Annotated in this window: 51 protein-coding genes and 1 pseudogene (1 of these 52 running past the window's edge); 28 read left to right on the forward strand and 24 right to left on the reverse strand. The window is 63.7% G+C overall.

Annotated features, from left to right (window positions below; all coding sequences use genetic code 11):
• Window positions 1-178: 178 nt before the first annotated feature.
• The gene (locus tag ABIB45_RS12870; RefSeq protein ID WP_354216251.1) at window positions 179-862 is read right to left on the reverse strand and encodes a response regulator transcription factor; all 684 of its coding nucleotides are present in this window, start codon (window positions 860-862) and stop codon (window positions 179-181) included.
• 154 nt (window positions 863-1,016) lie between these two features.
• Between ABIB45_RS12870 and ABIB45_RS12875 the strand changes: the two genes are divergently transcribed.
• The 3 genes from ABIB45_RS12875 (at window position 1,017) to ABIB45_RS12885 (ending at window position 5,543) form a co-directional block, all read left to right on the forward strand.
• Window positions 1,017-1,739, forward strand: a complete 723-nt coding sequence (locus ABIB45_RS12875; RefSeq protein WP_354216252.1) for a phosphatase PAP2 family protein — start codon at window positions 1,017-1,019, stop codon at window positions 1,737-1,739.
• A gap of 76 nt (window positions 1,740-1,815) precedes the next feature.
• On the forward strand, window positions 1,816-4,569 hold the full coding sequence (locus tag ABIB45_RS12880) for a bifunctional lysylphosphatidylglycerol flippase/synthetase MprF (RefSeq protein WP_354216253.1): 2,754 nt from the start codon (window positions 1,816-1,818) through the stop codon (window positions 4,567-4,569).
• Window positions 4,570-4,862: 293 nt separating this feature from the next.
• Window positions 4,863-5,543 carry a polysaccharide deacetylase family protein gene (locus ABIB45_RS12885; RefSeq protein ID WP_354216254.1) on the forward strand — a complete coding sequence of 227 codons (681 nt, stop codon included), beginning with the start codon at window positions 4,863-4,865 and terminating at the stop codon, window positions 5,541-5,543.
• A gap of 186 nt (window positions 5,544-5,729) precedes the next feature.
• Here ABIB45_RS12885 and ABIB45_RS12890 read toward each other — a convergent pair whose 3' ends face one another.
• The 3 genes from ABIB45_RS12890 to ABIB45_RS12900 all read right to left on the reverse strand — a co-directional run bounded on the left by ABIB45_RS12890 (window position 5,730) and on the right by ABIB45_RS12900 (window position 9,662).
• A complete protein-coding gene (locus tag ABIB45_RS12890; protein WP_354216370.1) occupies window positions 5,730-6,038 on the reverse strand; it encodes a Tn3 family transposase in 309 nt (102 codons plus the stop codon).
• A 6-nt stretch (window positions 6,039-6,044) separates the two neighbouring features.
• On the reverse strand, window positions 6,045-9,011 hold the full coding sequence (locus ABIB45_RS12895) for a Tn3 family transposase (RefSeq protein WP_354216255.1): 2,967 nt from the start codon (window positions 9,009-9,011) through the stop codon (window positions 6,045-6,047).
• A gap of 78 nt (window positions 9,012-9,089) precedes the next feature.
• A complete protein-coding gene (locus ABIB45_RS12900; RefSeq protein WP_354216256.1) occupies window positions 9,090-9,662 on the reverse strand; it encodes a recombinase family protein in 573 nt (190 codons plus the stop codon).
• Window positions 9,663-10,147: 485 nt separating this feature from the next.
• On the opposite strand from ABIB45_RS12900, the gene ABIB45_RS12905 reads away from it, so the two are divergent.
• From ABIB45_RS12905 to ABIB45_RS12930, 6 genes are all read left to right on the forward strand, one after another.
• Complete coding sequence (locus tag ABIB45_RS12905; RefSeq protein WP_354216257.1) at window positions 10,148-11,146, forward strand: carbamate kinase; 999 nt, start codon at window positions 10,148-10,150, stop codon at window positions 11,144-11,146.
• Complete coding sequence (locus ABIB45_RS12910; protein ID WP_354216258.1) at window positions 11,139-13,580, forward strand: phosphoketolase family protein; 2,442 nt, start codon at window positions 11,139-11,141, stop codon at window positions 13,578-13,580. The genes ABIB45_RS12905 and ABIB45_RS12910 overlap by 8 nt, the downstream gene beginning before the upstream one ends.
• A complete protein-coding gene (locus ABIB45_RS12915; RefSeq protein WP_354216259.1) occupies window positions 13,577-14,719 on the forward strand; it encodes a class I fructose-bisphosphate aldolase in 1,143 nt (380 codons plus the stop codon). The genes ABIB45_RS12910 and ABIB45_RS12915 overlap by 4 nt, the downstream gene beginning before the upstream one ends.
• Entirely contained in the window at window positions 14,709-17,237 is a 2,529-nt protein-coding gene (locus ABIB45_RS12920) for a plasma-membrane proton-efflux P-type ATPase (RefSeq protein ID WP_354216260.1), read from the forward strand. Before ABIB45_RS12915 ends, ABIB45_RS12920 begins: the two co-directional genes overlap by 11 nt.
• A gap of 263 nt (window positions 17,238-17,500) precedes the next feature.
• A complete protein-coding gene (locus ABIB45_RS12925) occupies window positions 17,501-18,280 on the forward strand; it encodes an HAD family hydrolase (RefSeq protein WP_354216261.1) in 780 nt (259 codons plus the stop codon).
• Entirely contained in the window at window positions 18,277-20,694 is a 2,418-nt protein-coding gene (locus ABIB45_RS12930) for a glycoside hydrolase family 65 protein (RefSeq protein WP_354216262.1), read from the forward strand. The genes ABIB45_RS12925 and ABIB45_RS12930 overlap by 4 nt, the downstream gene beginning before the upstream one ends.
• Before the next feature lie 99 nt (window positions 20,695-20,793).
• Here the strand turns inward: ABIB45_RS12930 and ABIB45_RS12935 are convergent, their stop codons facing one another.
• Window positions 20,794-21,252: a universal stress protein gene (locus ABIB45_RS12935; protein WP_354216263.1), complete on the reverse strand. Its 459-nt coding sequence runs from the start codon at window positions 21,250-21,252 to the stop codon at window positions 20,794-20,796.
• A 128-nt stretch (window positions 21,253-21,380) separates the two neighbouring features.
• Between ABIB45_RS12935 and ABIB45_RS12940 the strand changes: the two genes are divergently transcribed.
• From ABIB45_RS12940 to ABIB45_RS12950, 3 genes are all read left to right on the forward strand, one after another.
• Entirely contained in the window at window positions 21,381-21,713 is a 333-nt protein-coding gene (locus ABIB45_RS12940) for a hypothetical protein (RefSeq protein WP_354216264.1), read from the forward strand.
• Entirely contained in the window at window positions 21,713-22,711 is a 999-nt protein-coding gene (locus ABIB45_RS12945; RefSeq protein WP_354216265.1) for an APC family permease, read from the forward strand. Before ABIB45_RS12940 ends, ABIB45_RS12945 begins: the two co-directional genes overlap by 1 nt.
• Window positions 22,712-23,059: 348 nt before the next feature.
• Window positions 23,060-23,449 (forward strand): hypothetical protein, encoded by a 390-nt coding sequence (locus tag ABIB45_RS12950; RefSeq protein ID WP_354216266.1) that lies wholly within the window; start codon window positions 23,060-23,062, stop codon window positions 23,447-23,449.
• Between the two features lie 219 nt (window positions 23,450-23,668).
• On the opposite strand, the gene ABIB45_RS12955 is transcribed toward ABIB45_RS12950, so the two are convergent.
• The 3 genes from ABIB45_RS12955 to ABIB45_RS12965 all read right to left on the reverse strand — a co-directional run bounded on the left by ABIB45_RS12955 (window position 23,669) and on the right by ABIB45_RS12965 (window position 26,452).
• Window positions 23,669-24,481 (reverse strand): slipin family protein, encoded by an 813-nt coding sequence (locus ABIB45_RS12955; protein WP_354216267.1) that lies wholly within the window; start codon window positions 24,479-24,481, stop codon window positions 23,669-23,671.
• A 310-nt stretch (window positions 24,482-24,791) separates the two neighbouring features.
• Window positions 24,792-25,748, reverse strand: a complete 957-nt coding sequence (locus tag ABIB45_RS12960) for a hypothetical protein (RefSeq protein WP_354216268.1) — start codon at window positions 25,746-25,748, stop codon at window positions 24,792-24,794.
• Window positions 25,745-26,452 (reverse strand): cytochrome b N-terminal domain-containing protein, encoded by a 708-nt coding sequence (locus ABIB45_RS12965; protein ID WP_354216269.1) that lies wholly within the window; start codon window positions 26,450-26,452, stop codon window positions 25,745-25,747. The genes ABIB45_RS12960 and ABIB45_RS12965 overlap by 4 nt, the downstream gene beginning before the upstream one ends.
• A 1,190-nt stretch (window positions 26,453-27,642) precedes the next feature.
• Here ABIB45_RS12965 and ABIB45_RS12970 point away from each other — a divergent pair.
• Window positions 27,643-27,993 (forward strand): hypothetical protein, encoded by a 351-nt coding sequence (locus ABIB45_RS12970; protein ID WP_354216270.1) that lies wholly within the window; start codon window positions 27,643-27,645, stop codon window positions 27,991-27,993.
• Window positions 27,994-28,503: 510 nt separating this feature from the next.
• Window positions 28,504-28,923, forward strand: coding sequence for a PRC-barrel domain-containing protein (locus ABIB45_RS12975; protein ID WP_354216271.1), 420 nt, complete (start codon window positions 28,504-28,506; stop codon window positions 28,921-28,923).
• A gap of 566 nt (window positions 28,924-29,489) precedes the next feature.
• Here the strand turns inward: ABIB45_RS12975 and ABIB45_RS12980 are convergent.
• A complete protein-coding gene (locus tag ABIB45_RS12980; RefSeq protein WP_354216272.1) occupies window positions 29,490-30,725 on the reverse strand; it encodes a permease in 1,236 nt (411 codons plus the stop codon).
• Window positions 30,726-31,102: 377 nt separating this feature from the next.
• Between ABIB45_RS12980 and ABIB45_RS22625 the strand changes: the two are divergent.
• Both ABIB45_RS22625 and ABIB45_RS22630 read left to right on the forward strand, forming a co-directional pair.
• A pseudogene (locus ABIB45_RS22625) lies at window positions 31,103-31,453 on the forward strand (recombinase family protein); the annotation flags it as partial.
• Between the two features lie 109 nt (window positions 31,454-31,562).
• Window positions 31,563-31,700 (forward strand): helix-turn-helix domain-containing protein, encoded by a 138-nt coding sequence (locus ABIB45_RS22630; protein ID WP_502909182.1) that lies wholly within the window; start codon window positions 31,563-31,565, stop codon window positions 31,698-31,700.
• 136 nt (window positions 31,701-31,836) lie between these two features.
• On the opposite strand, the gene ABIB45_RS12990 is transcribed toward ABIB45_RS22630, so the two are convergent.
• Entirely contained in the window at window positions 31,837-32,193 is a 357-nt protein-coding gene (locus tag ABIB45_RS12990) for a S1C family serine protease (RefSeq protein WP_354216273.1), read from the reverse strand.
• A 608-nt stretch (window positions 32,194-32,801) separates the two neighbouring features.
• On the opposite strand from ABIB45_RS12990, the gene ABIB45_RS12995 reads away from it, so the two are divergent.
• On the forward strand, window positions 32,802-33,335 hold the full coding sequence (locus tag ABIB45_RS12995; RefSeq protein WP_354216274.1) for a universal stress protein: 534 nt from the start codon (window positions 32,802-32,804) through the stop codon (window positions 33,333-33,335).
• Window positions 33,332-33,565, forward strand: coding sequence for a hypothetical protein (locus ABIB45_RS13000; RefSeq protein WP_354216275.1), 234 nt, complete (start codon window positions 33,332-33,334; stop codon window positions 33,563-33,565). Before ABIB45_RS12995 ends, ABIB45_RS13000 begins: the two co-directional genes overlap by 4 nt.
• 480 nt (window positions 33,566-34,045) lie before the next feature.
• Here ABIB45_RS13000 and ABIB45_RS13005 read toward each other — a convergent pair whose 3' ends face one another.
• The 3 genes from ABIB45_RS13005 to ABIB45_RS13015 form a co-directional block, all read right to left on the reverse strand.
• Window positions 34,046-36,256 carry a Tn3 family transposase gene (locus ABIB45_RS13005; RefSeq protein ID WP_354216276.1) on the reverse strand — a complete coding sequence of 737 codons (2,211 nt, stop codon included), beginning with the start codon at window positions 36,254-36,256 and terminating at the stop codon, window positions 34,046-34,048.
• Between the two features lie 55 nt (window positions 36,257-36,311).
• The gene (locus tag ABIB45_RS13010) at window positions 36,312-36,689 is read right to left on the reverse strand and encodes a DUF4158 domain-containing protein (RefSeq protein WP_354216277.1); all 378 of its coding nucleotides are present in this window, start codon (window positions 36,687-36,689) and stop codon (window positions 36,312-36,314) included.
• A 119-nt stretch (window positions 36,690-36,808) separates the two neighbouring features.
• Window positions 36,809-37,102 carry an HPr family phosphocarrier protein gene (locus ABIB45_RS13015; protein ID WP_354216278.1) on the reverse strand — a complete coding sequence of 98 codons (294 nt, stop codon included), beginning with the start codon at window positions 37,100-37,102 and terminating at the stop codon, window positions 36,809-36,811.
• A gap of 171 nt (window positions 37,103-37,273) precedes the next feature.
• Between ABIB45_RS13015 and ABIB45_RS13020 the strand changes: the two genes are divergently transcribed.
• A complete protein-coding gene (locus tag ABIB45_RS13020) occupies window positions 37,274-38,065 on the forward strand; it encodes a GntR family transcriptional regulator (RefSeq protein ID WP_354216279.1) in 792 nt (263 codons plus the stop codon).
• A 61-nt stretch (window positions 38,066-38,126) separates the two neighbouring features.
• On the opposite strand, the gene qcrB is transcribed toward ABIB45_RS13020, so the two are convergent.
• The 4 genes from qcrB to ctaE all read right to left on the reverse strand — a co-directional run bounded on the left by qcrB (window position 38,127) and on the right by ctaE (window position 42,464).
• Window positions 38,127-39,803 (reverse strand): cytochrome bc1 complex cytochrome b subunit, encoded by a 1,677-nt coding sequence (gene qcrB, locus ABIB45_RS13025; RefSeq protein WP_354216280.1) that lies wholly within the window; start codon window positions 39,801-39,803, stop codon window positions 38,127-38,129.
• The gene (gene qcrA, locus ABIB45_RS13030) at window positions 39,781-40,851 is read right to left on the reverse strand and encodes a cytochrome bc1 complex Rieske iron-sulfur subunit (RefSeq protein WP_354216281.1); all 1,071 of its coding nucleotides are present in this window, start codon (window positions 40,849-40,851) and stop codon (window positions 39,781-39,783) included. The genes qcrB and qcrA overlap by 23 nt, the downstream gene beginning before the upstream one ends.
• Window positions 40,852-40,949: 98 nt before the next feature.
• Entirely contained in the window at window positions 40,950-41,738 is a 789-nt protein-coding gene (gene qcrC, locus ABIB45_RS13035; RefSeq protein ID WP_354216282.1) for a cytochrome bc1 complex diheme cytochrome c subunit, read from the reverse strand.
• Between the two features lie 87 nt (window positions 41,739-41,825).
• Window positions 41,826-42,464, reverse strand: a complete 639-nt coding sequence (gene ctaE, locus ABIB45_RS13040) for an aa3-type cytochrome oxidase subunit III (RefSeq protein WP_354216283.1) — start codon at window positions 42,462-42,464, stop codon at window positions 41,826-41,828.
• A gap of 147 nt (window positions 42,465-42,611) precedes the next feature.
• On the opposite strand from ctaE, the gene trpD reads away from it, so the two are divergent.
• Window positions 42,612-43,670: an anthranilate phosphoribosyltransferase gene (trpD, locus tag ABIB45_RS13045; protein WP_354216284.1), complete on the forward strand. Its 1,059-nt coding sequence runs from the start codon at window positions 42,612-42,614 to the stop codon at window positions 43,668-43,670.
• A 69-nt stretch (window positions 43,671-43,739) separates the two neighbouring features.
• Here trpD and ABIB45_RS13050 read toward each other — a convergent pair whose 3' ends face one another.
• From ABIB45_RS13050 to ABIB45_RS13060, 3 genes are all read right to left on the reverse strand, one after another.
• Window positions 43,740-44,021, reverse strand: coding sequence for an Lrp/AsnC family transcriptional regulator (locus ABIB45_RS13050; protein ID WP_354216285.1), 282 nt, complete (start codon window positions 44,019-44,021; stop codon window positions 43,740-43,742).
• 118 nt (window positions 44,022-44,139) lie between these two features.
• The gene (locus ABIB45_RS13055) at window positions 44,140-44,538 is read right to left on the reverse strand and encodes a DUF3054 domain-containing protein (protein ID WP_354216286.1); all 399 of its coding nucleotides are present in this window, start codon (window positions 44,536-44,538) and stop codon (window positions 44,140-44,142) included.
• 73 nt (window positions 44,539-44,611) lie between these two features.
• Window positions 44,612-44,845: a hypothetical protein gene (locus ABIB45_RS13060; RefSeq protein WP_354216287.1), complete on the reverse strand. Its 234-nt coding sequence runs from the start codon at window positions 44,843-44,845 to the stop codon at window positions 44,612-44,614.
• Between the two features lie 909 nt (window positions 44,846-45,754).
• Between ABIB45_RS13060 and ABIB45_RS13065 the strand changes: the two genes are divergently transcribed.
• The 3 genes from ABIB45_RS13065 to ABIB45_RS13075 are packed head-to-tail and all read left to right on the forward strand — an operon-like array spanning window position 45,755 to window position 48,813.
• On the forward strand, window positions 45,755-46,972 hold the full coding sequence (locus tag ABIB45_RS13065; protein WP_354216288.1) for a type III polyketide synthase: 1,218 nt from the start codon (window positions 45,755-45,757) through the stop codon (window positions 46,970-46,972).
• A 4-nt stretch (window positions 46,973-46,976) separates the two neighbouring features.
• Window positions 46,977-47,678: a class I SAM-dependent methyltransferase gene (locus tag ABIB45_RS13070; protein ID WP_354216289.1), complete on the forward strand. Its 702-nt coding sequence runs from the start codon at window positions 46,977-46,979 to the stop codon at window positions 47,676-47,678.
• Complete coding sequence (locus ABIB45_RS13075; protein ID WP_354216290.1) at window positions 47,626-48,813, forward strand: FAD-dependent oxidoreductase; 1,188 nt, start codon at window positions 47,626-47,628, stop codon at window positions 48,811-48,813. The genes ABIB45_RS13070 and ABIB45_RS13075 overlap by 53 nt, the downstream gene beginning before the upstream one ends.
• A 19-nt stretch (window positions 48,814-48,832) precedes the next feature.
• On the opposite strand, the gene ABIB45_RS13080 is transcribed toward ABIB45_RS13075, so the two are convergent.
• On the reverse strand, window positions 48,833-49,264 hold the full coding sequence (locus tag ABIB45_RS13080; protein ID WP_354216292.1) for a nuclear transport factor 2 family protein: 432 nt from the start codon (window positions 49,262-49,264) through the stop codon (window positions 48,833-48,835).
• Between the two features lie 59 nt (window positions 49,265-49,323).
• Here ABIB45_RS13080 and ABIB45_RS13085 point away from each other — a divergent pair, with 59 nt between their 5' ends.
• Window positions 49,324-49,989, forward strand: a complete 666-nt coding sequence (locus tag ABIB45_RS13085) for a peptide deformylase (protein ID WP_354216293.1) — start codon at window positions 49,324-49,326, stop codon at window positions 49,987-49,989.
• Between the two features lie 12 nt (window positions 49,990-50,001).
• On the opposite strand, the gene ABIB45_RS13090 is transcribed toward ABIB45_RS13085, so the two are convergent.
• The gene (locus tag ABIB45_RS13090) at window positions 50,002-51,981 is read right to left on the reverse strand and encodes a S9 family peptidase (RefSeq protein ID WP_354216294.1); all 1,980 of its coding nucleotides are present in this window, start codon (window positions 51,979-51,981) and stop codon (window positions 50,002-50,004) included.
• A 97-nt stretch (window positions 51,982-52,078) separates the two neighbouring features.
• Here ABIB45_RS13090 and ABIB45_RS13095 point away from each other — a divergent pair, with 97 nt between their 5' ends.
• From ABIB45_RS13095 to ABIB45_RS13110, 4 genes are all read left to right on the forward strand, one after another.
• A complete protein-coding gene (locus tag ABIB45_RS13095; protein ID WP_354216295.1) occupies window positions 52,079-52,981 on the forward strand; it encodes a putative RNA methyltransferase in 903 nt (300 codons plus the stop codon).
• A 102-nt stretch (window positions 52,982-53,083) separates the two neighbouring features.
• Window positions 53,084-53,548: an NfeD family protein gene (locus tag ABIB45_RS13100; RefSeq protein WP_354216296.1), complete on the forward strand. Its 465-nt coding sequence runs from the start codon at window positions 53,084-53,086 to the stop codon at window positions 53,546-53,548.
• 56 nt (window positions 53,549-53,604) lie between these two features.
• Window positions 53,605-54,546 (forward strand): SPFH domain-containing protein, encoded by a 942-nt coding sequence (locus ABIB45_RS13105; RefSeq protein ID WP_354216297.1) that lies wholly within the window; start codon window positions 53,605-53,607, stop codon window positions 54,544-54,546.
• A gap of 280 nt (window positions 54,547-54,826) precedes the next feature.
• Complete coding sequence (locus tag ABIB45_RS13110; RefSeq protein WP_354216298.1) at window positions 54,827-55,174, forward strand: RNA polymerase-binding protein RbpA; 348 nt, start codon at window positions 54,827-54,829, stop codon at window positions 55,172-55,174.
• 179 nt (window positions 55,175-55,353) lie between these two features.
• Here the strand turns inward: ABIB45_RS13110 and ABIB45_RS13115 are convergent, their stop codons facing one another.
• Together ABIB45_RS13115 and ABIB45_RS13120 are read right to left on the reverse strand one after the other, a co-directional pair.
• A complete protein-coding gene (locus ABIB45_RS13115; protein WP_354216299.1) occupies window positions 55,354-56,097 on the reverse strand; it encodes a polyprenol monophosphomannose synthase in 744 nt (247 codons plus the stop codon).
• A 105-nt stretch (window positions 56,098-56,202) separates the two neighbouring features.
• Window positions 56,203-57,671, reverse strand: the 3' portion of a protein-coding gene (locus tag ABIB45_RS13120; protein ID WP_354216300.1) for an amidohydrolase. It continues 190 nt past the right edge of the window; 1,469 of the gene's 1,659 nt are visible here — the last part of the coding sequence; its start codon lies beyond the right edge, outside the window; it ends in the stop codon at window positions 56,203-56,205.

Here is a 57,671-nt window from a genome sequence, read left to right on the forward strand (position 1 = left end):
TTTTGACTGTGGTAAGCCATATTTTCCCCCAAAAGACGGGCATTTCGTGTTTAAAACGCCGGACCCGATCCCAACCTCATCGGTGGATCAAGGCTTAGAGTCCCAGCCGGCCAGGCCCGCCCCCACCACGCGCCGCTCGTTGCACCGGAGCAGGAGAGCCGGGCGCGGACATCACTTTTTATCCTGTTGGCCGGTCAGCGGTCAGCATGTATCCCATTCCCCGGACGGTGGTCAGGGTCTGCAGACCGAAGCGGCTATCGATCTTGCGCCGCAGATACCCGATGTAAACTTCCACGACGTTGTCGCCGCCTTCGAACGCCGGGTCCCAGACGTTGTCGAGAATCTGGGATTTCGACACGACCTGGTCATGGCTGCGCATCAGGTAGTGCAGCAGGCCATACTCCCGGGCTGTCAATTCAATGAGGGAATCGCCCCGGCGGACGTTGCGGCTGCCGGGGTTCAGTGACAGCGTCCCCAAGGTGAGGGTGACGGGCCGTTCCGGGGCGCCACGGCGGATCAGGGCACGGATCCTGGCGACGAGCACGAGGAAACTGAAGGGTTTTGTCAGGTAGTCATCGGCTCCCAGATCGAATGCGTCCGTCTGGTCGTATTCCCCGTCCTTTGCCGTGAGCATCAGAACAGGTGTCCAGATCAGCCGCTCCCGGAGTTCCTTGAGAACGTCGTACCCGTTTTTGAGCGGAAGCATCAGATCAAGCAGGATCACGTCGTACGGGTTCTCCGTAGCAGCCCACAGGCCGCTGACCCCGTCATGGGTAATGTCGACCACGAAGCCCTCATTAGTGAGTCCGCGCCGGACCGTCTCGGCCAGCATTTTTTCGTCCTCGACCAGCAGCACCCGCATGCCCGGCCCCCTTTCGTTGGTACTTGCAGTATCCCGGACGCCCGTTGAGCGGAACCTGAGAAGCGGCGGAGCGGCTCTCAGTTTTTTCTCAGGGCAGGTGCCGCAAGCTGGTGGCACCCCGGCGCATCAGCGCTCATACCGTCAGGACTGCACCATGGATTCCTCCCCCGCCCGCCGGACCACGATCTTCCCGGGGCTGCAGTCCTGGTGGTGGGTCACCGTGGCCGCGTCCTTGTTCGCCACCACGGCCGCGGCGGGGATGGCGGCGAAGTCCTTCGGACCACTGGCCCCGGAGCTGGGCCTGGACATCTCCCTGAGCCATGGGAGGAACAGTGCGTTGATTGCGGTCAGTGAGGCCATTCATTACGGTCTTGGACCGGCCGGTGCCCTGGCGCTGGTGATAACGATCTGCGGGTACCTGCTCTGGTCCCGCCGTCGCCCGGTTCAGGCGCTGGCGTTCGGCTCCGTTGTTGCTGTCGGGTGGCTGGCCTCAACGGCCGGCAAAATCCTGGTCAGCCGCTCCCGGCCGCCTGCCGAGGCGACCGGAGCGCTGATCGCTGAAACGGGCAACAACAGCTTCCCCTCCGGGCACACGGCCTTCGCTGTCGCACTGGCGCTGGCGGCCGTGCTGGTCCTAGCCCACGGCGCCGGGCAGCGCCTGGCGGTTCTGGCCGCAGGCTCACTTTTCGTCGCGATTGTGGCGTTCTCCCGGATGTACCTCGGGGTGCATTACCTTAGCGATGTGATCGGGTCTGTCCTGATAAGCAGCGCGGCGATCCTGGCATGGCTGCCGGTATGGAATAATCTCGTAGCGCCGCGGATCTCCGGCATTGGCCTGATCCGCGGGTTCGAGGCAAGAACGCTGGGGCGGCAATGACCCCACAGGACCAGCAACCCGGCGGGATATCCTCGTTGAATTTCCGCTCCCTCCGCATCTGCTGAAAGGAATTCCCGTGGCAGCGCCACCGCTGGATTCTGGAACCGTTACCCGCCAAGGGCGTTGGCTGTCCCGGATCGGAAATCTCCGCCGAGCCCCGGTCACAGTAGGTTTTGTCCTGGTCTTTTGGGCCGCGGGCGCACTGTCCTCCAGCCTCATCACCGGCCCGGCCGGCACTCTGCGTCCCAACGTAGCGGCGACAGCGCATTCCCTTCCCGGTCACTGGTGGGCGTTGCTGACCTCCGGGGTGTGGGCGCAAAACCTGGCCGGGTACCTGCTCGGCAGCGCCGTTGTGCTCGTGGTCGGGCTGGCCCTGGAATCCCGGATGGGGAGCCTAAGATTCGCCGCGGCGGCCCTTGGCTCTCAAGTCCTCGGAATTTCTGCCGCTCTCGGGTTCCTCACAGTTGCACAGCAGGTCATGGGGACCTGGACCCAGGAAATGAGCGGGCACATCTTCCTGGGCCCCAGTGCGCTCATGACCGGTGCCGTCATGGCGGGGTCAGCAATGATGCCGACGCTGTGGCGGCGGCGGGTCCGCCTGGTCGTCTTCGCCCTGCTGGTACTCCTGGCCCTCTATAGCGGCGGGTTCGCCGACCTGGTCCGCCTCGGTGCCGCAGGGGCCGGGGCCCTTCTGGGCCCGGTCCTGCACGGCAGGGGGCCCCGGTTCGTCCGCCCTGTCAGCTCCCGGCATGAAGGCCGGGTCCTGATCGCGCTCCTTGTCGCCGTATCGGCCATCGGGCCCGTCGTCGCTGGCCTGACGCCACACGCCGCGGGACCGTTGTCGGTGCTGCGTTTCCTATTCACCAACATTCAGCCCGTGGACCCGGCGACACTCCAATCCCTGTGCGCCGACCCGGGACAAGCGAAGGAATGCGCCGGCGCGCAACTTCAACTGCGCGCCGGCGCCGGCGGGATCTTCATGGCGATCCTCCCGTCATTTCTCTTAGTGCTGCTCGCAGACGGTCTACGCCGTGGACGCCGCTTCGCATGGGCCGCCGCCGTGCTGATCCAGCTGGGTTTGTCCGTGCTGGCCGGGATCACCATCGCCGGAGTCCTGTACCCGGCAGCACCGGACACCGCCGCCGTCGAGGGGATCGGCGCCATCGAAACCGCCGGGTACACGCACCCTCTCGCTCTGGTGCTGCCGCTACTTCTGCCCGTGGTGCTGACCATCGTGTTGCTGATCTCCCGTGGCCTCTTCCCGGTGGCAGCCCCGGCGGGGACCTACCGACAGCTCGCGGCCCGGACCGGAGCCGCCGCAGCTGTCCTCAGTGCCATCTATCTGGCCGCCGGTACTGTCCTGGCCGACGGCTTTACGCCCGGGCCGGGACCGGGAGAACTGCTGGCAGACATTCCCGACAGGTTCCTACCACTGGGTTACATGCTGGATCTCGCCCCGGCGTTCTTCCCGCAAAGCACGCCGGCGGTTCTGCTCTACGAGGGCATCGGCGTCACCTTCTGGACCGTCACAGCCGTCCTGGTCCTGAAAACCTTCCTGCACCCGGCCCCGACCCAACACAATGCCGGCACCGACCGCGCCCGGGAAATACTGAAAACCCAACAAGGCAGCACCCTGTCCTGGATGACAACCTGGCCCGGGAACACCTACTGGTTCTCCTCCACCGGTGAAAGCTTCATCGCCTACCGCGTCATCGCCGGGATCGCCCTGACACTCGGAGTCCCGGTCGGACCCCGGCCCCAGAGTAAAGCCGCGTTCGAGGAGTTCACCAGGTTCTGCACTCGGCAAGGCTGGACGCCGTGCTATTACTCCGTGCCCCAGGAACTGCGCGACCACGCCTCGTCTCTCGGCTGGGACTCAGTCCAGGTTGCCCAGGAAACGATCCTGGAACTGGATGCGGTGTCCTTCCGGGGAAAGAAATTCCAGGACATCCGCACGGCCATGAACAACGCCGCCAAAGCCGGCATCAGCGCCGAATGGACCACCTACGCGACCGCGCCCTTCTCCGTACTGGCCCAAATCCAGGAAATCTCCGAAGAATGGGTGGCCGACAAAAAGATGCCCGAAATGGGATTCACCCTCGGCGGCCTCGACGAACTCATCGACCCCGACGTCCGCCTGCTGCTCGCCATCGATAGCACCCACACGGTCCACGCGGTCGCCTCCTGGCTGCCCGTCTACAACAACGGCACCATCGAAGGCTGGACCCTGGACTTCATGCGGCGCCGCCGCACCGGATTCCGTGCCGGCATCGAATTCCTCATCGCCTCCGCCGCACTCAGCCTCAAAGACCAGGGATACAGATTCATCAGCCTCTCCGGGGGCCCCCTGGCCAGGCTGAACGCGGATGCACCGCCCAGACCTACACCAGCCGGGCCGCAGACCTCCGGAAGCCTGGACCGGCTGCTCAGCTGGCTCGGCGCAACCCTGGAACCCATCTACGGATTCAGGTCCCTACTGGCATTCAAAGCAAAATTCCAGCCACGCTACGAACCCCTCTACATGCTCTACCCCGACGCCGCGGCGCTGCCGGCCATAGCCAACGCCATCACCCGGGCCTACCTCCCCACCATCAACCTCGGTGAAAGCCTGACACTGGCCCGCCGCATACTCCGCCGGCCCACACGCTCCCGCCCCGCCGGACGGCGTCCCACAACACCGGACCGCCCCGGCGCACACGACCGCGTCCCGGCGATAAACCTCCCGGCGCCAACGCCCCCGGCCGGGAGCCGCTCCGGCCAGCATCCGGGTCAAATACCATACCGTCAGCCGCCATCCCGGCCCGGAACACCGGGGAAGAATAAGGAATGACGAATCGAAACCCCCGGATGCCTGCACCTAAAAACACGGCGGCCGCAAGACGGGACAGAGAAAGGACGGACACGGCCATGGGGTCAGCTGATCGAAATCATCCGGGCACAGCCGCCAGCCGTCGTGCGTTCATCCTCTCCGCCGCGCTGACCCTCACCGGATGCCAAAATCCACCCGAGAACCGTACAGACCGCCCGGAAAACGCTACCGCCGGCGCCGGCGCCCCGGCGGGCCTTCCACCAGCCCCTCTCCCTCCGGAGCCCTTACCGTCCCCGCCCGGCAAGGAACAGATCGTGGCAACCTTCACAGGGCAAGCGCCCCTGGCCTGGGGGCTTCAGCTTCCCGGAGTCCTCACCCATCTTCCTCCCGGAAACGCGGGCATCGCTCTGAGCTTTGACTGCTGCGGCGGCCCCGGCGGTAACGCCGTGGACCAGAACCTCATCGATGCCCTGCAAAAAACGGGCACCCCGGCCACATTTTTCCTGAACTTACGATGGATCAGGGCCAACCCGGGACCGGCGAAGTCACTGGCCGAAAACCCGCTGTTCGAAATCGGCAACCACGGCACCCGACACGTGCCGCTCTCGGTCTCCGGCCGCAGCGCCTACGGCATCCCCGGGACCGCCAGCGTGGCCGAAATCTACGACGAGGTCATGACAAACCAGGACGCCATTCACGGTCTCACCGGCAGGGCTGCCCGATATTTCCGGTCGGGAACCGCCTACCTTGACGACGTCGCTGTCCGGATTGTCCATGCAATGGGAATGGTCCCGGTCTCCTTCAGCACCAACGGCGACGGCGGCGCCACCTACCCCGCCGCGGTGGTATTCCGCGAAATCACCGCAGCCAGGGCCGGGGAAATCGTGATCGCCCACGCCAACCACCCGACCGGAGGAACGGCCGCCGGCATCGTCCGCGCACTGCCGGCATTGCGCGCCGCGGGAGTCATCCCCGTGCCACTCACCGATACCTGACCCGATAGACACAACAAGACGCTGCCGGACGAGACTGCCTCATACCGCGGCCGTTCCCACCAGACGTTGGATCACGGCGGGCCCGTCAGTGATTCGGGCCAGAGGCGCTCCAACGGTCCATGACCGGCTTCACGGGCAGCGGCGCGCAGGACAAAGACCACGACAATGACGTCATCGGCGGACCCGCTAACGGGCATCCGGTTCCGCAGATATCTGGCCCAGGTCCAAGTGTGTGTTCATGTCGAGGGTGAATCGTCCGTAAGGGTTGATGTGGGTCCAGAACAACGGGGTGAGACCCCTGTGGTCTTCTGGCTCGAGGAGTTCGTTGAACTCCGGGACCTCCAGCACGGTTTGCAGCATCAACGTGTTGACCAGGACCAGCGAGGATTGGAGCAGGTGCAGAGCAAGCATGGATACCTCGGTCGTTTCCCGGTCCGGGCCGGTCAGATCACGGTTTTTGCCGTAGAAGGGGCGGCTTGTGAAAAAGTGAAATATCCGACGCTAAGGTTTTGCCGGGCGTCGTAGTGGCCTGTATTTGCCGGGCTTGATGTGGTTGGCGCGGGGCCAGGTGTAGTCACCGGTGAGGTTGATGTGTTCCCAGCCCAGGGGTGAGAGGAACCGCAGCAGGTCAGGATCGACGTGGCCGCCTTTGCTGGTCAGGGTGGTGATGGTGCGCTCGAGGTAGACCGTGTTCCAGAGAACGATGGCCGCAGTGAGAAGGTTCAGCCCGCTGGCCCGGTATCGCTGTTGCTCGAAGGAACGATCGCGGATCTCGCCGAGGCGGTTGAAGAACACGGCCCGGGCGAGGGTGTTCCGGGCCTCGCCCTTGTTCAGGCCTGCGGTGACTTTGCGGCGGAGTCCGGGGTCCTGGAGCCAGTCGAGCAGGAAGAGGGTCCGTTCCACTCTGCCCAGTTCCCGCAGCGCGTGGGCGAGCCCGTTTTGGCGGGGGTAGGCGCCGAGTTTGCGCATCATCAGGGACGCGGTCACGGTGCCGGTTCTGATGGACGCGGTGAGCCGGAGGATTTCATCCCAGTGCAAGGCGATTGTTCTTGTGTTGATCGTCCCGCCGATCAACGGTGCCAACGTCGAATGCTCCTGCCCGCTGGTGGGGGTGTAGAGGCGGGTGCCGCCGATGTTGCGGATCCGTGGTGCGAACCGGTAGCCGAGCAGGTGCATGAGGGCAAAGAGGTGGTCGGTGAATCCGGCCGTGTCGGTGTAGTGCTCCTGGATGGCCAGGTCGGACTCGTGATAGAGCAGCCCGTCCAGGACATAGGTCGCGTCGCGGTCACCGACGTTGATGAGTTTGCTGTGGAAGGGAGAGTACTGGTCCGAGACGTGCGTGTAGATCAGCCGGCCGGGCTCGGCGCCGTATTTGGGGTTTACATGTCCCGTGGATTCGGCTTTGCTGCCGGCCCGGAAGCGCTGCCCGTCAGAGGACGAAGTGGTGCCGTCGCCCCACTGTGCGGCGAAAGGGTGGCCGTGCTGGGTGTTCACCAGTTCCGCCAGTGCGGCGCTGTAGGTTTCGTCCCGGATGTACGCTGCCTGGTGGCGGTCCAGCTGGGCGTAGGTGACGCCGGTGCAGGACTCGGCCATCTTGGTCAGTCCCAGATTGATTCCGTCGGCCAGGATCGCGGTGAGCAGCAGCTGCCTGTCCTTGGAGGGTTGGCCGGATTTGAGGTTGGTGAAGTGGCGGGTGAACCCGGTCCAGGCATCGACTTCCATCAGCAGGTCGGTGATCCGGATCCGTGGGAACATGGCGCTTGCCTGGTCGATCAGTGGTTGCGCGTGCGCAGGGACGATCGTCTCGAGCGGGGTGATTTTCACCCCTTTCTCGGTGATTAGTACCCCGGGCAGTTCGTCCTGGGACGCCACCTGGTTGACTTCCTTCAGCCGCTCCTGAAGGAGGGCAAGCCTTCCCTCGAGATAGTGAGCACTTCCGTCGGCCGTGATCAGCGGCAGCTTCCCGGCGGTCTTCATGACCGTGTAGTCGGGGCGGGCAAGAAGGTAGTCGTCGAAGTCGCGGAATTGGCGCGATCCGGCGACCCACATGTCTCCGGAACGCAGCGCATTCTTTAGTTCCGTGAGGGCGCAGAACTCGTAGAAGCCCCGGTCCAGGCCGTCGTCGGTGAAGACCAGCGGTTTCCAGCGGTGCCTGATAAATGAGGTGGGCGCATCGTCCGGGAGCCTCCGGGCACCGGTGGTGTTCAGGGCGCGGATGACGTTGATCGCTGCCAGGAGGTCTTGTGCTGCGGGGGCTGCATGGAGGTCAAGGACTCCAAGGAACGCCGGAGTGTAGCGGCGAAGCGTGGTGAAGTGTGCGCTGACGAGGGCCAGGTGATCTTCGAAGGCCGGCCTGGTCATTTCCTTGGCTTGGGCGATGCTTTCGGCCAGGGATTCCCAGCCGATGGCTGTTTCGATCGCGGCGAAGGGGTCTTCGCCGTTTTCCTTTGCCTCGAAGAGGGCATCACCGAGCCTTGAGTGCATCCGCATCATGGCTGTGACGGTGGATCGGGACGCCAGGGCGGACTGGTTTTGTTTGTTCTGCGCGGTCCGGATGAGACGGCCAATGATCCTGTCGTGCAGTTCGATGATTTCGTCGGTGACGGTTGCCATGCTTTCGGTGGCCATGGCAAAGAGGGTCGCGTACCGGCGTGCCGGTTCAAACTTGGACAGATCCGCCGCGGTCATCGCTGCACCTTCCCGGGCGAGCTTCAGCAATCTGTTCCGGTGAACCAGGCGGCTCGCTGCCCACGGGAGATCAAGGGCACGCCAGGTAGCGAGTCGGTCGATGTGCTCGTTCATCGCCCGTGCGTTGGGACGCAGGGGTGCTTGCCGCAGCCAGCCGATTTCGGTCGATGAACTATCGGGGCGACGGAGAAGCAAACCGTCCAGTCGTTTGCGGTGTTCCACGGACATCTGCTCACACAGGGTGGCGTAAATGTTCCGGTTCGCCCTGGTCAGGGCCTGGGCGCAGGCTCTTTCAATGACGCTGGCCCCAGGCAAAGCGACCTTCTTTGCCTGCAGGAAATCTCTTGCGCTTTCAACCAGGAGCAAGCCCTTGTCGGTTTGAGCAGCGACATCGCCAACGTGCTCCATGACCTGGCGGAAGTCTGCAATGCCGAACGCGGACATGCCCAGATACGCGCGGATCTCCCTGCCGTGCTCCTGCCGCGTTTCCTCACGTTGCCCGTAGTCTGTCCATGCATCGGCGGGGATGACCAGACGGGAGGCCAGCCAGGAAACCAGTTCAGGGGGCACTTGGGTGTCTTCGGCCATCGTGATACCCGGGTGTCGCAGCAGAGCCAGTTGGACAGTGAAGCCCAGCCTGTTCGCGTCTCCGCGACGCTGGCGGATCAACGACATATCCGCCTCACTGAGCGTGTAACTGGCTGCAACGTCCTCTGCTCGTGTGGGTATTGCCAGGATCTGGCCACGCTCGGCAGCCGTGAGTAAAGAACGCAGTGCCACCTCAGAAATCCTTATCTGCTACGCCGGCGTGCCCTGCGGACATGCCGTCGTTCTGATGTGACCTGCAGGACCCACTGTTCATGGTTTGCCGAGGTGCCGGTAGATGGTGGGCCGGGTGACGCCGAACTCCTGGGCGATGTGCTCGACCGTGTGGGCACGTTTGCCGTCGGGGCCTTTTTCTTCATACATTTCGCGGGCCAGCCTGACCTGGCGGGGTCCGAGCTTTGGTTTCTGCCCGCCGGTCCTGCCCCGCGCACGGGCAGCGGCGAGGCCGTCGCGGGTTCGTTCGGACATCAGGGCGTGTTCGAACTCGGCGATCGAGCCGAGGATCTGGAAGAACATCCGGCCGATGGCCGTGGACGTGTCGATGCCCTGGTCCAGGACGACCAGGTCAACACCACGCACCTGCAGTGTGTTGGAGAGTTCGATGAGGTTTTCCAGCGACCGGCCGAGCCGGTCGAGTTTGGTGACGACGAGCTGATCGCCTGCCCGGTTGGCCGAGAGTAGCGCTTTGTCGAGTTCGGGTCTGCGGGCGAGTTTTCCGGAGGCTGTGTCAATGAAGATCTGCTCGCAGCCGGCCGTTGTCAGGGCGTCGTGCTGGGCTTCGGGGTGCTGGTCATGGGTTGAAACCCGTCCGTATCCGATTCGCATTCCCAAAACGTATCAGTAAGCCGGCTGGACGTTACATAGGAGGGTACACGGCAACCATTACAAATAGGGCCGCGCGCTTCCGCGCCTCTTCGAACGCGACTTGGAGTGTATTGCGAACGATCGTAATCGGACACGGCTCCAGACGTCGGGCACACCTTCTGGTTGAACGTCGAATGAACAACGTCGATGGCGTAAGGGCTGGTCCTTGTAATCACGGCCTCTTCGGTCACAGCCGCGGGGGCACGCCCGCAATAGGGGGCTCCCGCGCGGGGAGTATAGTGTGAGCTACATCTCGGTCATGTCGGATGCCGGCTTCCGCGTCGGCCTCGCCGTTGGCGATTAGTTACCGGCTGTTGGCTGGGGGTGCGGATTGGTGTGCACCATGTCTGTTACCGCAATCATGATCGTCTTGGGTCCAGTCACCGAGCGGGCGCGGCTCTGGCTGGACGAACGAGCGGTTTTGGTCTGCGCGTTGGATAGCTGATATGCGCATCATGGTCGCGCTCGGCGGTAATGCGCTGCTTGAACGCAAGGACCGGCCCGACGCCGATGTTGAACGGCACCATATCCGCGAGGCCGCAGCTGCTCTTGCACCTCTCGCTGACGAACACCAACTGATCGTGTGCCATGGCAACGGCCCCCAGATCGGGCTGTTGGCCATGGAGAGCGAAGCGGATCCGTCACTGACCGCGGCTTACCCGTTGGACGCTCTCGGAGCCCAGACGCAGGGGATGATCGGGTACTGGCTTACGCAGGAGTTGCGCAACGCCGGCGTCTTGCGTCCGGTCGTCGCGGTGATCACGCAGACCGTCGTCGACGCAGCAGACCCGGGGTTCGCCTCACCCTCGAAATTCATCGGACGGACCTACCCCCGCAGTGAGGCCGAGTCCCTGGCCGCGCGACATGGTTGGCAGGTCCGCGCCGACGGCTCGTCCTGGCGGCGGGTCGTGGCCTCCCCTCAGCCGCTGGGGATCGTCGAACAGGACTGCATCCAGCACCTGCTTCACATCGGCGCGCTGGTGGTTTGCGGCGGCGGCGGCTCGCCCGTCGTCCGGGATCTGTCGGGGCAGCTGCGCGGCGTCGAGGCTGTGGTCGACAAGGACTATACCTCCACCCGCATCGCCCTTGATGTGGGTGCGGACAGGCTGCTCCTTCTCACCGATGTCGCGGCAGTCATGCGCGACTTCGGCACCCCGCACGCGCGTCCCATTGATCGCATCAGCGTTGAGAAATTGGCCGAACTGCAGCTTCCGGCCGGCTCGATGGGTCCGAAGGTTGCCGCGGGTGCGTGGTTCACCGCCGCGACCGGTCATCCTTCCGCGATCGGTGCCCTCGCTGAGGCAGCTGCCGTCTTGGGCGGAAGCGCAGGTACCACGATCACCGGTCGCAACTCGCCGCCGGAAGCGCACGACAGCACGCCTGGTGCGTCGACGGCCAAGGCCCCACCCGGGTCACCCATGTCAAAGGAGCAACAGCATGACTGAGCCGACCAAGTCCGTCAGCACAGCGATTCCGGTGCCTGGCCGGGCAGGAATTGAGGAGGGCACAACGCTGGCCTCATCCTTGGATCCCGAACTCCTTTCCCGGATGGATGCCTACTGGCGTGCGGCGAACTATCTGTCGGTGGGACAGATCTATCTCTACGACAACCCGTTGCTCAGGCGTCCGCTGGAGTTCGGGGACGTAAAGCCGTTGGTGGTGGGGCATTGGGGGACGACTCCGGGCCAGAATTTCATATACGTGCATCTGAACAGGGTGATCGTGAAGTACGGGCTGGACATGTTCTATGTCGCCGGGCCTGGGCATGGCGGACCGGCATTGGTCGCGAACACCTATCTTGAGGGCAGCTATTCGGAGATCTATCCGGACGTGAGCCAGGACGAGGCGGGGATGAAGAAGTTGTTCATGCAATTCTCCTTCCCGGGTGGCATTTCCAGCCATGTGGCTCCTACCACGCCGGGCTCGATCCATGAGGGCGGGGAGCTGGGCTACTCGCTCAGCCACGCCTTCGGTGCCGTCTTCGACAATCCGGGGCTGGTCGTTGCCTGCGTGATCGGCGATGGGGAGGCTGAGACCGGCCCGTTGGCCACCGCCTGGCACTCCACAAAGTTCCTTAGCCCGGTCAGCGACGGGGCGGTGTTGCCGATCCTGCACCTGAACGGGTACAAGATCAGCAACCCCACGGTGCTGGCCCGCATCGAGCCCGAGGAGTTGGATGCGTTCTTGCGTGGTTGCGGGTGGGACCCGCGCTATGTCGAGGGCGATGATCCGGAGGCGATGCACGAGCTGATGGCTTCCGTACTGGACGGGGCCATTGAGGACGTCCGTGCGATCCAGTCCAATGCGCGCGTCGGCGGCGGCACCACTAGGCCGCGGTGGCCGATGGTCGTGTTGCGTTCTCCGAAGGGGTGGACGGGGCCCGAGGTAGTTGACGGTCTGCAAATTGAGGGGACCTTTCGGGCGCACCAGGTGCCGTTGCTGGTGGACGAGGCCCATCCCGGGCACATCGGACAGCTCGAACGGTGGATGCGCAGTTACAAACCCGAGGAGCTGTTCGACCAGGACGGGCGGCTGCTGCCCGAGCTGGCGGCACTGGCCCCGACCGGGCAACGGCGGATGGGCTCCAATCCCCACACCAACGGCGGACTGCTGCTGCGGGACCTGCAGATGCCCGATTTCCGGACCCATGCGGTTGCCGTGACAGCCCCCGGCGCTGTGGAAGCGCAGGATACGCGAGTCCTGGGGGAGTTCCTGCGCGATCTCGTGGCGCTGAACGCGGAACGACGCACGTTCCGGATTTTCGGCCCGGACGAGACGCTCTCAAACATGCTCGGTGCGGTGTTTGAGGTCACGGACCGGCAATGGGAAGCCCGGACGGTCGAGAGTGATGAGTTTTTGGCCCGCTCCGGTTCGGTGCTGGACTCGATGCTCTCCGAGCACCAGTCCCAGGGCTGGTTGGAAGGCTACCTGCTCACCGGCCGCCACGGACTGTTCAACTGCTACGAGGCGTTCATCCACATCGTCGACTCGATGTTCAACCAACATGCCAAATGGCTCAAGATCACCAAGGCCCTGCCGTGGCGGCGTGACATCTCCTCGCTGAACTACCTGCTGGCCTCCCACGTGTGGCAGCAGGACCACAACGGCTTCACCCACCAGGACCCCGGCTTCCTGGACCATGTGGTGAATAAGAAGGCCGACATCGTCCGTGTCTACCTCCCGCCGGACGCCAACTGCCTGCTCACTGTGGCCGACCACTGCCTGCGAAGCCGCCACTACGTCAACGTCATCGTCGCCGGCAAGCACGCCATGCCGCAATGGCTTTCCATGGCCGAGGCGGAGGTCCACTGCACCAAGGGAATCGGGATTTGGGAGTGGGCCGGAAATGACCGCGGCGCCGAACCCGACGTCGTCCTGGCCTGCTGCGGAGACACCCCAACCCTTGAGGTGCTGGGCGCCGTCTCGATCCTGCGTGAGCACCTGCCCGAGCTGAAGGTCCGGGTCGTCAACGTCGTGGACCTGATGAAGCTGCAATCCGCGAGCGAGCACCCGCACGGCCTCTCCGACCAGGACTACGACTCGTTGTTCACCAAGGACAAGCACATCGTGTTCGCCTTCCACGGCTACCCGACCCTGATCCACCGCCTGACCTACCGGCGGACCAACCACAACCTGCACGTCCGCGGCTACATTGAGGAAGGTACCATCACTACCGCCTTCGACATGCGCGTGCAAAACCGGCTCGACCGCTTCCACCTCGTCCAGGACGTCATCGACCGGCTCCCCCAACTCGGCGCTACCGGGGACTATCTCAAACAGGCCATGGCGGACAAACTCATTGAACACAACCTCTACATCAACCAACACGGCCAGGACCTGCCCGAGATCCGCGACTGGGTGTGGACCCCATGGCAATGACCGACACACCACCGGCCTTCCCCTCCCCGGCTCCCGGCCTGACAACGCTCACGCCGGGGACATCTTCCCCGCCGGCTGGCACCGGCGCAATCGGCGGTGCCCTGATCAATACCGCATTGCTGGACACCGCGCGGGCGTTGGTGGCCGACGACAAGGGCCTGCTGGCGATCGACGAATCGATCCCCACCTGCAACCGGCGCTTCGCCCGGTTCGGGATCCCCCAGACCGTCCAGGCCCGCCGCGCTTACCGGGAATTGATCATCACCACTCCGGGGCTTGGGGACAGCATCAGCGGTGTCATCGTCTGTGACGAGACAATCCGGCAACATACCGCGGATGGCGTGCCGTTCCTGGGCGTACTGCTCGAAGCCGGGATTGCCACGGGCATCAAGGTTGACCTCGGTACGACACCGATGGCCGGTCATCCGGGGGAAAAGGTTACTGAAGGCCTGGATGGCTTACGCGCCCGTCTGGCCGAGTACCGCCAGATGGGCGCCGGCTTCGCGAAATGGCGGGCCGTGTTCACCATCGGTGCTGCCACCCCCAGCCGGGCCTGCACACGTGCCAACGCGCACGCGCTGGCACGCTACGCTGCGCTGTGTCAGGAAGCCGGCCTTGTGCCGGTCGTCGAACCGGAAGTGCTGATGACCGGTGAGCACACTCTGGCGCGGTGCGCCCAGGTCACCGAAGATGTGCTTCGTGTCGTGTTCAATCAACTCTCAGAACAGGGAGTCGTGTTGGAGGGCATGCTCCTGAAACCCAACATGATCCTTCCCGGCCTTGATTGTCCTATCCAGGACCCGGTCCAGGCCGTCGCCGAGGCAACCCGGGCGTGCCTGAGGCGGGCTGTTCCGGCCGCGGTCGCCGGGATCGCGTTCCTCTCCGGCGGCCAGCCCGGAGACCTTGCCACGGCCCGGCTTGCCGCCATCAACAGCCGCAACGGCCCACCCCTGCCGTGGCCTGTGGCGTTCTCCTTCGGCCGCGCGATCCAGCAACCCGCCTTGAGGATCTGGGACGGCAACGACGCGAATGCGGCCACCGCCCAGCAGGCCCTCCAACGACGGGTGACATCCAATCGGGATGCCCGCCGCGGTACCGACACCCATTTTGACCAGACGGATGTCCGCCATGAGCACTGACGGCACCAGGTCCCCGCCGGCCGAGTCCACGGCGGGTGGCTCGGAGACGTCTCAACCTGACCCGAAGCACGACTTGAAGTCGCTGCCTATGGCGGAAGTCCAGAGGCAGCTCGGTACCTCGGCTGAGGGGCTGAGCCAGGCCGAAGCGGCGAAACGCCTGATCCAGTACGGGCCGAACGAGATCGCCGAGCACAAGACGAACCCGCTGCTGAAGTTCCTGTCCTACTTCTGGGGACCGATTCCGTGGATGATCGAGGCTGCGGTGATCCTCTCCGGCGCGGTCGGGCATTGGCCGGACTTCTTCATCATCTTGTTGCTGCTGTTGGCCAATGCCGTGGTCGGCTACACCGAGGAGCGCCAAGCCGGTAACGCCATCGAGGCGCTGAAGGCCAAACTCGCAGTCACGGCCCGCGTGCGACGTGACGGCGAATGGGTGACCCCGGCCGCACGGGAACTGGTGCCCGGCGATGTGGTCCGTCTGCGGCTCGGTGACATCGTCCCCGCCGACGCCCGTCTACTGGACGGCGACGAGATCGAGGTCGACCAATCCGCACTCACCGGAGAGTCCCTGCCCGCGACCTGTGCGCCCGGCAGTCCGGTGTACTCGGGCTCGATCATCCGACGCGGCGAGATCGGCGCGCTGGTTTACGCCACCGGGACCCACACCTACTTCGGCAAGACCGCCGAACTGGTCGCCGATGCCCATACCGTCAGCCACTTCCAAAAGGCCGTCCTGAAGATCGGCAACTACCTCATCATCCTCGCGGCAGTGTTCGTCGCCGTGATCGTGCTCGCCTCGCTGTTGCGCGGTGACGCGGTCCTGACCACCCTGCAGTTCGCTCTCGTGCTGACCGTCGCGGCGATCCCGGTCGCGATGCCCACGGTGCTGTCGGTGACCATGGCGGTCGGTGCCCGGCTGCTGGCCAAGAAGAAGGCCATCGTCAGCCGGCTGGTCGCGATCGAGGAACTGGCCGGCGTGGACGTGCTGTGCGCGGACAAAACCGGCACGCTGACCCAGAACGCACTCACCCTGGGTGACCCGTTCAGCATCGACAGGGTCACGGCCGACGAGGTCATCCTGGCCGGTGCGCTGGCCTCCCGCCCCGACAATGACGACCCCATCGATCTCGCCGTGCTCGGTGGCCTTCCCGACAAGGGCGCGTTGGAGCCCTACACGATCACCCACTTCGAGCCGTTCAACCCGGTCGACAAACGCACCGAGGCCGCCGTCACCGGCGCTGACGGGACGACGTTCAAGGTCAGCAAAGGCGCCCCGCAGGTCATCCTCGCTCTCGCAGGGGACAGCGCGAAGAACACACCGGCCGTCGAGTCCGCCGTCAACGACTTCGCCGCCCGCGGCTACCGGTCGCTGGGGGTGGCCCGCGCCGACGCCCAGCAGGAATGGACGTTCCTGGGCGTGCTCCCGCTGTTCGACCCGCCCCGCCAAGACGCCAAGACCACCATTGCCACCGCCCGGGCGATGGGCGTGAGCGTGAAGATGGTCACCGGGGACGCGATCGCAATCGCCAAAGAGACCGCGGCCAAGGTCGGGCTCGGCACCAACATCCTCGACGCCGCCGGCCTCGGTGACGTGAAGAAGCAGGAAACCCCGGTGAGAGTGCGGTCCATCGAGACCGCCGACGGGTTCGCCCAAGTCTTCCCCGAGCACAAGTTCCACATCATCGACGTCCTGCAGCAGCGCGGCCACATCGTCGGCATGACCGGCGACGGGGTCAACGACGCCCCCGCCCTGAAGAAAGCCGACTGCGGCATCGCCGTGAGCGGGGCCACCGACGCCGCCCGCGCCGCCGCCGCCATCGTCCTGCTCACCCCCGGGCTGGCGGTGATCATTGACGCGATCAAGGAAAGCCGCAAGATCTTTCAGCGGATGAACTCCTACGCCATGTACCGCATCGCCGAAACACTGCGGGTGCTGCTGTTCGTGACCGGGTCATTCCTCGTCTTCAATTTCTTCCCCGTCACGGCGATCATGATCGTGATGCTGGCGCTGCTCAACGACGGCGCGATTCTGTCCATCGCCTACGACAACGTCCACTACAAGGACCAGCCCGAAGCCTGGAACATGCGTCTGGTGTTGGGTATCGCCACCGTTCTTGGTGTCGTCGGGCCGATTGCCGCGTTCGGGCTGTTCTACCTCGGCGACCGGGTCTTCGACCTGGGCCGCCCCCAGCTGCAGACCATGATGTACCTGATGCTCTCGGTTGCCGGGCACCTCACGATCTTCCTCACCCGCACCCGCGGCCCGTTCTGGTCTATCCGCCCGGCCCGCATCCTGTGGATGGCAGTTCTTGGCACCCAGATCATCGCGACCCTGATCGCCGTCTACGGGCTGTTCATGACCCCGCTGGGCTGGGGCTGGGCCGGCTTCGTCTGGAGCTACGCCATCATCTGGGCCCTGGCGAGTGACCGCATCAAAATACTTGCCTACCGCATCCTTGACCCCGCGACGACGACCAGGCCGGACTCGGAGAATCTGAGCGAAGGCACGTCGTCATGATCCCGCCCACGGCCCGTCTCCGACGAAGACCTCCGCCTTTCACGCCGGCACCAACCCGGGCGACCTCGTTTACCACGACAACAGTGCGGCCTGCCAACACCCGCGGCCCGTGCGCACTCGCCCGAGTCCGGAGGCTCTCGTGACCGCGCGACATACGTTGTTCGCGACGCGAAAGGACCAGGTAAGCCTGCAGCAGTCTCTTCCGCTGGCCGGCACCGCCACGGAGGCTGGCTCATGCATGTGTCTGCCTGACTTGGGTCGGCATGACACCCGCAGCTGAGAGACCGGTGGTCTCAAGGTCGGTGGGGTTGCCGGCGGCGACGCTTGCGTGTCTGTTCGATTTGGATGGTGTGTTGACCGCAACGGCAACGGTTCACGCGGCAGCGTGGCAGGAGATGTTCGACGCATACCTGGAATCGCGGGCTCGGCGGCTCGGGACACCGTTCGTGGCGTTCGACGCGGTAGCCGACTATGACACTTACGTTGACGGCAAGTCCCGGGCTGATGGCACGGCCTCGTTTCTGGCCTCCCGCGGCATCGAGCTGCCGGCAGGCGGCCCGGACGATCAGGCCGGAGCGGAGACGGTCACTGCGCTGGGCAGGATTAAGAATGACATTTTGGTCCGCCGGATCGGCCACGACGGTGTGCAGGCTTACGAAGGGTCGGTACGCTACGTGCGGGCGGCTCGTACCGCTGGGCTGCGCACCGCGGTGGTTTCTTCCAGCGCCAACTGCGATCAGGTGCTCCGAGCCGCCGGTATAGCGGAGTTGTTCGAGACCCGCATCGACGGTCTCAGCCTGCAGGCCGAGGGGCTGGCGGGTAAACCTGCGCCGGACAGCTACCTGGCGGCGGCCCGGGCGCTGGGCGTGGCGCCCGGGCGGGCGGCGGTGTTTGAGGATGCCCTCTCCGGTGTGCAGGCAGGGCGAGCAGGCGGGTTCGGGTTCGTGGTGGGCGTGGACCGGGTCGGGCAGTCCCGCGCGCTGCGCGCCGCGGGCGCCGACATCGTCGTGGCCGACCTGGCTGAACTGCTGGACCGGACGTGATCAGCCACCCGGCTTACGCGGTCGAGCCGTGGTCGCTGCGCGAGACCGGTCTTGACCTCGATGTGTTGGCGCAGAGCGAGTCGCTGTTTGCGTTGTCCAACGGGCATCTCGGTTGGCGCGGGAACCTGGACGAAGGGGAGCCGCACGGGCTGCCCGGTTCGTACCTGAACGGAGTGTATGAGTCGCGGCCGATGCCCTACGCCGAGGCCGGATACGGCTACCCCGAAGCGGGGCAGACTGTCATCGACGTCACCAACGGCAAGCTGATCCGGCTGCTGGTCGATGATCATCCCTTCGACATCCGTTACGGGCAACTGCTCTCCCACGAACGGGTACTGGACTTCCGGACCGGACTGCTCACTCGTGAGGTGCGGTGGGTGTCTCCGGGAGGGCGGGCGGTGCGGGTGCATTCACGGCGGCTGGTGTCGCTGGTGCAGCGGGCGGTGGCCGCGATTTGCTACGAAGTCGAAGCCCTCGACCACGAGGTGCGGGTCGTTCTGCAGTCCGAGCTGGTCGCCAACGAGGCGTTGCCTCCCAGCAGCGGCGACCCGCGGGAGGCCGCCTGGTTGCGGGCGCCGCTGGTGTCCGAGCAGCACGCCTGCGCGGACACGGGGGGATTGCTGCTGCACCACACCGCCGTCAGTGGAATCCGGGTGGGCGCGGGGATGGCGCACGACATCCACGGCCCAGCCCCGGCGAGCCTGGATCCACCGGAGAATCTGGGCTCGGAGGGTCCACGTTCGGTGCAGGTCGTCGCGGAGAGCACACCGGACCTGGCACGGGTGTCGTTTACCGCGACCCTGCAGCCAGGGCAGCGGCTGAGGCTGGTCAAGTTCGTCGCTTACGGCTGGTCGGAGGTCCGATCGCAACCGGCGGTCGCCGATCAGGTCGCCGCCGCCCTCACGGCCGCCGGGCAGAGCGGGTGGGAGGGGCTGGTGGCCGAGCAGCGCGCCTACCTGGATGAGTTCTGGTCCCGTGCCGACGTTGCACTCGACGGTGACGCCGAGGTGCAGCAGGCGGTGCGGTTCGCGTTGTTTCATCTGTTGCAGGCCGGCGCGCGGGCCGAGGGACGGGCAATTCCGGCCAAGGGCTTGACCGGCCCCGGCTATGACGGGCACGCGTTCTGGGACACGGAGACCTACGTGCTGCAGGTGCTCACCTACAGTGCGCCGCAGGCCGCGCGCGACGCACTGGCGTGGCGGCACTCGATCCTGACCCAGGCGCTCGAGCGGGCGGCCCAGCTCGGGCTGGCCGGGGCGGTGTTTCCCTGGCGCACGATTGCCGGACATGAATGTTCCGGCTACTGGCCGGCCGGGACGGCGGCCTTCCACCTGCGCGCCGACATCGCCGACGCGGTGGTGCGCTACCTTCACGCCACCGGCGATGTGGCATTCGAGCGAGATATAGGGCTGGAGCTGCTGGCCGAGACAGCGCGGCTATGGTGCTCGCTGGGGCACTATGACGCACGGGGCGGGTTCCGTATCGACGGCGTGACCGGCCCCGACGAGTACTCGGCTGTGGCCGACAACAACATCTACACCAACCTCATGGCACAGCACAATCTTCTCTGCGCAGCCGAGACCGCCGGGCGACACCCTGATAAGGCGCGCGTCCTCGGCATCAACGCCGAGGAAATCGCTGCGTGGCGTGCCGCGGCGCGATCCATGGTCATCGGCTACGACCACACCCTCGGAGTGCATCCCCAATCCGAGGGATTCACCAGCCACGCTAGCTGGGACTTCGCCGCTACCACCGACGAGCAGTACCCGCTGCTGCTGCACGTGCCCTATTTCGACCTCTACCGAAAACAGGTGGTCAAACAGGCCGACCTGGTGCTGGCGATGCACCTGCGCGGTGAGGCATTCACCCCCGCGCAGAAGGCCCGCAACTTCGCCCACTACGAAGCCATCACAGTGCGCGATTCCTCACTGTCGGCCTGTACCCAAGCGGTGGTGGCCGCCGAGACCGGCCATCTGGAACTGGCCTACGACTACCTGACCGAAGCCGCCCTCATGGACCTGCACGACCTCGAGTACAACACCCGCGACGGCCTGCACGCAGCGTCGCTCGCCGGGACCTGGATCGCGCTCGTCCCAGGGCTTGCCGGGCTGCGTGAACGCGACGGCACCCTCGCCTTCGCCCCCCACCTCCCCGCGGGCATCACACGCCTGGCCGTCTCCCTTTGTGTGCGCGACCGGCGCCTGAGCGTTGAGATCGGCCCGCACACCACAACCTACCGCCTGCACGACGGTGACCCACTGACGCTGCTGCACGAGGACACCCCTTTCACCGTGAGCTGTTCAAACCCGGTCACCCGGACCAACTCTGCGACTCCGGACCACGGCGAACCTACCCGAGCGGCTCCGACCCAACCGCGCGGACGGGCTCCGGCCCATCGGCGACCCAGCCGATGATGCCCGCGACCAGGGCGTCAATCGTCCGAGGAGCCTCGGACGAGACGCGCCCGGTTATCGGTCTATTCGTACACCCGAAGACCGCCACGAGTTCGCTCCTTAGGAGGCCTTGGGCCGGACGACCAGGACAGGACATGGAGCGTGGTTGATGACCTGGGTCGTGACCGAGCCGAGGTGCAGTCCGGGAAATCCGCCGTGCCCGCGGGAACCGACAACAATGAGATCCGCATCCCTGGCGGCGTCGAGTATTGCCGAAGCCGGTGAATCACTGGGAACGAGCTGCCCGGTGGCGGCCACGCCCTCATCTGCAGCGGACTTCAGCGCCTCAGCCTGGAGCGTCCCTGCGATCTGCTCCGGGGACTCTTCGGCGGCGATTTCACCGGCCGCCGTTTCCAGCACGGCCGGATACCAGGCCATCGGCGGCTTGTTCCATGCCGTGATCAGCCGGAGCCGGCCGTTGCGCTGCCGGGCCTCCTCTATCGCCCAGTTCAGTGCTGTCTGGGAATGTTCGGATCCGTCAAAACCAACCACGATCGTGAATGAGCTGTTACTGGTCATTTGTGTTCCCTTTCACCGGCCTCAATGAGCATCCTAGACCTCACGTGCCCGCGCCGTTCAGGGTTGGTGGTACCGTCGGCACAGGCACGGAAGCCGGCGGTCCTTGGAATGGAGATCGGGCGCAGGATATGAAGAGCGGACCTCCGGCACCCAAGGCGGCGTTTCATCCCAGGACGGCCGCGCACCGGGAGAAGGGACTGGGCCGGCTCCGCCTGCGTGATTCCGTTGCGATGGCTGTCGGGGGCATGATCGGCGGGGGCATCTTCAGCGTCCTGGGTGTGACCGTCGCACTTGCCGGGCACCTTGCTGTCGGAAGCTTCATCATCGGAGGAGCCATCGCCATGGTGACCGCGCATTCCTTTGCGGCGCTCTCGGCACGGGCGGGACGCTCCGGCGGCCTCTTCGTCTACCTCCACAATGCCGGATTCCCGCGCACCGGCTCCTACATCTCTGGTTACTGATGTTCGGGTATCTGATCGCGTTAGCGGTCTATGGCTTCACCTTCGGCCACTACGCTGCACACGCGTTTGGTCTGCCGGGGGCGTTCGCGAACGGATTCGCGGCCCTGATCCTGCTGGTATTCCTCGGGATCAACCTGCGCGGCGTGGGCGCATCGGCACTCTCGGAAGACCTTGTGGTCCTGATCAAGGTAGCCGTACTTGCCCTGATCTCCGCGATCGGGTTCGCGCACTTCTCCCCCGAGAGGCTTGCTCCGCTGGATGACAAGGGCCCGGCCAGTGTCATCGTGGCCTCGGCATCGATCTTCGTCGCCTACGAGGGGTTCGAACTGCTCTCCTACGACTACGACGACCTCCTTAAACCACGCCGGACGCTGCCGCGGGCGCTCTACCTCTCGGTCGCGATCGTCACACTGGTCTACGTCACCGTGACGATCGGCTCCCAAATGCTTGTCAGCGACGGCATCATCGTGGCCCAAAAGGAAGTAGCCTTCGCCGCTGCCGGGCAGGCGGCCCTCGGGACGGCGGGATACTGGATCGCGAGCCTCGGAGCGCTCCTGGCGGCGGGTTCCGCGATCAACGCCACCCTGTTCTCCACAGCACGCCAGATGCACGAAATCGCCCTGGCGCACGAGCTGCCAGCCGCATTCGAAAAAACCCGGTCCGGCCTGCCCGTCACCGCGCTCGTCTTCCTGGCCGTCTTCGGCGCAGCCTTCGCCATGCTGCCGGACATCACAGCCCTGCTGACCTTCGGATCGGCGGTCTTCCTGGCCGTCTTCGGCACCACGAACCTTCTCGCCGCCCGGGTCCTGCCGGGATTCTGGCCACGGCTGGTCAGCGGCACCGGGTTTCTGGCCTGCCTCGGCGCCCTGATCGTCCTGATGATCCTCCACGACCAGGCCACCTTACTGCTCATCGGAGCATCCCTGACCTCCGTCTCCGTCCTGCGGCTCGCCTTCGTCCGGCACCGGAAACACAACGCGAAAGCCGGTGGGGCGTGAACCAGCCCAACGTCTGAAGACAAGCTCCGGCCGGCCTCGGGCAAGACCGACCCTGCAAGCGGCCTTCGCGCGCTGGCGCCGGCGTGCAGTCGGGCCGTGGTCATGACCTGCAGGCCCGCCCGCGGGGCCTGGCGGAGCCGGAGCGCCGCAGGCCTGAACCGGTCCAGAGGTCGTGATCGCGGTCTCACACCTCCCGGTGAGCGTCCTGCGAATCACAGCCAGACCCGGACGTTATTCTTTGACGGTTGCATGAACATGACGCCCGTCAGCGACTACTTGTGTGCTCTTGCCCTCGTTAGAATGGGAACCGTGGGAAGACCACTCAACTGATTGCGTGGAGGCAGGAACATGTCGCAAAGCAACGAGTTCGAAGAGCACACCGGCGAGCCGCGCGGCGGGCGGAAATCAAAGGACGCAGAGGTCCGCGGCCGCTACGTGGAAGGCGACTACGGCGAAGCCGGCACTGAAGCCGGTCGCCACGCTGGCGACGACGAAGGCCAATACGCCGAAGGCGATTATGGTGCAGCCGGCAGCGAGGCAGCCTTGACCGCTTCAACTGACAAAGATGCAGAAGAATCCGGACGCTTCGTGGAAGCTGACTACGGCACCGCCGGAACGGTCCACGGCCGAACCGCAAATACAGAAACCGGCCAATACGCCGAGGGAGACTACGGTACGGACGGAACCGTGGGCCCCCAACGCGATGGCGGAGCAGACGCCGAAGCAGACACAGAGTGACAGCACATCCGGTCCGGACGCACGGCCCGACCGCTGCATCGTTATTCAGGCAGGTCTGGCTCCTGGTCGCGGACGCTGGGCGTGTTCGATTGAATTCCGAGGGCTACCGATTCGAGTCCGCTAGTTCTTCCGGCCAGAACGCGGCGCAGGCCGTCCAAGGTGTTGCGTTGTGCTCGCCTTTTCGGCAACGACCAACAGTGGTGTCCATCCAGTTAGGGCTTATGCCGCTTTGATGGGTGTCTTGCCGTTGGAGGATGCTGCGGCCACATTTTCACGGGCCAGGAACGCGGAGAGTTCACCAATAGTGCTCATCAGCGGAGCCGGGAAGACAACGGTGGTGTTCTTATCCACGCCGATTTCAACCAAGGACTGCAGGTTCCTGAGCTGCAAGGCCAGCGGGTGGGCCATCATGGTATCGGAAGCGTCTCCAAGGGCTGTCGCGGCGATGGCTTCGCCTTCAGCGGCGATGATCTTCGCCCTCTTCTCACGTTCGGCCTCAGCCTGGCGGGCCATGGCACGCTTCATGCTATCGGGTAGCTGGATGTCCTTCAGCTCCACCAAAGTCACTTCGACGCCCCAATCGATGGTCAAAACGTCGAGGATTTCACGGATGTCAATATTGATCCGTTCGGTCTCGGACAAGGTTTGGTCCAGCGTATGGCGGCCGACGACTTTCCGCAGCGTCGTCTGGGCGATCTGGTCGATGGCCGAGGCCACGTTTTCGATCGCGACCACAGACTTCACAGCGTCCACGACCCGGTAATATGCCACCGCAGAGACGTCGACACTCACGTTGTCCTGGGTAATAATGCCCTGAGACTGAATCGGCATGGTCACGATCCGCAAGCTCACCAGCGGCAACCGGTCAATAACCGGGATGATCAGCCGCAAACCCGGATCCCTGACTCCCATGACTCTGCCGAGACGGAAAAGGACGCCCTTCTCGTATTGACGCACGATCCGGATCGACATTTTCGCCACGATGAGCAGCAGTACTACAAGGATGATGACAATGACAATGGTGGGGTCCATCAGGATCCCCTCCCTGGCTTTGAGCAGGACGTGCCGGCGCCGGGCCGGCTCCGTGACAGGCGCCCCTCCTCAATGGTCCCACCAAGACGCGCAAAAAGCGCCTCGCCGACGAGACGCACCTATCAGGGTTCCGGCGAATGGTGATGATGTCCCTACCAGTTCTGTCCCGGGAAAGGGGAACCGAAGGGGCCAGGAGCAGTGCCTGGTCCTTATGAAACCCTGTACTAAGCGCGCCCGGCGCCCAAGCGGGGGACGGCCCAATAGCCGCGGAGCGCCGGTACCGGCGAACACCAGTGGGGCCTGCGTCGGTTTATCGCACCCGTCGGTAGTAGTCCTTCCAGATCAGTCGGTGTATCGGGACGCGGCGGGGCAGTGACCTGAGCCCCGGGATGAAGGGGACAAGGGTCAGCAGAAGAGTCAGCAGGACCATGATGGAGACGACGAGTATGTCGGCGTTGGGGGAGGATTTAATCGGCTCCACCTGATACAGGAAGGAGAATAGCCAGAGCCAGGATTGGCCTGGATAGTTACCGGTCTCGTTCATCATGCCCCACTGGTCCCCGGTCAGGTGAGCGGTGTCGGCCAGCCCTGGGAAATAGGTTCCGTCTCCGAGGAACAAGACGCTGGGGGTGTAATCGGTGCTATAGAAGGAGCCTTTGGCCTGGAGCACCCCGTCCAGGGCTCCTTGCTGGGCCATGGTGAGCAGAGCTCCCGTGAGCGCGGGGACGGGGCCGTAGTCGCCGCTGGCAACCTTCGCAGGGTCGTTATCGGGAGCTTTCGAGAGGGCATCGGTGTAGGCTGCGGCCCAGTCCGTGTGCTGCTGGTCTGTTCCGGCGGTCCAGTCGGACACCGCGCTGGGCGGTGAGGGCAGTGACTTCAGCGGGGCGATGACGAAATCGTTGGCGGTATCGATAGGAATCCGGACGCCGGAGAACGTCTGCAGATCGATCGGACCGAGCTTTTGCGATGCATCCGGTGTTGAATTGTACGGAGGGCCGTACCCGGCGGTTTTACTGGTGCCTCCTAGTTCCGCGGTCGCGGTCGCGACGAAATCCGACGGCGCCGCTGTCGCCCACGATTTGAGGGTGACACTGGGATCATCCGGAGAGCTGAAGACCGCAGAGAGTCCGAGCACGAGCAGACCGACGACAATGACGCCGACCGTAAGTTCCTTGAACAGGTCGTACTCGCGTGCCCTGCCTCGCCATGGCCTGCTGGCGATATCGTCCCGCTTGCGCCAGGACATCGGGGCTGGTTTCTTACTCATTGGTCCTCACCTTCCCCGGCGGCGCTCCCGGGAAGGTCCTCCTGGAGCTGCGCGTCGGTTGCCGCTGCCTCCAGCGGAGGTACTACCCCGTGCATCCGAACCAGCAGCACGTGCAGGGCGACGACGCCGGCCACCGCCAGGGGTAGAAGGGTGATGTGCCACATCAGGATCTGGCCCAGGTTGGCGACGTTGAACCAGGCCCCGACCCCGACGGCGTTGAGGGCGTCCTTGGCCTGGAAGGCGATCCACTGCGAGTCGAAGTTGGTTTGGAGCAGGTATCCGGTGAACGCAGTGACAATGGAAACGACGAACGCGATCATCCCCGTGATCCAGGTCAGGACACGGCCACCCCGCCAGGCCGCCATCCAGTACTTGCCCCAGAGGTGGATCACCATGAACATGAAGAACAGCTCCACGCTCCACAAGTGGGTGCTGTTGATGAAATGGCCCAGCCCGGAGACGTGGTACCAGGCTGGACCGTTCAACGCCAGGATGCAGCCGGAGATAATGATGTAGACCAGCGCGGCGATGGCGCCCATGCCGAACACATAGATCCACGACGCGACGTAGCTGGGCTGGTCCTCCGGCAGCAGTTTCTCCGGGGGAAGCCGGCGCAGCATCCAGCCGCGCGTTTTACCCGTCCAGGTCGAGAACCGGGGCTCTTCTTCCACCGCATCGGCAGCGGAATTGCCGTCGGCGGTCATTTCCGGCCTTTGCCGCGAGGAAACGGGAGGAACAACGCAACCACAAACAACACGATCATCAGAACGATGACAATCAGGTTCCCGAACTGAATCAGGAAATTACCCCATCCAAGATAAATTCCGGGATCCGATATTCCAGTCTCCACCACAAACGATCCGCGCATAACGGCCTCCTGCCCAGGAAGGGCATATCGGGATACCTCAGGAACCACCTTCAAAACTCAGAGTACAGCGCCGTGCATCAACCGTTACCGCCGTCACGCTGCCCACTTTTCAGGTTCCGCAGCCACACCCGGGAGGGACGTGGCACTGGCAACGACGCCGGCGACGCTGAAGACCCGAATGCCGCCCCGATCTCCGAGGACTGAATCGTCGCTGGCTTGAGGAACCCAGCCGGGGTGGCCCCGCAAACACCGGAACTTACCAACCGCCTCCGGAGTCATCATCTACGTGGAAATCCCTCCACGCGGCGGCAGACGCCACTTTTTCACAAGCTGCCCCACCCGAACCCTGCAGGCCCGGCGGACAGCCGCAGCTGACCGCCGCCGGCCGGGCTTGCCCGCCCGAGCACGCCCGAGGGCGAATGATATTCAGGTCATGCGGCGCTGTGGGTATGGCAGGTGGTCCCGGAACATGGCGTAGGGGTGTCGCAGCGTCTTCGGGGCAGTGCCACCAGTGCCTGATCGTGTGGCGTTTGTCTTCGCTGCGTTTCCGCTCGGAGTAGGCCCGTCGCCGGGACTCGGCCCCCCAGTACTCCGGGAGGATCACCGGCAGCCGCCACTGTCGCGGACGCGGCAGCTACGACCGCAGGCTGCTGCGGGTCTCCTATCTCTCCGGGCTCCCAGCCCTGAATGGCCGCCCCGCCGCACGGGACCAGACCGACCGCAAAAGCAGCGAAGGGACGACTCAACGTCCTTTGGGCCATGCTCCGCGACGGCACCCCTACACCCCTGAGGGCCCTGCTGCATGACTGATCCAGATCCCTTCCCGTGGGGCACAAAAGCTTGCTGCGGCCGCGCAGGCTGGGAGAGCGGACCCGCAGACTCTCCCGGCGTGGAAGGGTTAGCCCCGGAACCTTCTCGCGGGCAGGTTGCCGGCGTAGCATGACCCGTGGAGCCGCGAACTGTCCCGGTGAACCGCCGCAACATCTTGGAACGGAACAGTGGCCCGGAGAGGCCTTGGAGGCGCCCATGCACGTCATTATCAACTCAGACCACAATGTTGCTCTCTCCGAGACGTCCAGTATCGAGATGTCCTCGACGGTGGAAGCCACGCTCGGACGATTCGATTCGTACCTGACGGGCGTGGAAGTTCACTTGAGCGATGAGAGCGCCGGACGGAGCACCGGCGATGACATCCGCTGTCTGCTCGAGGCCCGGCCGGAGGGCCTGAATCCGGAAGTCGTCACCAACAATGCTTCCTCGGCCAACGATGCGTTGAACGGGGCGCTCCGAAAGATGGTGAGCGTGCTAGATACCACCTTTGGGCGACGTGACCACCGCAAAGGCGGCACCCCGATGGGCCGGATCGAACCCGGCTAGGCCGGTGAACAATGGGCACCAGGAATCAGGACGACGCGCCCTTGCGTCAACCGGGACGCGACCAGCATCGAATCCAATGATGGATATCCAGGCTGGCCCGGGGAAAGCAAGACCGCGCGGCGCAGCGGAAACAGGTCGGACGGTGGGAGAACGAGGGCGGAGCCGTGAGCAGACCGGAGACAAAGAATCAGCGGAATGGTGGAGATCCGGCTTCGGGCACCGGGAGAGGTTCAGGTTGATCATGATCTGGATCTTCCATGTCCTTTCGCAAGACCCTCACCACGGGAGGTATGAGCTCTGCGACCTCGAGGGCCAGCCGGGCTGGGACAAATGGCGCACTGCTTGGATCCGCTTACGCACCGCCAAGGCCCCGGTCTGCGGACATTCAGGCGCGGCAGACCCGTTTAGTTGCACCACGGCCGCCTGCCTATTGCCTTGACCGGGTCGGTTTCTTAGCATGAGGGAACACGGGCCGAGTGTGGAACCAGCCGAATATTGGAGTGCGTTGCGATGACTGCAGATGAAACCCATCAACTGGTGAAACTCAGCGACACCGACAGAACCGTCGCCCTGGGGCAGGAAGATGTCCGCGGATACTCGGTGAAATCCCGCGACGGCGAGGATATCGGCAGCATCGAGGACCTTCTCATCGACCCGGTCAATGACAAGGTGCGGTTTCTGATCGTCGCCTCAGGCGGGTTCCTCGGCATTGGTAAGGACCATGCTTTCATCCCGGTCGATGCCGTCACCGGCATCAGCGTCGATGAGGTCACCGTTGACCGGACGCGCGAACACATAGCAGGGGCTCCGGAATATGCCCCGGAGCTCAGCAGCACCCGGGCCTATCAGGAAGCGGTCTTCGGCCATTACAACTACGCGCCGTATTGGAGCGCCGGGTATCTCTATCCCGGCTACCCTTTCTCGCACTGACCGGGGGTCTCGGACCGTCCGGCCCCGGGACCGGACCTGTCGGGACCCCGGGCCCGGTGTCCGGGCAGCAGGTACTCACTGAGCATCGCACGATGGCTCCTACTAAGAGGCCGGGAACTACACCACTCCACGGGACGTAGCCAGTGCCGAGAGGAAAGCTCCCCGGGTGGAGATGCATGAACTGCATTCCGTCGATCGGTTGATTGCTCCTGCATCGCTCCACGGAATTATCGATGGCGTCGCAATAAAGCCGTGATCGATGCTGGCTCTGGATCTACAAGCCGATCTCCCGGACGCTGGCGACGTTGGTGGCCCAACCACGCAGGATAAGGAGGTAGAGAAGACTGTGAGCTTTCACTTTGAAACGCACATCAACGGGCGGTACGAACACTGTAGGAATGGGCGAAAACGTCACCCGGAACGTGCAGATCGGGACACGGCGCCCCCGAACCGAAATGTCACTTTCAGAAGTCGTCTGCACAAATTTCACTACTCCTCTGCACAGCCCTCCGTGTCTGTAGGGGAGCGGCTTGCGGGACGCCGGCTACGGGTAGCCGTGATCCTTGTCATGCCTGAGGGTTGTCCGATGAGTCGGGGTGTCGATGGGCGTGATCTTCGTGGCCGGAGTGATCGTGGCTGGAGTGATCGTGGCTGGGGTGATCCCGTCCGGCAGTGGGTGAGCCGCCCATCATTTTGAGCATGCTGCCGGAGCCGCTACGGAAGAACACCACGAGCAGGACCAGCCCAAGGAGGATGAAGGCGATATTGAGCCAGGTCGTGTAGTTCCAGCTGATACCGGCCTCGATGATCGAGAGGTGCCGGTTGGTCGGGACCAGGTGCAGGGGGGTGAAGGTCAGCTCGACGACATAACCGGCGAGCACCATCGCCGCGTAGAAGATCGCGGTGATGCGCAGTGCCGCCCTCGTGCCGTAATACTTCCGGTAGATGAGGATGATCGGGATGATGATCAGGTCGGCGAAAATGAAGCTGATCACTCCGCCGAAGCTGATGCCGCCATTCCACAGGACTGCGGCGAGGGGTACGTTTCCGACCGAGCAGACAAAGCTGATGACCGCGATGAGCGGTCCGATCAGTGGTCCGAGGATGAACGCCAGGACCGGGTCATGGACGAAGAAGATCGCTTGCAGCCAGGGTTTCGGAACCCATGCGGCGAACGCTCCCGCGATGAGCAACCCGATCAGGATGTCGCGGAGCACGGCCGCCCAATCCATCACGAAGTACTGAGATACCGAGGTGATGCCGGCGCGGGAGAACAGCCTCTTCCAGAAGCTGCCTTCCGCCGCGACGGACATGTCCATCGCTGCGTGACCCTCCATCGAGCCGGCCAGACCTTTGTCGGCTTGCTCCCGGGCGGCATCCACAATCTTGCTCCGCATCCACATCCGGAACCCGAGGGCGACGAATACGATGATGAACGGGCCGCCGACGAATTCCGCCAGAGTGAACTGCCAGCCCATCACGAACGCCAGAATGAGCCCGAGCTCGAGCACCAGATTCGTCGATGCGATCTCGAACGCCATCGCGGCCGTGAAGTTGGCACCCTTGCGAATCAAGGCCCGCGCCAGGGCGACAGCTGCGTAGGAGCACGACGAAGACGCAGCGCCGAGAACAGCCGAAATCGAAAGGGAGCGAGGGGAGTCATCACGCATGAGAGCAATGATTCGCTCCTTGCGCACAACCGCCTGGATCACACCCGACAGGGTGAATCCGAGCACCAGGGGCCAGAGGATCTGCCATGCCATCGAGCCCGCGATGGCAAGAACATCGCCGATTGCTTCCAAGATGATCATGCATTCATCCTTTGCTCTTTAAGCTGTGCGACTACCCAATTGGGGGGTATTCCTAGTTACGCACGTTTTGAAAGGTCAGTCATGTGGCTTTCTAAATTTTTGGGGTTTGGCTGACGCCGGCGACGAGAGAGTGCTGGCTTTGCACCCGTTTTGTCATTTCCGGACCAGACTGCACAAATTTCAGAAGTCGTCTGCACGATCCTTACATGCGCAGGTGATATGCCCAGTTGAGGTGTACCCCAAACAGACGTAAAACCGGTGTGAACCGATGCCAATGGATACGTGGCAGGCTGGGGTCGAGATCGACATTTCTTGACACTTGGGTGGCGGGCTCTTAGCGTTGCCCTGCCACTATGGGGTGGGGAACAATGACTGGCCAGACTTTCGGCTATGTACGGGTCAGCTCGCTGGACAAGAACACGATCCGCCAACTCGACGGCGAGCATCTCGACCGGGTTTTCATGGACCAGGCGTCGGGGAAGGACCAAAACCGCCAGCAGCTGGATGCGTTGATCGATTTCGCCCGCGACGGCGACACCGTCCTGGTGCACTCAATGGACCGCCTGGCCCGGAACCTCGAGGACCTGCGCGCCATCGTCCGCCGGCTGACCGAGAAGAAGGTGCAGGTCCGGTTCGTGAAGGAGAACCTGACCTTCACCGGAGACGACACCGCGATGGCGACATTCCTGCTTTCCGTGATGGGGGCGTTCGCCGAGTTCGAACGGGCCCTCATCAGGGAACGCCAACGCGAAGGAATCACCCTGGCCAAAAAGGCCGGCATCTACAAAGGCAGAGGCAAGGCGCTGAACCCCCGGGCAGGCGGCCGACCTGGTACGGCGTGCCGCCGCCGGCGAGGCGAAAGCCGCACTCGCCCGGGAATTCGGGGTCAGCCGCCAAACCGTCTACCAATACCTTCAACCGGGCCCCAATAGAACGCCGCCGTCGAATCGTGCAGGCGTGTACTGAGCAAATGACCCTCTGTGCAGACGAGCACGGACAACTCACCGCTCACCACTCGCCTGCACAACCCCCGGAAAATCAACTCAACCAGTGCAGCCGAGTATTGAAAATGACACGAAAGACCCCTGGTGATGCCGGGCAGTCAACCTGCTTCCCGGAACCGGCCCGGGTGCGTCGCGGCTATTTGCCGGTGCTGCCCCGGGGTGACGTTGAAGGTTTTGTTGTCCTGGCCAGGCAGGACAACGACATCGACCTTCTGGCCCGGTTCTTTCTGGCGGAGAGCCGCGGTCAGTTCCAGGGCGTTGTTGATCGGGGTTCCGGCGAATTTGGTGATGATGTCCCCGGGCTGGATGCCGGCCTTCTTGGCCGGGCCTCCCGGCTGCGCATCCAGGACGAGGGCGCCCTTCGCCGTGGAAAGGCTAAACTGCTGGGCGACCTGCGGGGAAATGTCGGTCGGCACAACGCCGAGGACCGCGTGCTTGACCGTGCCGCTCTTCAACAATTCGTCATCGGCCTCTGTGACTGCGGTGGCGCCGGCCGTACCGCTTCACTTCACGGAGCAGCTCCGCGTAACTGAGCGAGACGCGCCCTTCGTCGAGCGCGGACGAGTCAGGGAACCGTTCTGCGGTTCCCACGAGGATCCGGATTGCAGGACGGCCACCGACCAAACGGGTCGAAAGCCCCCGGGTCCCGATGCTTCGACCGCGGAGCCGCCGTGGATGCCCGCGGGCGGTTTAGCAGGTGATCGGATTCTGGAGGGCCACCCGGGATCCGATCGGCAGATCGGACCGCCCAGCCCCTTGCGGCACGCGTCAGCCGGGCCCAACGCTGCGCCGGCAAGGCAGTTTTAAATCATGTTCTTGAGTGGTGGGTGGAAGAGCATAATGAAACCAGCGCCCCGGACCTGCGGGATCTTCGATTACCTCGTGCGTCACTTTCCAGTGAAAGGAGCTTGCGAGATGTGGACCAACACGGATGTTCATGTCCACGCGTTGACCGCCACCAATGACGCCGACATCAGCGATGCCCCTATCTTGGGTCATGTTCCACCGGTAACGAACCACGGAATGCACACCTGGGAGAAGGACGTTTGGAAGGAACGGGACCATGAGTGAAAACGGAGCAACGGTTGATCCGAGCGCATCCGAACCCGTCCGGGTTCCAGGTGCCTCCCGCGGCGACGGAGGGATTGTCGTGGGGGTGGACGGTTCTCCGGGATCGCTGGCGGCCTTGGAGTGGGGACTCGCGGAGGCGAAGCTACGCGGCGTCACAACCCTTGCGGTCTTTGCCTGGCAACCTCCCGAATTTTACCCGGCCCAGAACGCATGGACCCCGCGGATCGGTCCCTCCGGCGAAACGGCGAAACAATTGGCTGATGAAGCGACCGCCGAGATAACCAGGATCGGGGAAGACGCCGCGGGACGACATGGGGTGAAGATCAGGTGCGAGGCCGTCGAGGGGCACCCCGCAGAAGCGCTCATTCGTACAGGCCAGGACGCGGCCATGCTGGTGGTAGGTTCCCGTGGCCATGGCGGTTTCGCCGGGGTTCTGCTTGGTTCGGTGAGTCAGCATGTGGTGGCCCACGCCCGCTGCCCGGTCGTCATCGTCCCCGATCCCGGACGTGAAGGCCTCCGGTCATGATCGGACATCCGGACTTTGTGACCGAACCGTCGTGTCTTCGGGAAACAGGTCAGGATCTTGGGCTGTTGGCCCAGACGGAATCAGTGTTCGCGCTCTCCAACGGGCATATTGGCTGGCGGGCCATCCTGGACGAGGGTGAGCCGCACGGCTTGCCTGGCTCCTACTTAAACGGGGTGTTCGAGCAGCGGCCCCTGCCCTACGCAGAGGCCGGCTACGGGTATGGGGCTTGAGGACCAATGCTCGGGAAAGCCACGCTAAGCGGGGTGAGGGCCGCATAGCAGGGGTACTGGCCGGAGCTGCTGTTACGCCGGGCCGGGGCGCCGGCGGTGAGCCGACGTCCGATGCTTGATTTGGTGAGGTGGCCGTAGATCGTGGAGCGCGGAACTTGGAGCAGGTCGGCGATGCGTTGGACGGTGTGGTCCCCTGCGTCGTAGAGCTGTTGGACGTGGCGGACCTGGTCCGGGTGAGCTTCGGGCGCCTACCTCCGGTTCGTCCGCGGGCCCGAGGATCCAGATGAAGGTGCGCGGAGGTGCAGCGTGGGCAGCGCGGGCCAGCTGCGGGCGGTGGGCTGCCACCGTCCCATTTTGTCCGAAAACAGGACGTGTACTTACGCGACCACGATGTCGTCCTGGTCGTCTGGGCCCACGGCTGATCGTTTCTAGTGAAATATCGCGCTAGCGTCGGATATTTCACCTTTTCACAAGTCGCCCCTAGAAGACAACGTCGTTGCCGCTGTTCCAGTTCTCCACCACCTGCAGGCCCGAGTTGATTTCGCGGCGTAGGTCTTCGCTGGCGAGGTAGCCGGCGGCGAAGATTGTCCGCACGACACGTCCGAGTTCTTCCAGGGCCTCGTATGTGGGGTGTTTGGGGCCTCCTCGGGTGAAGCGGCGCAGGATTGCCTCCGATTCGGCAGTGCCGAGCTTGAGGGCAGTGGCGTATTTGACCATCTGGTCATATTGCTGGGCAATGATGTCCCAGTTGATCGGTCTGGACAGCACCGGGTTGATCTCCCCGTAGGCCTCCTCGTTGCTGGCCCGGTAGAGGCGGATCGAGCCGATGTTCTTCAACCTCGGCAGCAGCTTGAACCCAAGGAGCTCGGTGAACGCGAACCCCACGATCGAGGCCCCGTGGGTGTCGACGTAGTTCGCTTCAATCTCAGCATCGGTGTCAAGGCGCAGGACGCCTTCGATCATCGCCGCAACCTCGGACGAGGAGCAGTTCTTCAACTGCGAGTAAATGCACGTCGACTTCTTCTCCACGTGCCAGTAGATCATCACCCCGGGCCCGCCGTAGCGGTTGTGCCACTCGGTCATCAGGTTCGATTCCCAGGAACCGAACTTCTTCGAATCCGACGCGCAGGCGTTCCCTTCACCCCACCACTCCGGATTCCTGGCCTCGAACGTGGCGTTGACGACCTTCACGATGGCCTGACGCAGATTGTCCTTCGTAATGAATGTCCGGCGCACATGGCGTAGCTCCCGCTCGCTCTCTCCATGGCCGCCGGCATCAGTTACGGCTTTGATGCCCATGTTCGTACCGAGCCCGAAAAGACAGAGCAACAACCGCCGACGCAGGGTTTCACGGTCAAGGACCTCACGGGAGGCGACGGAGACGAATTCCTCGGTGAATCCGGTCAGGAAGTCCGCCTCCTTGAGGACTTCGAGTAAGTCCAGCGTGCCCCACCGTGACAGGACCTCGTCCTTGAGCTTGCCCAGATTCGCCGGCTCTTCGAGCTTTTCCAGCTTGGGCACCTTTATCCACGGAGCCCCACGGCGTCTGCTGATCTTCACCCCGCCGGTGGTATCGGCCAGCAGCCCGTTATCCAACTGCTCCAGTGATCGGGTCATTCTGGACTGCAGATCAAAAATGAACTTGGCCGGGTCCAGCGGTTTCCGCAAAGCCTCGTAGTGGAGCTCGCGGGAAGCATCGAAGTCCTGGGGCAGGTCATCTTCCGGATCCCGCCATTTACCTGCCCCATCGATGAAGACCTCGCGACGGCGCAATGAGTCCCGTAACGACACGAGCAGACAGAGCTCGTACGGGATCCGCTCAATCCTTCCCTTCTCATCCCGGACGGCACCTTCCCAGGACTTGGGCACCACACCAATAACCGGAACCGGCTCGTCGGCGGCAAAGAACTGGTTCTTGCTTCCAGCATCCGCGTACCGTTTCAGCAATGCGATGGCATCCATCATGGGACGGAATGCCGTGTTGTGGCACCGGAACCGCAGCACGGACAGCAGTGCTGGCAGCATCCGCCGGTAATGATTCGAGTACGAACCACGCAACACGGTCCGGACTTTGCCCTGGAACACGCTCTCGTTGGCTTTTGCTTCCTGGACCAGCTGCCGCAGGGTTTTCTCGCTCACCACGGGGAACACGGCCTTCCGGACCGTCTCATCCGGGCATGCAACCGCTGTCTCGGCCAGTTTGAACAGCAATGCCGTTTTCCCGCGGACCCTTTGCAGATCCTCGGTCAGTTCTTTCTCGACCTTCTTCACCGCGCTGGTATTGATCTTCAACACCAGGACCAGCAACAGATCCATTAGGCTGTCAACAATCTCCGCGGTGCGTTGATGACACAACGCCGCCAAGAGCGTCAAGCGCACCGGCCGCGTGGCGCCCTGAAAATCCGATGGATACATCCGTGCCGCCCTGGCACGCCATGCGCTCACGACCTTCTCCGACACCCCGGCAAACAAGTCCGACGGCAAGTCCAATCCCTGGGCCGCTGAGAGCTTCTCCACCTCCGCCAGCAACGACTCCAAACCAGCCGGGCCCGGATCAGCCTTCAACACCGACAACAGAGAACCCGCTGCACCGTCAGCGACGAGAGCTTCCAGGCCAACAGCGCCGTCCTGCCCCAAAACCGTGAGGACATCAGCACAAAAGGCGCTGCTCAAACAAGGCCCGGCCAGCACCAACTATCCTGCCCGCACGCCCCGGCGGCTCAATCCGCTCCTGACGGCACCGGGACTACAAAGCATCAAGAAGCGCAGACTCACGAACTTCCGACGGACAAACCCGCTCCGCCAACCAGCCCGCCAGCCGGGCCTCATCAGCGGAGGTGAACTCACGAAAACCAAACACTGATCGGATATCGGAGCGATGACGCTCGATTGTCCGACCGGTCCACATATACGAAACAAGGCCTTCCGCCGGAACTCCGACCTGCTCAGAAACATAGGCCACCGCCGCGGGATCGAATTCCTCTGGTCCACTCGGGAATCTCGCTTCGATCTCGAAAAACTTCAGCAACAGAGCGAAGCCCAGCCGTGTGGGGCCAGGTTTCTGGCCAAGCAGGTCCAAATCGCGCCCGACCAATGTCCAGCCCTCAATAAGTCCAGGATTCACTCGACCACGATCACACAAACAGGCGCCGCACCGCTACATACTTGGCGGCTCACGACACGTTCAGGAGGACCGGGCCTACGCCGTGGGCGCTGCGCCTTCCTTATCTGCGCTGAGAGCCCCTAGGCGCCCCCCTGCGCCTCAAGAAGCGCAGCAAGCATAAGGAGGGCGTCTTCGGCTTTTTCGTGTCCGGACGGGCCTTCGAGGGAGCTTTCCAGGACTGAAAGCTCCACCTCGCAGCCGAAGGGGAAATCAGCTGTCATAACCTCCAGCAGTGATCTGGCGTCGACGCCCTGAATTCCTGCACAACGGATGGTGACGGCGAGACCCGTAGCCGTCACCGCCCGAACGAATTCCGCCGCGGGACGGGCATGCAATCCGATCGAAGCCGAAACCACGGCCTTGTGAACTGGCAAAGCGTCTCCTTTATCCCGACGGCCGCACCGCCACCTGCTGAAAAATCTCAATCCAATATAGCTGGCCCCCGTCCCCGCCGCTAAACGAGCGGTGCCTTCGTCCGCTGGTCCAGACCTCTCGAAGGTTGGTTTAAGATAGGAACGTGACGAGCGAAGCAGTGATGGCACTCCGTGGCCTCTAATGCCGCGGGAATCCGCGGCGACATTGACCGCACAAGTGGTGTAGCCATCTACATCCAGCTCCGGGAGATCCTGCGGGCCTACATCAGTGCGTCATGTCCGCCAGGTTCCGGTCTACCGTCGGAACGCGATCTTGCCGTCCGGTTCGGCCTTGCGCGCATGACCGTCCGCCAGGCTATTGACGCCCTCGTTGGGGAAGAAGTCATCGAACGTGTGGTGGGCCTGGGCACCTTCGTTCGGAAGCCGAAACTGGACCTCCAGGTCAAACTCACGTCCTACAGCGAGGAGATGCAGCGCCGTGGGATGGTCCCGGCTGCTAAAGTCCTTAGCTTTGAGCAAATCGGGGCCAGCGCATTTTTGGCCCGTGAACTGCAGGTGGAGGAGGGGACACCCCTGGTCCGCTTCAGGAGGCTCTTGCTGGCCGACGGCGAGCCCATGAGCGTTGATGAGAACTTTATCCCCGCCCAGCGCGTACCTGGGCTACTGGATGGCGAGCCTCCCACCTCCCTCTACAACGTGTTGAGCGAGCAGTTCGGCTTGGTGATGGAATGGGGCGAGGACATGATTGAGGCCACGGCAGCTTCACCCTCCACGGCACGCCTTCTGAATGTCGATGTCGGGACGCCCCTGCTGAAGATTCAACGGCACGCATTCGTGGCGCGCGCCATGGTGGACTACTCCGTTTCGTACTACCGGGCGGACCGCTACAAGCTTTGGGTTCCACTACAACGACCCGGAGCACGAACGGCCCGGAACCATTCTTCGGGATACCGCAGCCAATAGCGGCAACGGGAAAGGCCCGGTCCATTTGGACCGGGCCTTTCCCGTTGGAGCTGAACTGCTGTCAGTGGCTGAGACTCTTGCTTTCCTCAGCCGCTTCCACGGCCGGGGGAGCATGATGGCCGTGGGCGGCCTCCAACTCGGCGGGCGTAGCAGGTGCAACGCGGTCCTCGAAGAACCATCTGGACAGGAACGCGCGCCGCTTTTCCTTGGTGGTCACGATACCGTTTTCATTGGGAACGGCCGCCAGCGGAGCAGGCGACTCGAACCCCACCAGTTTGTAGCGCTTGTACTCGTCAAGGGGTGCGTGCACTTCGATGAATTCGCCATGCGGCAGACGTACGATGCGGCCGGTCTCGCGGCCGTGAAGTGCGATCTCCCGATCCTTGCGCTGGAGAGCCAGGGCTACACGCTTGGCGACGACGAACGCGATAATCGGGCCAACAAAGAAGAGGGTCCGGAGCCAGTACGTCACATCGTTCAGGGAGACGTGGAAGTGCGTGGCGATGAGGTCCGAACCGGCGGCAGCCCACATAACGCAGTACCAGACGAAGCCTGCAACGCCGATGGCGGTGCGTGTTGGTGCGTTCCGGGGACGGTCCAGAACATGGTGTTCCCGGGTGTCCTTGGTGATCCAGCTTTCGATCCACGGGTACATAAACATGACAGTGAACAGGATTCCAGCCGGCACGAGGGCTGGCAGGAGAACGTTCAGCGTGAGGGTGTAACCGAAGATGACGTACTCGAAGTGGAAGTCACCGATAACACCGGGCATCAGGCGTAGGGCGCCGTCCACGAATCCGATATACCAGTCGGGCTGGGTACCGGCGGAGACGGGGGAGGGGTCATAGGGGCCGTAGTTCCAGATCGGGTTGATCGTGAAGAAGGCCGCCATCAGGGCGATCACACCGAAGACGATGAAGAAGAATCCGCCTGCCTTCGCCGCATATACCGGGCCCAGTGGGTAGCCGACGACGTTGCCATCGTTGCGGCCAGGGCCGGGGTACTGGGTGTGCTTGTGTACGACCACCATGAAGAGGTGGAGCACGATCATCAGCAGGATCAGCGCGGGCACGAGCAGGATGTGCAGCATGTACAGTCGGCCGATCACTGCGGTGCCAGGGAACTGGCCTCCGAAGAGAAAGAACGAGATGTAGGTACCGACCACGGGTATGGACTTAATGACGCCGTCGATGATTCGCAGGCCGTTGCCGGAAAGCAGGTCATCGGGGAGGGAGTAGCCGGTGAAGCCCGCTGCCATGGCGAGGATCAAGAGGACGCTGCCAACGACCCAGTTCATTTCACGCGGTTTGCGGAAGGCTCCGGTGAAGAAGACACGAAGCATGTGCACGGCGATGGAAGCCACAAACAGCAGGGCCGCCCAGTGGTGCACCTGGCGCATAAAGAGCCCGCCGCGGATGTCAAAGGAGATATTCAGGGAGGAGCTGTACGCCACGGACATTTCGACGTTTTTCAACGGTACGTAGGAACCTGCGTACTGGGTCTCAGCCATGGACGGATCGAAGAAGAACGTCAGGAAGGTGCCTGACAGCAGCAGAATGACGAAGGAGTAGAGCGCCACTTCACCGAACATAAATGACCAGTGGTCGGGGAAGACTTTGCGCCCGAACTCACGGAGGATGCCTGAACCGCCGACCCGGGCGTCAACGAAATCAGTGATGCGTCCGGCCTTAGTCTTGGCTACGAAGGCGGGGGCTTCAGCTGTTGATGCTGCGCTCATGCTCATCACGCTCCCAGTAACTCGGTCCTACAGGTTCTTTGAAGTCGCTGGTTGCGACCAAGTAGCCCTCGTCATCCACCGCGATGGGCAGCTGGGGGAGGGGCCGGCTGGCCGGGCCAAAGATCACCTTGCACTCTTGTGTGAGGTCGAAGGTGGACTGGTGGCACGGGCACAGCAGATGGTGCGTCTGCTGCTCATAGAGGGCAACAGGGCAACCGACATGGGTGCAGATCTTGGAGTAGGCAACAATGCCGTTATAGCTCCAGTCCTCGCGCCCTGCTGAAGGATTCAGGGACGCAGGATCAAGACGCATAAGAAGCACAACAGCCTTGGCTTTTTCGTTGAGCTTGCCCTCGTGCAGTCCGTTGAGGCCTTCAGGTATGACGTGGAAGGCCGAGCCCATCGTGACATCGGAGGCCTTGATGGGGGTGCCGTCAGGGTCCCGGGTGAGGCGCTTGCGCTTGCCCTCCTGGGGAGCCCACATGGTGTGGGAGAGTGCCTTGTCCGGACGGGGACCAAGGTCACCAAAAACCGCGATGGCGGGCAGTGGTGCCAAAGCAACGGCTCCGAGGAGGGTGTTGCGGATGAGCGGGCGGCGCTTGATGCCGGTCTCCTCCACAATGTCATCCACTATTCGCACTGCGGCCTGGCGGTCCTCTTCGGTTCGGATCGCGTGGCGCTCCTCCGAGACTTCGTGGTCCGGCATCAGGGCCTTGGCCCAGTGCACAATGCCGGTGCCGATGCCGAGCATGGCGAAGGCAGTGCCAAGCCCCAGGAGGGCGTTCTGCAGGCGGATCGTGGCAATGCCCGCCCCTTCGCCCAGATCGATGGCGAAGTACGCCACCAGGAAGATCAGGGTGCCAACAACGGAGATGCCGAAGAGTATGGCTACCTGCCGTTCTGCCCGTTTGGCGGCCGTCGGGTCCGTGTCAGCCAGGCGCAAACGATGCGGGGGAAGTCCAGGATCCTGGAATTTCTCCACCTCATTCTGACCAGCCGTAGCTACGGTGCCCGAGTGGTTCGGACTGCCGTCACTATGGTTGCCCATAATTCGCCTCATCCTTCTCTCGTCCCGGCGTCTGCCGGGTTAGTTTTCAATTTAAAACTGCTGACTGGGCAGCAGAAGTTCTTAGGGATCCCGGTGCCCTAGGACGTTCGGGATGTCAGCCAGATCGTGAAGGCGATAATGACACCAAGACCTGCGATCCAGACGAAGAGACCTTCAGAGACCGGTCCAAGTGCGCCCAGGTCAGCGCCGCCGGGCGAGCCGTTGGCTTCGATCTGCTTCAGGAAGGTGATGATGTCGCGCTTGCCTTCGGGCCTTACGTTCGCGTCATTGAACACAGGCATGTTCTGTGGTCCCGTGACCATGGCTTCGTAGATGTGCTTGCCGGAAACATCGGCAAGTGCAGGAGCGAACTTGCCGCGCGTCAGCGCACCGCCAGCGGCAGCTGCGTTGTGGCACATGGCGCAGTTCACGCGGAAAAGCTCGCCGCCTGCTGCAGCATCGCCCTTTTGGTCCAACAGGCCTTCTTCAGGAATTGCCGGGCCTGCTCCCAGGGAAGCAACGTAACCTGAAAGCTGGTGGGTCTGCTCGTCATTGAACTGGGCCGGCTTCTTGTAAGCCTGGGGTCCGTTCATCTGCATCGGCATGCGGCCGGTTCCGACCTGAAAGTCAACCGCGGCTGCGCCTACGCCCACCAATGCTGGTCCAGCCTGGGTGCCGCTGGCGCCCATTCCATGACAGGTTGCGCAGTTCGCCTCGAAGAGCTTCTTGCCTTCGGCGGTGTCAGTTGAGCTGTAACTGGTGGTGGACGCCTTGGCTTCGTTGACAGTGGTGGCAACGGCATAGAGCCCACCAGTGACGAGTAGTCCCATCAGGAGCAGCGCTATAACTGCGAGTGGGTGACGCCGCTTTTGCGAGAGAGCCTTCACGTGGTGGTTCCTTTATTCGATCCTGCGCCGGCTCCGTGAGCCGCTTCTTGAAATTCTGCCTCTTGTAGAAAAGTAATCAAAGCTTGACTACTTCAGTACGTAGATGACCAGGAAGAGGCCGATCCAGACAACATCCACAAAATGCCAGTAGTAGGAGGTGACGATTGCCGACGTTGCTTCAAAGTGGCCAAACTTCTTCGCTGCGAACGAGCGTCCGATGATGAAGAGGAAGGCTACCAGGCCGCCAATAACGTGCAGGCCGTGGAATCCGGTGGTGATGTAGAACGCTGAGCCATAGGCGTTGGAGGAGAGCGAAACGTGCTCTGAAACCAGCAAGGCGTATTCCGTGGCCTGGCCTGCGACGAAGAATGCGCCCATGATGAACGTCAGGGTGAACCATTCATTCATCCCCCAACGGGAGAGCTGCAAGCGTCCGCCCGTCTTTCGGGGCTGCAGCCGTTCGGCGGCGAAGACGCCCATCTGGCAAGTAAAGGAACTGGCCACGAGGACGATGGTGTTAACTAGCGCAAACGGGAAGTTGAGCTTGGCTGTCTCTTCGGCCCACATCTGACCGCTCGTAGAGCGCAGTGTGAAGTACATGGCGAAGAGACCGGCGAAGAACATCAACTCGCTGGACAGCCAAACAACGGTTCCGACAGAAACCATGTTGGGGCGGTTCAGCGTGGGGTGCGCCGGGGTACTGGGGGCATGGGTCGCAGATGTCACATAGACATTATGTCTATAAAAGTCCGTACTTCCCAACGCAAACCGCCTTTTCGGGGGACTTTTTCTACAAAGACGCGAAATCACTGGGAAAAGTTCCCGGGCACCTTCACATTGGTCAGGGCATGGGTGGCTCGATAGCATCAGGAAGTGACTTCTCAGGCAACCGCGCCGGATGACCGCAACACGTGGCCCCGGCTCATCTCAGCGCTCATCAATGGCACCGACCTCACAGCGGACAGCACCGCGTGGGCCATGGACAGAATCATGTCCGGGGAGGCGACGCCCTCCCAGATAGCGGGGTTCCTGGTGGCACTTAGCTCCAAAGGTGAAACCGTGGACGAAATTTCGGGGCTGGTGGAGGCTATGCTGCGCCATGCCACGCCCATCAGCATTCCCGGCGAGAAGCTGGACATTGTGGGGACCGGCGGGGACCAGCTGAACACAGTCAACATCTCCACGATGGCCGCCCTGGTAGCGGCCGGCGCCGGGGCAAAGGTCGTGAAGCACGGCAACCGTGCAGCATCGTCCTCCTCCGGATCAGCTGACGTGCTGGAGGCATTGGGGGTCAGGCTCGACCTCCCGGTGGAGCAGGTTGCCCGGAACGCGGGGGAAGCTGGGATCACCTTCTGCTTCGCCCAGGTATTCCATCCTTCTTTCCGCCACACGGCAGTACCCCGCAAAGAACTTGCGATCCCTACTGCCTTCAATTTCCTGGGACCCCTGACGAATCCGGCGCTTGTCCAGGCCTCAGCCGTCGGAGTGGCCAATGCGCGGATGGCTCCGCTGGTTGCCGGCGTGCTGGCGCAGCGGGGGAGCCGCGGCCTGGTTTTCCGGGGCGGCGACGGGCTGGACGAGCTGACCACCACGGGACCTTCCACTGTTTGGGAGATCCGTGGCGGCACCGTCACCGAACTTATCTTCTCGCCGGCCGAGCTGGGGATCCGTCCCGCAACAGTGGAAGAACTCCGTGGCGGAGACGCCCAGGCCAACGCCGCCGTCGTGCGTGACGTCCTGGCGGGCAGGGCGGGAGCCGCGCGGGACGCAGTGCTGATCAACGCAGCCGCCGGCCTGGTGGCATTCGATGCGACGGCGGAAGGTCCGTTCCTCGACCGCATGCGTTCGGCGTTGGCCCGGGCCGCAGAGTCCATAGATTCCGGTGCCGCCGATGCGGTCCTGGATAAATGGGTATCACTGACCCGGCCGTAATGCATTCATAGGCAAAAGGGGCGGGCCCGGCATTTCAGCCGGGCCCGCCCCTTTTGCCTGGCAGCAGTCCTACTGCTCGAGGCCCAGGGCGAAGGCGGCATCGAGATCGTGCTGGGAGTATGCACGGAAGGCGATGTGTGTGGTGGTGTGGACCACAGCCGGAACCTTTGAGAGTTTGTCGGCGATAACGTCGGCAAGGTCCTCGTGACGTGGCACCCGGGCAACGGCGATCAGGTCCCATTCGCCGGTCACGGAATAGACCTCGCTGATGCCCTGGATCGCGGAAATCTCCTCGGCGGTTTCCGGGATGTGTGCGGCGTCGGTCTTGATCAGAACGAATGCGGTGATCACTTTTCAATCCTTCCGGATCTGTTAGCCGCTGTAATACGGCAGGATTCTGTGGTGATGTCAGCCTATTACATGGCATCTTCGGTGGCAGCCTCATCCAGGCCGCCCGGGCCGGGTAGTGTCAGGACTTTCTAAGCCTGGCCGCCAGTGCCAGGAGAGCCCGGTAGCCAACCAGGAACACGCCCAGGCTCAGGAGCGTCACTATGATGAATGCGAACACCACGGTCTGGCCTGTCAGTGCCCGCAGGATCATGCCGCCCGCAACGGCCCCCAACCAGATCACAACCCCCGTTGGCATGGTCAGCGGTCGCCGCCAGGCCCGGGCTGTAAGCCAGGCGAGGGCGGCACCGGCCAGGAACGGCCATGCGGTCAGGAACACTCCCGTAACGACGTCACCACGTTGGTGCGCGTCTCGGCCGATGGAGGCGAACACAAGGATGAGGACCGCGTCAGTCAACGCCGCAATGATGACGGCCCGGCGGGCGCTGGAGACTGCGGGCTGCTGGCTGGAAGGAATCATGGTTTCGAGCCTAACGCCGCGGCATCGTCAACGTCGCATGAGGAAGGTCAATTATTCGAATTTCACAGGCCAGCTATTTGCCGGGAGAGTCTTCAGGAGCCCGGCGCACCAGCCAGCTGGCCTCCCACCCTACGGCGTATTCCCCGCCATCATATGACTCAACCAGAATGTGAGTGACCGTATAGGCCAGGGCGTTGCCGATGATGGAGCGTACTTTGACAGGGACCGGACTGAGCATGACTACAGGCCTTCCCGGGGCTTCGCGCAGCGCAACCTCGCGTGCCTGGGGGATAAGCGAATTCAGCATATGACGTCCTCAAAAGAGCCAGAACCTGACCTCCCCGCTGTTCGTGGGAAGCTGACGTCCCCGCGTGCCGCAGTGTCAAAAGATTAGGAGACAAAGTCATTGCACACATGCGTAGGACGTACTCGACTTTCTCAGGCTGGCTACCTGCCCGCCAGTAGGAGTCCAATCTGTCCCGGGCAGGGAAATCCGAAGTGGTTTGGCCTCCGGGCTCGCGCGTGCCGAGCGCGGAGTTCACAAGCCATCTGGGGGAGTGGCAAGGGCGGATGACGCGCCGGGTTTGTTAATGGGGTGTCTCGATGGGCGCGTTCTTATCAGGTTCTCGGGCTGTCGGCGTTTGAAACGAGGATTCCTGCCATTGACCAACACCGCGCACGCCCGGGCCAGCGCTACAAGAGTGGCGCCCGTTGAGCTCGCGAGCGGGTTCGGTTGGCGCCATGCGAAAACTCACAGTCCAGCAGTGGGTTACCGTCGACAACATCGCCGCGAGCAGACTCGGCAACTTGTGCCTGGACCGCTGTGTTCCAGTCGAAACAGACCTGGACGGGGTGTGTGCCTTACGCTGCGCAAATCCCCAAAGAACTTATCGATATGGGCCGGCGTCCACTGCCAGATACTCTTTCGCGGACTCCTGGAAACGGGTCACTAGCCGCTCTCGGCCCTCGATGGTGCCGAATTCCGCGGGAGAGGGCCTAAATGATTTATCTGATGAGATACGCTGAGCGCTACTTGACATAATGTAGATTATCGGCGTTTTTCGAAGAGGTGGGAAGTGGGTCTAAATACTTCGGTTCCGCAGTGCGTTCGCCAAGGATGGCGTTTGGCTCGTCGTTGACGTCCTGCGGCCCACCAGGACCGGTTCCGGCAAGGATGGCCATTGTCTTAACTCCGGTGCTCGCCAACAATGAACCAATGACGGTCTACTTGCGTTCACTGGAAACTGCTGTTCCGCCGACTGTGCTGATCCAGGCCGAGGCCCGGGATGTTTTCGCAGCCCAGCCAGGGCTGACCAGGCTGGGTTCCAGGCTGGTGAATACCTGTTTCGACTCAGCGGCCATCGATACGCGCCACACGGCGGTCGAAGAAATGACCATGGCATTCCGCGCAGACGATCCACAGTTCTTTGATCCGGACACAGGCCTCCTGCTGAACCCCACCACGAAGGCGCGGAACGAGATCTTCGCCGAGCAGGCCACCAAGCTCTTCATTGAGTCCGCGCAGGCTGCCGTGGACGCCTGCCCGGATCTGACTTTACTTGACATAACGCACGTTATTACCGTCTCCTGCACCGGGTTCTTCAACCCGGGTCCTGACTATAAGCTGGTCCGTGCGCTGGGGCTTGACCCTGCCGTGCAGCGGTACCACCTCGGATTCATGGGCTGCTACGCAGCCTTCCCGGCACTGCGGGCCGCTAAGTCGTTCTGCGAGGCAGATCCGCAGGCCGTTGTGCTGGTGGTCTGTGCCGAGCTCTGTTCCCTGCACGTGCGGACGTCCAACGATCCGGACACCATCATGGGTTCGGCGCTGTTTGCCGACGGCGCCGCCGCCGCTGTCGTCACTGCCCGGAACGCTCCGGATGTACCCGCCCTGCTCCAGCTGGACCACTTCGAAACCGTGCTTACTCCCGTGGGCGAAGAGTCCATGGCCTGGAACATCGGTGATCACGGCTTCGAGATGGTCCTCGGCAACTACGTGCCGCACATCATCGATGGCCACATCATCGGCGCCCTCGAACCACTCCTGTCCCGGGACCCCTCGCTCCGCGGACTCCCCTACCGAGACATCCGCCACTGGGCCATTCATCCGGGCGGCCGAAGCATCCTGGACAAGGTCCAAACGCGGCTCGAACTCACGGACCGGCAGCTGGTACCCGCCCGGGAAACGCTGCGAAAGTTCGGCAACATGAGCAGCGCCACCGTGCTGTTTGTCCTCAAACACATCCTGGAGCAGCCGCTAACGGACGGCGTCGAACGCATCTGCTCCATGGCCTTCGGCCCCGGACTCACTGTGGAAACCGGCCTCTTCACCAAGCTCCGCCAAGCGGGCGGGCCGGCGCCAGACCTTGAACCCGCAAGCGTGCGGTCCGGGGAACCGCTTCAGGGCCGGGCGGCGGCCCCCTCCCGGACCTGAGCCCATGTTGCTGATGCGGCAGCGGGAGTCCGAAGCGGTGGAACTGATGGACGCGCTGGACTGCGATCCGCAGAAACTCGAACAGACTTACCGGCAGTTCGGATTGGTCAACTGGCTCTTTTCCGGCTGGCGGAAACTCTATGTCGAGGAACTGCGACCCCTGCTCTCACCAGGGACCATAACCACTGTCCTGGACATCGGCAGCGGCGGAGGCGACCTCGCGCGACTGCTCGCGCAGTGGTCCCAGAAGGACAAGCTGATCCTCGAAATCACCGGCACCGACCCTGACGCCAGGGCCTACGGCTTTGCAGCCCGCCGTCCGCACCACCCTAGTGTGAGCTTCCTGCAGGCGGACAGCAGCGGCCTGGTCCGCGACGGCCGCCGGTTCGACGTCGTGATCTCCAACCACGTCATCCATCACCTGCCGCCGGCGGACCTCACACGGCTGCTCACAGACTCCCAGACACTGGCACGTCAGCTTTGCCTGCACAATGACCTGCGCCGAAGCATGGCCGCCTACGGCCTGTTCTGGCTCGCAGCACTGCCGTTCCGTGGTTCATTCATCCGTGCCGACGGACTGGTCTCCATCCGGCGCAGCTACACACCTGCCGAACTCACCGCAGCCACTCCCCCGGGCTGGTGCGTGCAGCGCCATGCGCCGTTCCACCAGGTCCTCGTGCACCGCCCCGTCCAGTCCGATGTTTGACGTGGTGATCGTGGGCGGCGGACCGGTGGGCCTCTACCTCGCGGCGTTGCTCCTTCAGGAGGGCGTGTCGGTCCGGGTCCTCGAACAGCGCCACCAGCGGGAAAACCATTCCCGGGCGATTGGAATTCATCCACCGGCCCTCAACGCACTGGACAGCGTAGGCGTGGCCGCGGCCATGGTGGGTGCCGGCGTGCAGATCCGCAGCGGCACTGCAGTCAGCCACGGCAGGACTGTTGGCTCCATGTCCTTCGCCACCGTTTCAGACTCCTTTCCGTTCGTCCTGTCCCTCCCCCAGTTCATGACGGAATCAGTATTGGAGCGGCGTGTGCACGATCTGGACGCTTCCGCTCTGCGCCGGGGAACCCGGGTTATGGAAGTAACGGACGACGGCGGCCTGGTCACCGTCGCCCTTGCAGCCCCGGAGGAGGACGGCTCCGGCAGCCAAATCACCGCGCGTCTCCTCGTCGCCGCGGACGGGGCACGGTCACTGATGCGAAGCCTGCTGGATATCCCGGTGCTCTCGAAGTCCTACCCTGACCACTACGTGATGGGTGATTTCGCAGCGGATTGTGACCACAGCGAGGAGGCGGTGCTGTACCTCGAGACCGGTGGAATAGTGGAATCCTTTCCCCTTCCGGGCAAAGTGCGGCGCTGGGTGGTCAGGATGGGGAGCCCGGCGCATGGCTTGGACGCCGGGGAGCTGTCGCGGCTCGTATATCAGCGCACGGGTGTCCGGCCTGATCCGGCCACCAACACCATGCTGAGTGCGTTCACCCCACGGTCAACCACGGCGTGCAGGCTGGTAGCTGGCCGGGCCGTGCTCATCGGCGACGCTGCCCATGAGATCAGCCCCATTGGCGGCCAAGGCATGAACCTCGGATGGCTCGATGCAGCGGAGCTTGCGCCGATCATTTGTGCATCCCTATCGGGCAGCCAGGTCGGCTGGCGCCTCCAGGACTACGCTGTCCGCCGCAGCCGGGCCGCAGTTCTGGCGCGCCGGCAAGCCGAGGTCAACATGTCGTTGGGGCGGCCCCTGGCTCCGGCGTTCCTGGGCCTGCGGAATCTGGCCATGGGCGCGGTGGCGGGACTTCCGGCCGCGAACAGGCTGGTGGCCCGGCGGTTCACCATGCAGTGACTGCCCCGGCAACACGCCGTCAGCCCCCGGGTCCGGGGCTCCGGAAGTAGCAGTCATAGCTGTCCTGGCTGACAATCAGGCCGTCCCGGACCTCGAAGACTGATGAGGTCCGGGCCCGGATGGTCTCGCCGGCATTCCAGTACTTCAGATCCATCAGAATTGTTGCCGACCAGTCGGCCTCGAGGACAACGCGGCCACTTTCGCAGGTTGTGCGCCGGATGTCGAACTTCTGGTCCGCCACCACTTCGCCGCTCTGGTCGGCACCCGCAAGCACCTGATCCAAAGTCCGGGTGGACCCTTCCGGAGCGAGCAGATGCGGCGCCTCGACGAGGCGAAAATCGGCTGAAAGGAAGCGCCGGATGGCCTCGCCGCCGCCTCCGGCCTCGAGCGTCCTGACAAATTCCAGGACGCGTTCGAGCGCTGCGGGTTCCGCCGAAATCAGTTCTGCCATGGCATCGACAGTAGCCGAACCGGCCGACGCCGCCGTTCTCCCGCGGCTAGGCTTTCCCCATGACCGCTGTATCGACGCCGACGTTGTCCACCCCAGCGCACATCCGGGAGCGGGTCCAGGAGATCCTCGCCGCTGGTACTTTGCCCCCCATCGTGCAGGCCGGGCACCCCGTGCTCCGCCAGCACGCCGCCGCCTTCGACGGGCAGATCAGCGCCGCCGAACTCGAACAGCTGATAACCCTCATGCGCCGGGTCATGCACGAAGCACCGGGCGTTGGACTGGCCGCGCCACAGATCGGGATCCCGCTCCAGCTGGCGGTCCTCGAGGACAAGTTCGACGTCGATCCGGGGGCGGCTGCCGTCCGGCACCGCAGCCCTCTGGACTTCCTGGCCGTCCTCAACCCGCACCACACACCCCTCGGCGGAGAGACTGCGGCGTTCTTTGAGGGTTGCCTCTCGCTCAGCGGCCTGCAGGCTGTGGTGGTGCGCCACGAACGTGTGTTGCTTCGGTTCGAAACGCCTGATGGACTGGCCGCGGAGCAGGAATTTGGGGGCTGGCAGGCCCGGATTGTGCAGCACGAAACCGATCACCTGCACGGCACCCTGTACGTTGACAGAGCCGAGCTGAGGTCTTTGAGCTCCAACGCTGAATACGCTGCCAACTGGGCGGAACCGGGAATCGCCAAAGCTCGGGCCTCACTCGGTTTCCTCCCTGAGAATCCCTGACCCGTCAGAGGGTCACCCGGGCGGCGGAACCTCCGTGGGGTTCGCTTTTGTGGGAAGGAACCGGGCACACCAGCTCAGGATGTGCTCAAACCGCTGCCGGCGGTGCAACGGCCGTCCTGACCGGGAGAGTTCGTGGTCCTCACCGGGGAATATCAGTAAGCCGGCCTCCACCCCCTGTCTTTTCAACGCGGTGTAGTAGCGCTGGCCTTGTTCCATCGGGCAGCGGAGATCGTTTTCGCTGTGGATGACCAGGGTTGGTGTCTGTACCTTGGACGCGTGTCCGAGCGGGTTCTGGGCGGCAAAGGCCTCCGCGGACAGGCCCAGGTACTCCCCGCCGAAATACCAGCCAATATCCGCTGAGCCTTCGAAACTGACCGGGTCCAAGAATCCCCGCTCCACGATGGCCGCCTCGAACCGGTGGTGGTGCGCGATGGTCCACGCGGTGAGAAAGCCGCCGTACGAGCCGCCCATGATGCCCAGGCGCCCGGCATCGAGCACTGGAAATTTCGCCAGGGCGCCGTCGAGGAACGCCAGGACATCCTGCATGTCATCTGTGCCAAGCCGGCCCTTGATGGCCAGCCCGTGGTCCCGGCCATAGCCAGCGGAGCCGCGCGGATTGCACATCAGCACGGCATACCCGGCCTCTGCATAGACCTGGGCCTCGTCGAACAGTGCCACCGTGAACTGGGTATACGGACCTCCATGGATGTTCAACAGGACAGGGTGCGGTCCCTTGCCTGCCGGCCGGACCAGCCAACCATGGACGGGATAGCCGTCGGCCGCGTCAAAGGTGAGTTCCTGCGGCACAACGATCTCCGTCATGGTCCGCAGGTTGGCCGAAAAGTCTGTCAGAATCCGCAACTGTCCGTCGTAGAGCGCTGCGAGGTCCCCGTGGGTAGAGGGGTCGGCAAATGACACGAACAGGGAACCGCCCGCCCAGGCGGCGCCGGTTACGTCTCTGTCCCCATGCACCAGAAGCGTATGGCCACCCGTTGCGCCCAGCTCGAGGAGTTCCACCGTCCCTTGTGCATTGTTCAGTACCAGGGCACGGTCCGGACCGCGAAGTTCAATCCGGCTGCCGGGGGCGGCGACGTCCATCATCTCCGGGTCCGTTAGCGGAAGCGGCCTGCCGCCCCCTGCGGGCATGCAGTAGAGCACGGCGTTGCGTGCAACGAAGTCAGTGCCCGAGACGCCGAGTTCCCGCGCAATATACAACAGCCATCGGCCGTCCCTGGATTCGCGGACATCCAGCACTGACTGCTTCGTGGATGCACCCACGTCAACTGCTACAGGGTCCCCTCCTGTGACGGGCACTCTGTAAATGCTGGAGGCCAGCCCGTCGTCGTCCGGCAGTGCGGAAAAATAGACGCCGGACCCGTCGGCGCTGAAGGTCCCGCTGCCAACATCCGTGGCGAGCGACGTGAGCTGCCGGCCATCCGGCAGCGGCGCCGCAGGCTCGCCACCGAGCTCAGGGACCTCCACCAGGAACAGCTGCCGGGGCTTGTCGCGGGTGTAGCCCACGCCATTGAGCCTGTACTGGTATGTGGAAATCAGGCGTGGCTCTTCCGCTTCCGCCGCGACGCCTTCGACGGTGCCGTAGCGGCCGGCCTCCGGCTCGCGGGAGCTGTAAACGATCCGGTGTGAGTCAGGGGACCACGAGAAAGTTTCGACGCCGAGAAGCCTGTCGGTGATGACCTGCGGTTCGCCGCCGTCGGCCTCCACCACGCACAGCTGCGCCTTCGACTCCGGCCCGTCCGTCCGGAGGAAGGCCAGTACCAGTCCGTCGGGTGAGAAGGCGGGGGCGGTGTCCCGGAAGCCCCTCGTGATCCGCCGCGGCAGCTTCTCCTGGTCCAACGGTACGTTCCACAGCTGGCCCACATAGGCATCAGCGTTGAAATCGGGTTTGGTCACCGACACCGCAGCGCGGCTACCGTCCGGATGGACTGCCGGTGGCGAAACGGAATTAAGCAGCGGGAGGTGTTCTGGCTTCACCCACGTGAGCCTAACCTGCGGCTATTCCCCCGACGAACAGCAACGCCTCGCTCATGCGCAGAGAGCCTGGCGTGGGTGCCGCCCTAAGATGGTGCGTATGCCATCATCCGCGCCCCCTCCGCTGCGCTGCCCCCTGTGCGGTGACCACCTGAAGGTAGCCAACATCACCGGCGAAGCTGCCCACCGCTCCCTAATCTGCGGAGCAGCGCACAGCTTCGATGCGGCCAGGCAGGGCTATTTCAATCTCCTGGTCGGTAAGGGAACTGTTTTTGAAGCTGACTCTGCGGACATGGTGGCGGCCCGTTTCAATTTTCTCGCTGCCGGTCACTACCGTCCCTTGGCGGACGCCGTATCAGCCGCTGTAGTTGCCAGGGTTCTCCCCGGATCGCCGTTCACTGTCCTCGATTCGGGAACCGGTACGGGCCATTACCTCCGGATAGTGCTCGACGACGTCAGGCGGGTCACCGGCGAGTACACCGCCGTCGCACTCGACATCTCCAAATTCGCCTTGAGGCGGTCTGCCCGGCTCAACCCGGAAGCCGTCAACCTCGCCTGCGATGTGTGGCAGCAACTCCCCGTGGCGGACGCCGCCGTCGACGTCGTCACGGTGATCTTTGCGCCCCGCAACGCCGCAGAATTCGCCCGGGTCCTGCGCCCCGACGGCCGGCTGGTGGTGGTGACGCCCCGCGCGGGACACCTGGGCTCGCTGGCCACCCGGACGGGGATGCTGGCCATTGAAGACGAGAAGGACGCCAGGCTGGCCGAGTCCCTGGGCGGCCATTTCGTGCCGGAGTCCTCTCGGGATGTAGACATCCACATGCGGCTCACACCTGGGGAAATGGCTGACCTGGCCTTTATGGGTCCGGCTGGCCATCACCTGGACAGGGCAGCAATTGCCGCCAGGCTGGACAGACGGGATCCGGACAAACCGGATCCTACCTCCGCGGTAGATGCCCTGTTCAGGATCACGGTCTTTCGCCCGGTGGGGCCCGCAGCGTAACGACTTGGCCACGTTCAACTGCCCTCTTCCCGGCGCCCTGCCGTCCAGCTTCTAGGCGGACTAGGATGAATAGACAGCTGCCGAAGGGTCAAGGGGGACGGAATGTTTGAATGGCTCGGCGAAAACTGGTGGGCCCTTTGGCTCACAGCTTTCCTCGCGTTCGCGGTGATCGAGATGATCACCCTTGACCTGTTTTTCATCATGCTGGGAGGCGGGACGCTCGCGGCCATTGTGGCGGACTTTGCCGGCGCTGACCTGTGGCTGCAGACCGTTGTTTTCTGCGTGGTGTCCCTGCTCATGATCGCCTTTGTCCGCCCGGTGGCCCTCAGCCATCTGAAAAAGGGACCCGCCGAACAGCGCACCAACGTGGACCGGCTGATCGGCGAGCAGGCACTCGTCATGGAAGCAGTCAGCTCCACGGGCGGCCTGGTGAAGATCGGCGGCGACGTGTGGAGTGCCCGGTCCGCCGGCGCTGTACTGCCCGCGGGCCAGAAGGCAGTGGTCTCCGCCATCGACGGCGCCACGGCCGTTGTGTCCGCACCGCCGGAGCAAGCAGACCCGTCGTAGCTGCAACGACACCAACCGTTTTGGATACAGCCGAATAATTGGGGATAGGGAGAAGTATGGATAACGCAGGAGGAGTCGCCTTGGCCATTGTGCTGGTGGTGCTGATCGTGTTCGTGATAATTGTTCTGGTCCGCTCGGTGCGGATTATTCCGCAGGCGAGGGCTGGCGTGGTGGAGCGGCTTGGCAAATACCAGCGCACGCTTAACCCCGGACTCACCATCCTGATCCCGTTTGTGGACCGGCTCCTGCCGCTCCTTGACCTCAGGGAACAAGTGGTGTCCTTTCCGCCCCAGCCGGTCATCACCGAAGACAACCTGGTGGTCTCGATCGACACCGTCGTCTACTTCCAGGTCACCGATCCACGTGCGGCCACGTACGAAATCGCCAACTACATCCAGGCTGTGGAGCAGCTCACCACCACCACCCTGCGTAACGTCGTTGGTGGCTTGAACCTCGAAGAGGCCCTTACTTCCCGCGACCAGATCAACGGTCAGCTGCGCGGAGTCCTGGATGAGGCCACCGGCCGCTGGGGCATCCGCGTCTCGCGCGTCGAGCTGAAAGCGATTGACCCGCCCCACTCGATCCAGGACTCGATGGAGAAGCAGATGCGGGCCGAGCGCGACCGCCGCGCTGCGATCCTCACCGCGGAGGGGACCAAGCAGTCAGCCATCCTGACGGCCGAAGGCCAGCGGCAGGCGTCGATCCTCGCGGCAGAGGGTGACGCCAAGGCAGCCATCCTCCGTGCGGACGGTGAGGCGCAGGCCATCCAAAAGGTCTTCGACGCGATCCACAAGGGAAATCCTGATCAGAAGTTGCTGGCGTACCAGTACCTGCAGACGCTTCCCAAGCTGGCCGAAGGATCTTCCAACAAGCTGTGGATCATTCCCAGCGAAGTCGGGGAAGCACTCAAGGGCATCGGCAACGCACTCGGCGGCACCAATCCTGATCCGCGGGCCGGCGGCAGGCTCTTTGATGAGGAACCCGCCAAGCAGCCCTGAGCCTGACCCAGCCAGTTTCAAGGAGGCCGTGCCCGCCATGCCAGGCGGCACGGCCTCCTGCCGTAAGGTACGTCGCTGGTCCACCGCCGGCGTTTGGCGGCAGGGATCCGTATCGGTATAATTGAGTGTTTGTCCGGTCGGACCAGATCCGCTGGAACAAGAATGCTTCGCAATGCGTTGAATTTAATGATGCAGCACAGTGCACACAGTAGTTCGGTGCGGTTATGTCGCGCCGGCTGGCGTGGGGCCTTGCTCCGCGAACCGACCAGAGGGAGAAAACATGAGCGATCGCAGCCTGCGGGGTATGCGCCTTGGCGCGCAGAGCATGGAGACCGAGTCCGGCGTCGAGCCGGCTCCGCGTCAGCGTGTCGAATACCGGTGCGCGGACGGCGAACAGGTCTTCGTCACGTTCTCTTCAGAGGCTGAAATTCCTCCTGTGTGGGTCTCCAAGACCGGCAAGGAAGCGCTCCTGGTCGATGGCGAACGTCCAGACACCAGCAACGAAAAAGCTGTCCGTACCCACTGGGACATGCTCCTGGAGCGCCGTTCCCTCCCCGAGCTGGAACAGATTCTTGAGGACCGGCTGACCATCCTGCGCGAACGCCGCGGTGAACGGCGCAGCGCCTGACCCTTGGGGCCTCAGCCTCACTGCCAGCGGCGTACTGAACTGACCGCGGCGCAGTGAACGAATTGCAAAGGACCGGCCCGGTAACGTCATCCACGTTGCCGGGCCGGTCCTTTGTTAATTCCGCTAAGTTACGTGTGTAAGTCCCGTAGCTATGCTGATCCGCTGTGAGCGGCCAGCTGCTAGCCCTGTGCCGCTGCTTTTTTGCCCATGAGCTTGTTCCAGCGCGCCTGCAGGCCCCACCTGGTGACGTTGATCATGGCCTCAACCACAATGTTGCCGCTCATCTTGGAGGCGCCCAGCTCACGCTCAACGAACGTGATGGGGCGCTCCTCGATCCTGAGGCCCATCTTGGCAACACGCCACGCCAGGTCCACCTGGAAGCCATAGCCCACTGAATCGACTTGATCGAGATTGAGCTTTTCCAGGGTTGACCTCCGGAAGGCGCGGTAGCCGCCGGTGACATCCTTGATCTTCAGCCCCAGCATCAGCCGCGCGTACGTGCTGCCAACGCGTGAAATCGCCTGCCGGTACAGCGGCCAGTTGACCACGCTGCCACCCGGAACCCAGCGGGAACCCATGGCCAGGTCGGCACCCTGTTCAACTGCTTCCAACAGTTGGGGCAGCTGTTCGGGCTGGTGGGAGCCGTCGGCGTCCATTTCCACCAAGACGTCGTAACCGGCCTCCAGGCCCCACTTGAACCCAGCAATGTAAGCAGCTCCGAGGCCCTCCTTGCCCTTGCGGTGAAGGACATGGACCTGTGCATCAGCGGAAGCAATCTTGTCCGCCAGGTGTCCGGTGCCGTCGGGGCTGTTGTCGTCCACCACCAGAACGTCCGAGGCCGGTACGGCTGCCCGCAGGCGCTGGAGGGTCTTGGGCAGCGATTCCAGCTCGTTATAGGTCGGAATAATGGTGAGGACGCGCACAAGGGGCCTTTCCTGGACGGGAGCAGTCGGAGCGGCTGATAATCAGCAGAGTTGCTGGCTGGCAGGCGCAACTACCCATTATAGGGCGCTGGCCTGCGCTTCGGATCAGGAACGCAGGGCCGGACTGGAAAATAGCTCGTGGCCGTCCCGGACGGTCTGCAGGCAAACCGGGTCTGTGCCGGTGTCCAGCGCCGGGAGCAGGGGCGTGCGGGCACGCGGATCCGTACTCCAGGACTGCACCCTTCCGTCCGCCACCTGGACCATCAGTTCCTCAACGTCCCAGACGGCGAAACTGGCCGGTGCGCCGGGAACCAGTTGTCCGGCCATCGGGTTGTGATACTTGGCCGCACGCCAGCCAGCCCTGGTGTGGCCCAGGAACGCCGCACGCGCCGAGATCCGCTCGTCGTGGTTGTGGTGTTCCAGGCAGGCCCGCACACTCGACCAGGGCCGCAGCGGCGTCACCGGGCTGTCGCTGCCGAAGCAGATGGGAACGCCGGCTGAATAGAATGAGGCAAATGCGTTCATGGACCGGCTTCGGCCGCCCAGGCGCTGCTGGTACATCCCGCCGTCGTTCCCCCAGACGGCGTCGAAGCGGGGCTGGGCGCTGACTGTGACGGAGTACCGGGCCAGTCGCTGGACGGCGCTGGCATCTGTCACTTCCACATGCTCAAAACGGTGACCGGCAGCTCGGATCCGCTGCTCCCCTACCTCCGCAGCAGCGATTTCCAGCGCCGCCAGCGCGGCGTCCAGCCCGGCGTCGCCAATAACGTGGAAGCCACCCTGGACGCCCAGCAGTGAACAGGCGGCAAGGTGGGCACCTGCCTCCGCTGCCGTGAGATACAGGCTGCCCCGCTCTCCGGCCGCGTCGCTGTAGCCGGACCTCAGCGCCGCGGTGCGGGAGCCGAGGGAACCGTCAATGTTCAGGTCGCCGGCGAGGCCGCGCACTGGAACGCCGAGGCCGTCCAGCAGGTGCCGGGCATGCTCCTCCGAAGTGGCCAGTTCGCCCCAGTACGGCATCACTTCCGGCACGGCAGCCTCTCCGGGTGCGGTGTTCCAGGCAGCGGCAAGCCGAAGATCATGCACTCCCCCAATATGTGGGGCGGCCATCTCTGCCAGCGCCACGTAGCCGTTCTCGGCTGCTTCGGTGAGGGCCCGCTGCTGGAACCCGCGGAGGCTGGCGTCCGGGAGGCGCCGCGCCTCATGGTGGGCTGCCGTGTGCGCGGCACGCGATACCTGCGCCCCGGCGGCATAGCCGTCGAGGCCGGCAAGCCCGGCGTCGGTGGCAAGCGAGGAGGATACCAGGGCCGAATGCGCATCCACCCTGGAGAGAAACACGTGCCGGCCGCCGGCGGCACGCTCGAGTTCATCAGTTGCCGGCAGCGTGGGGTCGTCCCACGTGGACTCATCCCAGCCGTGACCGAGCACCGGGCCGCTACCTTGGGAAGCCGACACGGCATCAAGTAGTTGCCGGGCGGAACGGACCCCGCCAAGCTGCAGGGAATCCAGGGCAATGCCGGTTTCTGTCAGGTGGACATGGGAGTCGACAAAGCCCGGCGCCACGAGCGCGCCCCGGA

The sequence above is a fragment of the Arthrobacter sp. UYCo732 genome (assembly GCF_040547265.1).
GTDB lineage: Bacteria > Actinomycetota > Actinomycetes > Actinomycetales > Micrococcaceae > Arthrobacter.

Excerpts from the sequence above, each read along its gene's own strand:
- ABIB45_RS12925 (WP_354216261.1), top strand. The coding sequence starts at position 17,501 with ATGACACCCGCAGCTGAGAGACCGGTGGTCTCAAGGTCGGTGGGGTTG.
- ABIB45_RS12910 (WP_354216258.1), top strand. The coding sequence starts at position 11,139 with ATGACTGAGCCGACCAAGTCCGTCAGCACAGCGATTCCGGTGCCTGGC.
- ABIB45_RS13055 (WP_354216286.1), bottom strand. The coding sequence starts at position 44,538 with ATGATTCCTTCCAGCCAGCAGCCCGCAGTCTCCAGCGCCCGCCGGGCC.
- ABIB45_RS12965 (WP_354216269.1), bottom strand. The coding sequence starts at position 26,452 with ATGACCGCCGACGGCAATTCCGCTGCCGATGCGGTGGAAGAAGAGCCC.
- ABIB45_RS13095 (WP_354216295.1), top strand. The coding sequence starts at position 52,079 with ATGCCATCATCCGCGCCCCCTCCGCTGCGCTGCCCCCTGTGCGGTGAC.
- ABIB45_RS13080 (WP_354216292.1), bottom strand. The coding sequence starts at position 49,264 with ATGGCAGAACTGATTTCGGCGGAACCCGCAGCGCTCGAACGCGTCCTG.
- ABIB45_RS12875 (WP_354216252.1), top strand. The coding sequence starts at position 1,017 with ATGGATTCCTCCCCCGCCCGCCGGACCACGATCTTCCCGGGGCTGCAG.
- ABIB45_RS12945 (WP_354216265.1), top strand. The coding sequence starts at position 21,713 with ATGTTCGGGTATCTGATCGCGTTAGCGGTCTATGGCTTCACCTTCGGC.
- ABIB45_RS13075 (WP_354216290.1), top strand. The coding sequence starts at position 47,626 with ATGCGCCGTTCCACCAGGTCCTCGTGCACCGCCCCGTCCAGTCCGATG.
- qcrB (WP_354216280.1), bottom strand. The coding sequence starts at position 39,803 with ATGAGCGCAGCATCAACAGCTGAAGCCCCCGCCTTCGTAGCCAAGACT.
- ABIB45_RS13065 (WP_354216288.1), top strand. The coding sequence starts at position 45,755 with ATGACGGTCTACTTGCGTTCACTGGAAACTGCTGTTCCGCCGACTGTG.
- ABIB45_RS12920 (WP_354216260.1), top strand. The coding sequence starts at position 14,709 with ATGAGCACTGACGGCACCAGGTCCCCGCCGGCCGAGTCCACGGCGGGT.
- ABIB45_RS13000 (WP_354216275.1), top strand. The coding sequence starts at position 33,332 with ATGATCGGACATCCGGACTTTGTGACCGAACCGTCGTGTCTTCGGGAA.
- ABIB45_RS12960 (WP_354216268.1), bottom strand. The coding sequence starts at position 25,748 with ATGAGTAAGAAACCAGCCCCGATGTCCTGGCGCAAGCGGGACGATATC.
- ABIB45_RS12995 (WP_354216274.1), top strand. The coding sequence starts at position 32,802 with ATGAGTGAAAACGGAGCAACGGTTGATCCGAGCGCATCCGAACCCGTC.
- ABIB45_RS12940 (WP_354216264.1), top strand. The coding sequence starts at position 21,381 with ATGAAGAGCGGACCTCCGGCACCCAAGGCGGCGTTTCATCCCAGGACG.
- ABIB45_RS12900 (WP_354216256.1), bottom strand. The coding sequence starts at position 9,662 with ATGCGAATCGGATACGGACGGGTTTCAACCCATGACCAGCACCCCGAA.
- ABIB45_RS13070 (WP_354216289.1), top strand. The coding sequence starts at position 46,977 with ATGTTGCTGATGCGGCAGCGGGAGTCCGAAGCGGTGGAACTGATGGAC.
- ABIB45_RS12950 (WP_354216266.1), top strand. The coding sequence starts at position 23,060 with ATGTCGCAAAGCAACGAGTTCGAAGAGCACACCGGCGAGCCGCGCGGC.
- ABIB45_RS13100 (WP_354216296.1), top strand. The coding sequence starts at position 53,084 with ATGTTTGAATGGCTCGGCGAAAACTGGTGGGCCCTTTGGCTCACAGCT.
- ABIB45_RS13105 (WP_354216297.1), top strand. The coding sequence starts at position 53,605 with ATGGATAACGCAGGAGGAGTCGCCTTGGCCATTGTGCTGGTGGTGCTG.
- ABIB45_RS12955 (WP_354216267.1), bottom strand. The coding sequence starts at position 24,481 with ATGGACCCCACCATTGTCATTGTCATCATCCTTGTAGTACTGCTGCTC.
- ABIB45_RS12870 (WP_354216251.1), bottom strand. The coding sequence starts at position 862 with ATGCGGGTGCTGCTGGTCGAGGACGAAAAAATGCTGGCCGAGACGGTC.
- ABIB45_RS12935 (WP_354216263.1), bottom strand. The coding sequence starts at position 21,252 with ATGACCAGTAACAGCTCATTCACGATCGTGGTTGGTTTTGACGGATCC.
- ABIB45_RS12915 (WP_354216259.1), top strand. The coding sequence starts at position 13,577 with ATGACCGACACACCACCGGCCTTCCCCTCCCCGGCTCCCGGCCTGACA.
- ABIB45_RS12905 (WP_354216257.1), top strand. The coding sequence starts at position 10,148 with ATGCGCATCATGGTCGCGCTCGGCGGTAATGCGCTGCTTGAACGCAAG.
- ABIB45_RS13085 (WP_354216293.1), top strand. The coding sequence starts at position 49,324 with ATGACCGCTGTATCGACGCCGACGTTGTCCACCCCAGCGCACATCCGG.
- qcrA (WP_354216281.1), bottom strand. The coding sequence starts at position 40,851 with ATGGGCAACCATAGTGACGGCAGTCCGAACCACTCGGGCACCGTAGCT.
- ABIB45_RS12970 (WP_354216270.1), top strand. The coding sequence starts at position 27,643 with ATGCACGTCATTATCAACTCAGACCACAATGTTGCTCTCTCCGAGACG.
- ABIB45_RS13060 (WP_354216287.1), bottom strand. The coding sequence starts at position 44,845 with ATGCTGAATTCGCTTATCCCCCAGGCACGCGAGGTTGCGCTGCGCGAA.
- ABIB45_RS13110 (WP_354216298.1), top strand. The coding sequence starts at position 54,827 with ATGAGCGATCGCAGCCTGCGGGGTATGCGCCTTGGCGCGCAGAGCATG.
- ABIB45_RS12975 (WP_354216271.1), top strand. The coding sequence starts at position 28,504 with ATGACTGCAGATGAAACCCATCAACTGGTGAAACTCAGCGACACCGAC.